This is a genomic window from Acidobacteriota bacterium, assembly GCA_016208495.1.
Classification (GTDB): Bacteria; Acidobacteriota; Blastocatellia; order Chloracidobacteriales; family Chloracidobacteriaceae; genus JACQXX01.
In genome coordinates, this window is the sequence record JACQXX010000082.1 from 1 (window position 1) to 53484 (window position 53484).

The 53484-nt window shown below is 50.6% G+C and carries 35 protein-coding genes; 14 read left to right on the forward strand and 21 right to left on the reverse strand.

Translation table 11 applies throughout. The features are described from left to right. The coding region (locus tag HY774_16465; GenBank protein ID MBI4750080.1) for a hypothetical protein at nt 1–4389 on the reverse strand (4389 nt) is incomplete at its 3' end. A 1414-nt stretch (nt 4390–5803) separates the two neighbouring features. Here HY774_16465 and HY774_16470 point away from each other — a divergent pair. From HY774_16470 to csx3, 4 genes are all read left to right on the forward strand, one after another. Next, nucleotides 5804–8437 carry an AMP-binding protein gene (locus HY774_16470; protein MBI4750081.1) on the forward strand — a complete coding sequence of 878 codons (2634 nt, stop codon included), beginning with the start codon at nt 5804–5806 and terminating at the stop codon, nt 8435–8437. A gap of 187 nt (nt 8438–8624) precedes the next feature. After that, the gene (gene cas6 / locus HY774_16475) at nt 8625–9623 is read left to right on the forward strand and encodes a CRISPR system precrRNA processing endoribonuclease RAMP protein Cas6 (GenBank protein MBI4750082.1); all 999 of its coding nucleotides are present in this window, start codon (nt 8625–8627) and stop codon (nt 9621–9623) included. A gap of 109 nt (nt 9624–9732) precedes the next feature. Continuing rightward, nucleotides 9733–10113, forward strand: a complete 381-nt coding sequence (locus tag HY774_16480) for a hypothetical protein (GenBank protein MBI4750083.1) — start codon at nt 9733–9735, stop codon at nt 10111–10113. A gap of 687 nt (nt 10114–10800) precedes the next feature. Continuing rightward, complete coding sequence (gene csx3, locus HY774_16485) at nt 10801–11766, forward strand: CRISPR-associated protein Csx3 (protein ID MBI4750084.1); 966 nt, start codon at nt 10801–10803, stop codon at nt 11764–11766. A gap of 59 nt (nt 11767–11825) precedes the next feature. On the opposite strand, the gene HY774_16490 is transcribed toward csx3, so the two are convergent. Together HY774_16490 and HY774_16495 are read right to left on the reverse strand one after the other, a co-directional pair. Further along, the gene (locus tag HY774_16490) at nt 11826–12386 is read right to left on the reverse strand and encodes a Uma2 family endonuclease (GenBank protein ID MBI4750085.1); all 561 of its coding nucleotides are present in this window, start codon (nt 12384–12386) and stop codon (nt 11826–11828) included. Between the two features lie 179 nt (nt 12387–12565). Then, a complete protein-coding gene (locus tag HY774_16495) occupies nt 12566–14665 on the reverse strand; it encodes a serine carboxypeptidase (GenBank protein ID MBI4750086.1) in 2100 nt (699 codons plus the stop codon). A gap of 207 nt (nt 14666–14872) precedes the next feature. On the opposite strand from HY774_16495, the gene HY774_16500 reads away from it, so the two are divergent. The 4 genes from HY774_16500 to HY774_16515 all read left to right on the forward strand — a co-directional run bounded on the left by HY774_16500 (nt 14873) and on the right by HY774_16515 (nt 20389). Beyond that, nucleotides 14873–15229 (forward strand): hypothetical protein, encoded by a 357-nt coding sequence (locus HY774_16500; protein MBI4750087.1) that lies wholly within the window; start codon nt 14873–14875, stop codon nt 15227–15229. Between the two features lie 295 nt (nt 15230–15524). Then, nucleotides 15525–16208, forward strand: a complete 684-nt coding sequence (locus HY774_16505) for a methyltransferase domain-containing protein (protein ID MBI4750088.1) — start codon at nt 15525–15527, stop codon at nt 16206–16208. Between the two features lie 295 nt (nt 16209–16503). Then, nucleotides 16504–17757: a VCBS repeat-containing protein gene (locus HY774_16510; GenBank protein ID MBI4750089.1), complete on the forward strand. Its 1254-nt coding sequence runs from the start codon at nt 16504–16506 to the stop codon at nt 17755–17757. Between the two features lie 1036 nt (nt 17758–18793). Beyond that, entirely contained in the window at nt 18794–20389 is a 1596-nt protein-coding gene (locus tag HY774_16515; GenBank protein ID MBI4750090.1) for a sulfatase, read from the forward strand. Here the strand turns inward: HY774_16515 and HY774_16520 are convergent. Continuing rightward, nucleotides 20379–21224: a class I SAM-dependent methyltransferase gene (locus HY774_16520; GenBank protein MBI4750091.1), complete on the reverse strand. Its 846-nt coding sequence runs from the start codon at nt 21222–21224 to the stop codon at nt 20379–20381. The two genes, HY774_16515 and HY774_16520, sit on opposite strands and share 11 nt — an antisense overlap. A 228-nt stretch (nt 21225–21452) precedes the next feature. Here HY774_16520 and HY774_16525 point away from each other — a divergent pair, with 228 nt between their 5' ends. After that, nucleotides 21453–23588, forward strand: a complete 2136-nt coding sequence (locus HY774_16525; GenBank protein MBI4750092.1) for an SUMF1/EgtB/PvdO family nonheme iron enzyme — start codon at nt 21453–21455, stop codon at nt 23586–23588. Nucleotides 23589–23735: 147 nt separating this feature from the next. Here HY774_16525 and HY774_16530 read toward each other — a convergent pair whose 3' ends face one another. Next, nucleotides 23736–24551: an alpha/beta hydrolase gene (locus HY774_16530; GenBank protein ID MBI4750093.1), complete on the reverse strand. Its 816-nt coding sequence runs from the start codon at nt 24549–24551 to the stop codon at nt 23736–23738. 486 nt (nt 24552–25037) lie between these two features. Here HY774_16530 and HY774_16535 point away from each other — a divergent pair, with 486 nt between their 5' ends. Then, nucleotides 25038–28886, forward strand: coding sequence for an IPT/TIG domain-containing protein (locus HY774_16535; GenBank protein MBI4750094.1), 3849 nt, complete (start codon nt 25038–25040; stop codon nt 28884–28886). Nucleotides 28887–29027: 141 nt separating this feature from the next. Here the strand turns inward: HY774_16535 and HY774_16540 are convergent, their stop codons facing one another. The 3 genes from HY774_16540 to HY774_16550 form a co-directional block, all read right to left on the reverse strand. Further along, nucleotides 29028–32144, reverse strand: a complete 3117-nt coding sequence (locus tag HY774_16540; GenBank protein MBI4750095.1) for a CHAT domain-containing protein — start codon at nt 32142–32144, stop codon at nt 29028–29030. Between the two features lie 173 nt (nt 32145–32317). Then, a complete protein-coding gene (locus tag HY774_16545) occupies nt 32318–33775 on the reverse strand; it encodes a serine/threonine protein kinase (protein ID MBI4750096.1) in 1458 nt (485 codons plus the stop codon). Next, a complete protein-coding gene (locus tag HY774_16550; protein MBI4750097.1) occupies nt 33772–35283 on the reverse strand; it encodes a protein phosphatase 2C domain-containing protein in 1512 nt (503 codons plus the stop codon). Before HY774_16550 ends, HY774_16545 begins: the two co-directional genes overlap by 4 nt. Before the next feature lie 318 nt (nt 35284–35601). On the opposite strand from HY774_16550, the gene HY774_16555 reads away from it, so the two are divergent. Continuing rightward, nucleotides 35602–35823, forward strand: a complete 222-nt coding sequence (locus HY774_16555) for an excisionase family DNA-binding protein (protein MBI4750098.1) — start codon at nt 35602–35604, stop codon at nt 35821–35823. A 367-nt stretch (nt 35824–36190) separates the two neighbouring features. Here HY774_16555 and HY774_16560 read toward each other — a convergent pair whose 3' ends face one another. From HY774_16560 to HY774_16605, 10 genes are all read right to left on the reverse strand, one after another. After that, entirely contained in the window at nt 36191–37285 is a 1095-nt protein-coding gene (locus HY774_16560; protein MBI4750099.1) for a hypothetical protein, read from the reverse strand. 49 nt (nt 37286–37334) lie between these two features. Beyond that, nucleotides 37335–39152, reverse strand: coding sequence for an HSP90 family protein (locus tag HY774_16565; protein ID MBI4750100.1), 1818 nt, complete (start codon nt 39150–39152; stop codon nt 37335–37337). 415 nt (nt 39153–39567) lie between these two features. Next, entirely contained in the window at nt 39568–40146 is a 579-nt protein-coding gene (locus HY774_16570; GenBank protein ID MBI4750101.1) for a hypothetical protein, read from the reverse strand. Next, nucleotides 40115–40933, reverse strand: coding sequence for an AAA family ATPase (locus tag HY774_16575; protein MBI4750102.1), 819 nt, complete (start codon nt 40931–40933; stop codon nt 40115–40117). Before HY774_16575 ends, HY774_16570 begins: the two co-directional genes overlap by 32 nt. A gap of 23 nt (nt 40934–40956) precedes the next feature. Next, nucleotides 40957–41931 carry a response regulator gene (locus tag HY774_16580; GenBank protein ID MBI4750103.1) on the reverse strand — a complete coding sequence of 325 codons (975 nt, stop codon included), beginning with the start codon at nt 41929–41931 and terminating at the stop codon, nt 40957–40959. Between the two features lie 223 nt (nt 41932–42154). Then, nucleotides 42155–42910 carry an FprA family A-type flavoprotein gene (locus tag HY774_16585; GenBank protein ID MBI4750104.1) on the reverse strand — a complete coding sequence of 252 codons (756 nt, stop codon included), beginning with the start codon at nt 42908–42910 and terminating at the stop codon, nt 42155–42157. 207 nt (nt 42911–43117) lie between these two features. Further along, nucleotides 43118–43483 (reverse strand): roadblock/LC7 domain-containing protein, encoded by a 366-nt coding sequence (locus HY774_16590; GenBank protein ID MBI4750105.1) that lies wholly within the window; start codon nt 43481–43483, stop codon nt 43118–43120. Continuing rightward, a complete protein-coding gene (locus HY774_16595) occupies nt 43470–44600 on the reverse strand; it encodes a PAS domain-containing protein (protein MBI4750106.1) in 1131 nt (376 codons plus the stop codon). The genes HY774_16590 and HY774_16595 overlap by 14 nt, the downstream gene beginning before the upstream one ends. 432 nt (nt 44601–45032) lie before the next feature. Continuing rightward, complete coding sequence (locus HY774_16600; GenBank protein ID MBI4750107.1) at nt 45033–45581, reverse strand: GNAT family N-acetyltransferase; 549 nt, start codon at nt 45579–45581, stop codon at nt 45033–45035. A 31-nt stretch (nt 45582–45612) separates the two neighbouring features. Beyond that, on the reverse strand, nt 45613–46116 hold the full coding sequence (locus HY774_16605; protein MBI4750108.1) for a hypothetical protein: 504 nt from the start codon (nt 46114–46116) through the stop codon (nt 45613–45615). 132 nt (nt 46117–46248) lie between these two features. On the opposite strand from HY774_16605, the gene HY774_16610 reads away from it, so the two are divergent. From HY774_16610 to HY774_16620, 3 genes are all read left to right on the forward strand, one after another. After that, entirely contained in the window at nt 46249–46797 is a 549-nt protein-coding gene (locus HY774_16610; protein ID MBI4750109.1) for a DUF2760 domain-containing protein, read from the forward strand. 36 nt (nt 46798–46833) lie between these two features. Next, nucleotides 46834–48702 (forward strand): Hsp70 family protein, encoded by a 1869-nt coding sequence (locus HY774_16615; protein MBI4750110.1) that lies wholly within the window; start codon nt 46834–46836, stop codon nt 48700–48702. 153 nt (nt 48703–48855) lie between these two features. Next, entirely contained in the window at nt 48856–51693 is a 2838-nt protein-coding gene (locus HY774_16620) for an Hsp70 family protein (GenBank protein ID MBI4750111.1), read from the forward strand. Nucleotides 51694–51910: 217 nt separating this feature from the next. Here HY774_16620 and HY774_16625 read toward each other — a convergent pair whose 3' ends face one another. Genes HY774_16625 through HY774_16635 form a run of 3 tightly spaced genes read right to left on the reverse strand, consistent with a single transcriptional unit; the run spans nt 51911 to nt 53220 of the window. After that, a complete protein-coding gene (locus HY774_16625) occupies nt 51911–52324 on the reverse strand; it encodes an FxsA family protein (GenBank protein ID MBI4750112.1) in 414 nt (137 codons plus the stop codon). 30 nt (nt 52325–52354) lie between these two features. Further along, nucleotides 52355–52795: an FxsA family protein gene (locus tag HY774_16630; protein MBI4750113.1), complete on the reverse strand. Its 441-nt coding sequence runs from the start codon at nt 52793–52795 to the stop codon at nt 52355–52357. A 2-nt stretch (nt 52796–52797) separates the two neighbouring features. Then, complete coding sequence (locus HY774_16635) at nt 52798–53220, reverse strand: FxsA family protein (protein MBI4750114.1); 423 nt, start codon at nt 53218–53220, stop codon at nt 52798–52800. Nucleotides 53221–53484 lie beyond the last annotated feature (264 nt).

Sequence of the window (53484 nt, forward strand, 5' to 3'; positions counted from 1 at the left end):
CGGGTCGTAGTCGTACCGTGAAACGACATTTCCGCTGCTGTCCGTCACTTCCCGCACGCTCCCCAGATGGTCCCGCGTGTAGTAGTTTACCGTGCTGTTGGTTTTCACCCCCTGTGAAAAGAATCGCTTGGTGATTGGGTTCACCCCTGGGATTGTTGTTCGCTCCCAGCAGATTTCAGCCCCACACCAGATGTAGCGCTGTTCCCTGACCACCGTGCTGCCTTGTTTGCTGATTTTTTTGATTCGTCGGCCAATCCCATCATACACGAACTCGACCCGGTTTGTCCCCTCCTCAATTTCAACCAGTCGCTGAGCACCGTCCCACCCGAAAGTGCGTGTTCCGTCATTGATCAGACACCCGTTGGCATCATATCCATAATTGGTTTGCGGGGCGGTGCCGACTTTGCGGGTCAACAGTTCATTGCGGTTGTTGAAGGTAAAGTTGGTCGTCGTCGCGCCAATGATTTCCTGGTTCCGATTGGCTGCCAGGTCATAGTTAAACGTGTACGCCGTTGAGCCTCCGCCGCTGGTGGCTTTGGAGTAGGTTTTGAGTTGTCCGGCTGCATCATAGGTCATTGAATCCGAATTGGCAAACCCATTTTTCTGCATGCTCGTGATTTCGCCAAATGGATTGTAGGTGTAATCAAACTGTGAATGAATTGTTGCTGCACCTTTCTTGTTTAGAATCGTTTGCAACCGCCGGTCGTTGCTGTTGCCGAAATAGCTGAACGTCGTGGTTTGGGTATTGGGGTAGGTAATCTGGGTCAGGCGTCTCGTGACTCCGTCATAAGCATAGCCAAATGCCCCCAGCGCATTGGACATATTTGTCACCCGCCCCAACGTGTCGTAGGTCATGGTTTCGGTCACGCCTTCGACTTCTTTGGTCAACATCCGGCCCAGTTCGTCATAGGTGAATTCCAGCGTTCCGTTCGGTGTTACCTCGCGTGAAAGCTGGTTGGCACCCAGAGACGGCGTGGTTGTGGCCACCGGGTGGTAAAAATAAGCGTAGTCGTTTCCAAGGGTATCCGTCATGCTGGTTACCCGGTTGTACCTCGTACTGTAGTTGTAAGTGACTGCTGGTGTTGCATTTGACGTGAATGCATATGACACGCGGTAAATGTTGTTGTCTGGATAATACAGGAATGTCGTTTCCTGGTTTTGTATATCCGTAGTCTTTTTCAGTCGTCCGGCAGTGTCGTATTCATAATCAATGGTTCCACCGCCATCCTGTACCTTGCTCACAACCCGTCCGATGATATCACGATTCCAGGTTGTCACTTGACCTTTGGCATCGGTCATTTGATACAGACCGCCGCAGTTGCACCAGTTGAAGGTTGTTGTTCGGTTGAGCGGGTCCTTAACCGAGACCACCCGCCGCAGGGCATCATAGGTCATTTCGGTGATTCGTCCCAGCCGATCCCGACTCTTGAACAAGTCAAGTTTGTCATAGGTCATTTCCTCATAGGTCGTGTCCGGGTAGGTAATCCGGGTTGGCCGATCCATCGCGTCATAATCAGTCGTGGTGGTAAAGCCATCCGAATCCGTCACCGTTCGCACCCGACCATATCCATCATAGGTGTAGGTCGTGGTCGCACCGCTCACCGGTCCCGTCACGCCCGTCAGGTAGCCGTTTGTGTCATAGGCATAGGTCGTGGTTTCATTTTTCGCGTTTGTCACCGTCAACACCTGTCCACGGGCGTTGTAAGTGTACGTCGTCGTTTTTCCATCAGCCCCGGTACTGCTGGTTGGAAGGTGTTGTGAGTTGTACTGGTATTTGGCAATCACGTCATAGACCCCGGCGGCAGCGCCTTCGGTCGTTTGACGGACTTCCACCAGGTCAATCCCGTTTGAGGCATAAATGTTGATGGTTTTCCGTCCCTGAGTGTTGGCGCTTTGCTGCACATTGTTGAACGGGTCAATCATTGAGGTAACCTGACCGAAACTGTTGTATTCCATCCGGGTCAACTGGGTTCGGTCAGTGGTTGAAAGCGGGTTATGATCCAAAACACGTCCGATTTTCGAGGGCCGGGCCACCGTACCCTGAAACCCATTTGATGTTTGCCCAGGATAGTTGTACCAGACCCGGCCTTCAAATGGTCGTTTCTCGCTGAGTTTGTATCCGGAGGTGTAGAATGGGGCATCTGTCTTGTGCCCCCATTGAGTATGGATGGCCCGGTTGTAATCAAACCGATATCTCCCCCAGGTGCTTTTGTTAAAGTAAAATGATCCTCGATACTGATGGCTTGATGCCGCCAGCATTCCCGTCGGCAGGGGAAACGGATCAGTTTCCGTATATAACCCGTCGGCATCCCGAAGTGACTCCAGCCGCTCGGCGTCACCGTATGGGTCGGTTGCCATCAACCAGCGGTTACTGCCATAAGCGGGATCAGCCGACCCCGTTTCAAAGGTGGTTGTGCCATACGGCGTTGTCATCGAAGTGATGAAGTCATTGGTTCCATAGGCAAATTTGGAAGTCAGTGAAATCACATCCTCAATGCTATACAGTTGGTTTGAAGGATTGTAGTCAAAGAGGGCAAAGCGACCGAATGGGTCGGTCACTTTCGTGATTTTCAACGGATCGGTCAGATGGTCATAGCTCAGGGTCGTCACCTGGCCGATGGTGTCCTGGATTTCCCGTAACCGCAGACTGCCGTCATAGTTCAAGGAGACCGTATCTCCTTGTGGATCAACATGCTGGATCAGGAAAATCTTGCGGGGCGCCGTTGTGGAACCATCCGAGGCGCTGTACACATCCTTTGAGCCATCACGGTTCCGGCGCTCATACGATGACGAGGAAATACGCACCAGTTTGGACTGGTCATATTCTTCAGGGTCAAAATCCTGAGTGGTGGTGTTGAATTTATGGATCGCTCGACCTCCCCCGCGCAAATACACCCCAACGTCAGTGCTGGGGTTGGTCGGGTCATCCTCGACGTAGGCAAACCAGTTGTGAGTCCAGTTCCGACCCAGGTTGGAATAAGTGAACACAGATGGCTGGAAATACTCACGCTGGTTGTAGGTCACGGTAAAACTGACTCCTGGACCAACCGGCGGGCGATATCCAACCGGCGTGTCTTTGATGTTCAGGTTGACCAGCATAGTATGGAACGCATAGGTTGCCATTCCAGTTGAATCTTCGCACCCACCCGGACAATCATCGCCAGTCTTATCACTATCGCACCGGTACGGGTTGGGGTCGTGGTCATCGGCGGCACCTTTCCCCCACACGGTGGCGGCTTCGTCCTTTGAGATTGGCTTCCATCCAGAGGGAAGTTCGCCTCCAGGGGCCAGAAAATATCCACTTCCTTCCTGATCCAGGGCTTCTTTGCTTACCCAGAAATCTTCACCGAAGGTTGGGTCGGCAATTTTGTATCGGACCACTCCGCTTTTCAGTTGGGTTTGACCAACCACTGCCGCGAAGTGACCCGCTTTCCAGTGAACAATCGCTGGAAACATGACCTCACTCCCCGGTTCACGCTTCGCCGGTTGATACCCCATTTTGATGTCTTCAGCCATTTTCACCAGTTGCGCGAGCGAAGTTCCCTGACGGGTTGAGCGCATGGCGATGATTTTGGGATTGAGTTTATCCGATGGATTTTGTAAACCGCGCACTTTATTGAGCGCATAAGGTCCACAGAGAAAAGAAGTTCCAGGCGTCAGATTCATCAAACCCAGACCTTCTTTGGCGTTGTTGAATTTCTGGGCAGCGGCGCCCAGCAGATTTCGGGAACCGACTTCCTGAAAGAGTTTTTCCAGGCGGTCATACCGACCCAGTCGGGCATTGAGCGAAGCCAGTTCGGCCACGGCCCGATCAGCCACGGCTCGCGGACGTTCAAGTGTTTCGGCTTTGGAAAGAGTCCATGCAGATTCCCAGGCATCCATCGCTTTCAAAAAATACCCGGTTTGACGGTAAAACAGGCCCAGGTTGAGTTGCACTGAGGCATTCCATCCGGAATCAGGGTGGGTTTTGACAAATTCGACTAACGCTGAGGTGTCATCGAGGTTTTGACGACTGAGAAATTGTGTCGTTGCTTCGGCCAGGGCTGCATTTTCAGCCGTGAGTTTTGCGGATTCAGGATCAACCTTGCCGATGTAGACAAACGGTTCAGCCAGTACTTTTACCCGTGACAGTTCATCCACAGTTGGTTTTGCCGAATAAGAAGGATACGTCGGCCAGGGATCGAACGCCGTTAACGTTCGGTTGACGGTGACAACTTTCGGCGTCGGAGGCGCCGTCGAGTTAGGCTTGGCGGTTTCGTCGGTGGAATCGGCCAGTACCCGCCAGGGCAGGCCCATCGAGAGTTGAAGACTGGCAAGCAGCACGGCCAAAAACATGACCGGAAGCCGCCGCCGATACAAACGCACACTTGTACCAGAGGAGCCAAACATGGTAGCTTTGTCTTCCTTTCTTTGTAACAATTGAAAGCACCGCATCAGGTCAGGCAGGGAGAGTTTGCGAGACGGTCCGTGCCTGACCTGCCGTGTTAGAAACGTGGTTGAGAGTCCCGCCTTCAGGCGGTTCTGGAAATGAGCAAATCCTCCAAATTGTTGATCACATTTGTGTTACGTCACCTCAACCTGCCGGGTGATCCAGCACGAGGTTGGAATGATTTCCGTTCAGAGTTGCTGCCTTTAGGCGGTCCCGTTCAGAGTTCCGCCTTCAGGCGGCCCCGATGTCCCTTCAGACCAGGTTCAGGATACAAAACCCGCCTAAAGGCGGAACTCTGAACTTTTTTCTCGTTGTTTAAGGTCTTGATACAACTCAAGTTGTTTGATTTGTTGGGTCGAAGCAAGCTCACGCTTAAGCTCCGTGCTTTTGGCTGATTTCAAGAAATTGAAAGATGAATCATTCGTAAAGTTTACCTGCTTCAAAGCGGCGTCAAGCCGCCGCACTCCGAAATTTCAAAAGTATCTGGCCTGAGTCGGTTTAGAATGAACCCAGGAAAGTTCGCATCACCACATGCGAGGCATAACCGTCATTGTGCTGGGTTCAGGTTCAATTGTGCCTGTTATCTTTTTGAAAAGGTGAGTGAGAATACTTTGGTGCCCCCCCCCCTCGTCAAGCATTATATTCCGGAAATATTGTAAAATGTGGCTAATTAGAGCGTGTCGCAGAACTCTATGCCTGAAAAATAAGCACTTACAGCTTCTGCGCATTTTCCTCTTTGAATCCAGTCCCGAAAAATTGTGAAGGAGTCAATGAAATCATGACTAGGTTGAATTCGTAAGTGCTTTGCTCATCTAATTATATGAAACTAAAGGGTCAATAATTTCTCCACGGCAAAATGCACGGAAGTCAATCAGATGAAGGGCGGCCCTTTTTCCAATGCAGTCACGGTTGATATAGCTTTTTAGATAAATATTTCCTGGGAGCGCGGGCGTCCCGCCCGCACCAAATCTATTGATGACAAATGAGTTGCGGGCGAGACGCCCCGCGCTCCCAGGCAGGAATCTTTTTTTCTGAAGAACTATAGTTGTCTCAGCTTCACAGGTTCACTGATTCAGCTTGAACTCAACCACTGTCCCGCCCGGCTCCTTTTGAGCCCAGGTCACCTGCGCTGAAATCAAACTGGTGCGGGAGCGGATGTTGGCCAGGCTGGAAGTGAAAGAGACGGCAAGATAAATTTCTGGGAGTCTGTTTCCGAAAATTGCACTGGAATTTGGCGTTGGCTGGGGTTTATGCAACGATAAGTACCTTGCCATAAATTTATTGAGAGATTGAATCTCGGAAGTATTTGATTCTTTTTGTGTATTTCGTGTATTTCGTGGTTAAAAACGTCTTGGAATTTTCGGTAACGTACTTATGACCACCTCATCCTCACCACCACGTACCACGCTGACCAGCTTTTTGGCTGACTTTCTCAACCGTGGCAACGAAACGGCCTTTGCTGTCAAACGAGGCGTGCGGGTGATTCGCTGGTCATATCGGCGGACGGCTGAAATCGCGTTTCAAATCGCCCATGAACTCACCGCCCAGGGAATTGAACCAGGAGACCGGATTTTAATGTGGGCTGAGAATAGCCCTGAATGGGTAGCGGCCTTTTTCGGATGTTTACTGGTTGGCAGCGTGGCCGTGCCGCTCGATTCTCAAAGCACACCTGAGTTTGTCAGTCGAATCATCAGCCAAACCGGGGCCAAACAAGGATTTTGTGATTCGGCGACCCAGGCTCAGTCTCCTCCGGAAATCTCCTGGCTTCGGCTGGAAACTATTCAAGCAACCGTCTCAAAACATCCTCACACGCCCTGGCATCCAGTTGAAATCAAGTCAACTGATGTGGCTGAAATCATTTTCACTTCAGGCACAACGGCGGAACCCAGGGGAATTTGCCTTTCCCACCGCAATCTGTTGGTCAATCTGCAGCCACTCGAACAGGAAATCCAGAAGTATTTAAAATGGGAACGGCCTTTTCATCCAATTCGATTTCTGGACTTACTCCCATTAAGTCACGTGTTTGGCCAGTTTATGGGTGTCTTTGTGCCCCAGTTGCTCGGTGGTGAAGTCCACTTCCAAACCAGCGTCAACCCAACCGAAATTCTGGAGACCATTCGCCGGGAGCGGATTTCAGTTTGTGTGATTGTTCCCCGGTTGCTTGAAACCCTGCGGCAAAAAGTAGAGCGAGACTGGCTGGTGTCGCACCCTGGTCAATCACTCCAGACGGTGCTGGCTGAGTGCCCGAAGGAACACTTTGCCCGTCGCTGGTGGCGATTCCGGAAGGTTCACAACCAGTTTGGCTGGAAGTTTTGGGCCTTTATTTCGGGCGGTGCCACGCTGGACCAAAACCTTGAAGCTTTCTGGCGGCACCTGGGGTTTGCGTTAATTCAGGGTTATGGAATGACCGAAACCGCTTCGCTGGTCAGTGTGGTGCATCCCTTTAAACTCAGCCAGGGTTCAATTGGGAAAGCGCTTCCAGGCCGAGAACTCAAGCTTGATGACGGCGGAGAAATTCTGGTCCGAGGTGAAAATATTGCCGCTGGTGTCTGGCAAGGAGACAAAATTCAACCTCTGAGCGACGATGGGTGGCTCCGCACCGGGGATATTGGGTCTCGTGATGCGGAAGGCAACCTGTTTTTTCGTGGGCGGAAAAAAGAGGTCATTGTGACCGGCGCCGGGATGAATATCTACCCCGAGGATTTGGAAGCCGCCCTGCTCCGGCAGCCTGAAATCTGGCAGGCCGCTGTGTTTGGGATAGACGGTCAAACCGGACCAGAACCCGTAGCCGTGGTGATTGTACGGGATGAACAAACAGCGGTTGATCAACTTCTGGCAACCGTGAACGCTGGATTGAACCCGTACCAGTCCATTCGACGATGTCTGGTGTGGCCGGGGTCTGATTTTCCACGCACCAGCACCCACAAAACCCGCAAGCGCGATGTCATGGCCTGGGCCACCGCACAGCTTGGGACTGGCCAAAGCCAAACGCTCTGCGAAGAGTTGACTTCAGATTTTCTGTTGACTGCGATTGAAAAAATTACCCATGAAAAACCACTCCGGTTTGATCCGGAAGCAAATTTGACGACCGATTGCCGGCTTGATTCGCTTGGAAAGGTTGAACTCTTGAGCTGGCTTGAAGACCACTTTCACATCGAACTGGATGAAGCCGCATTTACGGCGGCAACCACAGTGGGCCAGCTTCAATACCTGATTGAACAGGCGATTGGAGCGACCAGCCCTGGGTTGCGTGAGTCAAAAGCGTCACCCGTTGAGCCCCAGCCACTTTCTGACGCGCCCTATCCATTCCCGGCCTGGGCGATGCGTGCTCCGTGGACGTGGTTGCGGCAACTGCTGTTTTACAGCATTGTCTGGCCAGTCTGTACGGTGTTGTGTTGGACACGAGTGGAAGGCCGCGACCATCTGGCTCACCTGACTGGCCCGGTGGTGCTGGTTGCCAACCACATCACGATTGCCGACCACGCGCTGATTTTAGCGGCGCTCCCGGCAAAGGTACGTTCCCGACTGGCGATTGCCATGGAAGGCGAGCGCTTGCGGGATTTTCGATTTCCCCCGGCAGGCACAGGATGGGTTCGGAGACTCTGGATGCCGGTGCAATATCTTCTGATCGTGCTCTTTTTCAACGTATTTCCACTGCCGCAAAAAAGCGGGTTCCGGCGGAGTTTTCGCTACGCCGGGCAGGCCGTGGATCAGGGGTTTCACATTTTGATTTTTCCCGAGGGTCGCCGGTCAGAGGAAGGTCACATGCATCCGTTTCGGTCAGGTATTGGCGTCCTGGCCAGGGAAATCCAGGTGCCGGTGGTGCCAGTCTACCTGGCTGGTCTGTACGAATTACAACAAAAAGGAAAGCAGCGCTGGTTCAATCGCTTTTGGGCGGCACCGGGTTCAGTTCAGATTCGATTTGGCCCATCAGTTTCTTTTTCAAAGGATGCGCACCCGGAACACATCGCCCGAGAACTTGAACAAGCTGTCCGTAGACTTGAATAACCGAAAAATTATCAAATACCAATAGAAGATTTTGGAAACAGTTATTTTTCAACAGGTTAGTTTTTATTCCCTCAAAAAGAAAACTTACAAAATAGTATAGCTAAAGAACAGTGAAAGGATATACTTTTGCACACGTTCCGTATATGCTGTGGCCTTCATTTCTGACAACTTTTTAAAGAGGGCAGCCATGAAGCCACAGGACTTCTCGCAATTGGACCTTATCCAGTTAACCTTCGGTTGTAAGAGCACTCGACCGGCCACACTTCCGCCATTTCTTGGGTCAACGCTTCGAGGTGCCTTTGGACATGCGTTCAAACAAGTCGCCTGCGCCCTCGAAGGACCAACCCGCTGTGCTCAAACCTGCCAGCAACCTGCCCAGTGCCGCTATGCCTTTCTATTTGAAACGGCAGTTCCACAGCACCAGTCTCCAAATCACCGCCACCAGGATATTCCCCATCCCTACCTGTTGATTCCTCCGCTTGTGCATTACAGTGTCTCCCGCATTGGGTTCAAGGAAGGTGATCCACTGGAATTTGGGATTATCCTTATGGGCGAAGCCATCAACCTGGTTTTGCTGGTAACCGTCGCTGTCGAACTGATGCTGGACCAGGGACTTGGTTCATCGCGGACGCCGTTCCAACTGGCTTCCGTGACCGCCTGGGGGAAAACCCAAATTTGTTCGATTGAGAAACCAAAGCCTGATACCGAAGCGCTTTATGCCGCGATCACACCTCTTTCCAACGTGATCGAACGGCGACTGGCGCCACTCAACCCTCTGGCGGAATCACTCACCCTTCGGTTTTTGACACCGTTGCGACTTCGCAAGGGAGGCAATTTGCAGGACAGCATCGGTTTTGTGGATATTGTTCGCCACCTAATGCGCCGAATGGAGACCTTGACCGAAGCCTTCGGCTCGGCGCCTCCACGGGTTGACACCGAACGTCTGCCGGCCCTGGCAAGCCAGATCCAAACCACCGCCAATTCATTGTGGTGGAATGATATGGAGCGGTTTTCAAATCGGCAGCAAACCAAATTAAAACTAGGCGGGCTGATGGGTGAAATTTGTTTTTCAGGTCCAGTGTTAGCCGAGTTCCTTCCTTTGCTGGCTGCCGGGGAGGTGCTGCACATTGGGACGGCGACTACCTTTGGGCTTGGACGGTACGAACTTCTTCATGACCTCAAATAGGGAGAAAAAACTATGGAACGGACGATATTGATTCTCATCGGCGGACGAAGCGCAATTCCAGCCATGATGAGGACATTACAATTTTCGCAGACGTTGGCAAGGAGTTCTCATGATTGTAATTAACTTTTCCCACCCGCTTACCCCAACCCAGATAACTGCCATTGAAAATCTGGCGGGCAATGTGATTCAAGAAGTCATACAAATCAAAACGCAACTTGATCCTCAACAACCATTTGGCGAGCAAGTGAAACCCCTGATTGAATCTATCCCGTTTCTTTCCCAGCAGTGGCAAACCGAAGCCATTTTGATCAATCTGCCGAGTTTTAGCCCGATTGCGGCGCTGGTTCTGGCTGCACTGCACGGCAGGATGGGATATTTCCCGGCGGTTGTGCGACTTCGACCAATTGAAGGCAAAGTTCCGCCTCAGTTCGAAGTTGCTGAAATCCTCAATTTGCAGGCCATCCGTGATTCAGCCCGTTCTGACCGATAATGACGGCTTCAGTTTCGGTATCCGCCTGACCATCCGCATCTGGAATAGATTGGTTTTGACAGTCCAAAGTTCATCCTTTAAAGTAGCCAGACCTTCGTTCACTTTCCAATCCCGCCAACCTGAGCCATGGTCAAAACGGTGAAAGGTTCGCACAATTCCTGTAAACTTTGAAAACAGATGTTTTATGTTTGATGGTGTCCAACGAGTAACTGTTTAGAACCAGGCCGATCCTGTACCTTTTCATTGTCACTTAGACGTGCTGCAGTGCGGATTGGAACAAATTGTTCACTTTCTGGGAGGGGTGGCCCTTTCAAGTGTAGATTTTTGGTTTGCACCTCGAAGAGTTGCCGTTCGGATAGCCGGTCGGTTGGCCGCTTTGGGCCTACCACCGGATCCGGTGGCCGATTCTTTTTCCCCGCGCGAGCCGCGCCCCACAGGGGCGCGGCTCGCGCGGGGGGGTAGGGAAACGACCCTTTCCCGGTGGTAGCTCACAAAGCCTCGCAACCGACCGGCTATCCGAACGGCAGCCCTTCGGGATGCTCAAAACAGTTTTCATCGCCTCGTCCCAGCCGGAGTTCATTAAAAAATCTACACGTGAAGAAGGGGCGGCCCTGCTGGTCGGCCACTTAGACGTGCTGCAGTGCGGATTGGGAATACCCAAGGCAACTCATTTTAAGAGAAAAAGTTATGGGGAATCTAAATCTTCAGTTTATTCAAACGGATCAAAACTTTCAGATCCTTGATTTTTACGTTGATGGCAACCTGACGCTGGACCCAGGAACCCTGGCTGAGGTTCAGCTTCCCAGTGGGGCTAATCTGGATAAAGGGCTGGTCATCAATGGGAAAGGGCCAGTCTGGCTCTATGCTCGTTTAGCAGGTCTTTGTCAGGATTTTCCCTGGGTTGGGACGTTTGACCCTCGGTTTGGATCACTCATTGTCCTATCCAGAATCCCGGAAATGCAGGTTGGAACCATGATTCCGGCAAACCAGATAACCCTTTATTTGACAACCCGGAAGTCTGACGCCTCACCCGTTGTCGGGGCGCAAGTCACCGTGAGCAGCAAAGTGATTGCCTTTGTTGGTCCTCCACATAGCGGCAAATCAGTTTTGGCGTATTTGGTGCAAGATCGTCTCAAACAATTGATGGGGGCAGACTATGGCACTGACTTTTTCCTGATAGTCGCTTGTCCCGATGGAGAAGGAATTTGGAGCCAGGAATCTTTGCCCGAAGTGGTGAGCATCATCCGGCACAAAGGAACTTTTGACCAGGATTTTATCGAAAAAACCAGGGTGTCGTTGGAAGGTTTGAAAGCTCAAAAAAGGCTGGTGTTTGTTGATTGTGGCGGGAAAATCAAAAGGGACATTCAAGCGTTTCTCAATTTATGTACTCACGCGATCATTGTTGCCGCAAAAGACAAACCTCACGCCAGTTGTGAATGGCGCGGCGCCTGTCTGGCAAGTGGTGTGGAAATTGTGGCCGAGGTCGAGTCGGTGCTTGAACCTGAAGAAACCGTTTTGGAGAGTTCTCCGCTCAAAATTCGCTTTGGACCGCTTGAGCGAAACCGGACTGAGGTCGTGGTTCCCGATAAACTGATGGCTGCCATTCTGGCTGGAACAAAGTGGGAAGCCGCTTCATTCTCTTCGCAGTTTTAGAAGCCCTTCTCTTCTTGTGCTTAAAGTATTCTACCTGATTTCACAGGTGGAATTATTCCCTAATCAAAAATCGTTGAAAAGTTGATTTCGACCGGAAACCCAGCTATCGAGGTGAGTTTAGTGGTGGCCGTATACGTTTCCTGGACGTCGTACCTCCCAGCTTTTGGCTGCTGGTAAGCCAGGATTTTCTCAGCCGTCAAATCAACAATCCATACTTCGGGAATTTCAGCCTGGGCATACATTGGCAACTTTGTGTCTCGGTCGTAACTGAGCGAAAGGTCTGAGACTTCAATGACGAGCAGCACCTCGTTCGCCTGCGGATGTTGTTCCGCATAGAAGTCATCTTTGAACTGGAGAATTGAAAGATCAGGTTGGGGTTCGGTAAACGAATCCAGTTGAATTGGATCCTGGACACCAATAATCACTTTTCCAAGCAGTTGCCTCGAAAGCAGTGCATTAAACCGTTTGACACAGGCGGCATGCCGACTTCCAAAGGGACTCATTGAAATGACCACACCAGCAATCAGTTCTGTTCGGTCATCTTCAGTCAAGATTCCAGTTTCAACCATCCGGTGGAAATCCTGAACTGAAAACCACCTTTTTGTGGGATGTGTTGACATATAAACCACCTTTCTGGGGCTGAAAAACCCAGGGCTCAGGGCTTGGGGCTGAAGAAAACGGGCTGAAGAAGTCGGGCTGAAGAATAAACTTTTCGAAAAGCGCCAAGCACCAGGAACCAAGCACTAAACCACCAACCACCAACCACTAACCACTAACCACTTTCTTCATTCTTCATTCTCTAGCCGCTTACACCTTTGGCCATGACCGGAATTTTGGCCAGCTTTTCAGATGCGTCTACCTGCATGCGGGCAAATCCTTCGGGGTCCTTTCGCCAGGTTTCAGCCAAGTCCTGTTTTTTCGCGATGTCTTCATCCGTGATGTATTTTCCGAATGATCGCAATCCGGCCAATTGATATCCATGCTTTTTGAAGAGCCGGTAGATTTCCTTCACCCGGTCTATCGTGATGTTGCGCCCGAGCGTGTAGTCTTCAAACCGACCTTCCATTGCCAAAAGCGAAGTTTCCGCCAGACAGGCATAGGCCGTTTTCGGCGGAAGCCCGATGTTATAGCCAAAATCAATATCACCTGGGATCAAAACTTCTCCACTTTCAATGACCAAAACATCTGGCCTGAGCGCGCCTTCCTTTTTATTGATATCGGGCGGGCGGGCGACGTCACAAATCACGGCGCCAGGTTTGCATTTCGTGATATCCACAATTCGTTGTCCAAAGGCTGACGTTGCCGTCACGATCAAATCACATTCTGGGAGGAGTTCATCCGGACGTGTGGCAATCGCGACTTTGGCTTCCGGGGTTTCTTCCAGGATCGAGCGTTTTAAGTCAATCAGGCGCTCGGGTTCGATAGAGACCAGCACCACGTCATGAATTGCCTGGGCCAGGAGTCGTGAACACACCGAACCAATTGAACCGGTTGCGCCAATGATCATGGCTTTGCCACGGGTTAGATCTTTCATGCCCATCTTGATGACGGCTTGTTTGGCCGCTTCGAGCGTCGCCGCCACGGTCAGGCTGTTTCCACTGGTGATGGCAATATCGGCTTCGTGCGCCACGGTCATTCCAGCATCGCCGACCACGCTGGTAAAGGCCCCCAATCCCATAATGCGTGCCCCCAGTCGTTCGGCCATGCGGGCCGCCCGGTTGAGTTGTTTGTAGGTAAATCGGGGATCCATGCGCATCATTCGCCGAGGGGTGGCACACAGGGTAATCAAAAACCCTTCAATGCGTTGGCCGGTCGTAGGTGAAACCCCACCAGTAACTCGGGAGAGATAAATTGGTGGAAGGTACGACCCCACCATTTCGACCAGCCAATCAGGAAAGAACCTCGTCCAGGTAAAACGTGGGTCAGCGTTGAGAAAACTGACGTCAAGTGGGTGAATCACAAACGCAAATCGGTTGATTCCAGCTTCGTCTGGCTGGAGGTACTGAATTGACGGCGTCCATTGAATTTCAGCCATCAGGTCCAGATAGGTATTTTCATCCAACGGGGAATCTTTTTTGGTGCGCAACGAAGCCAGGACGGCTTCCAGCGTTGCCGCCGACCAGCAGCCGAGTGCGTCATTTTTTGAAAGCGAAGGCATCAGAGTCACAACGATTGAAACCCCACGTTCGCGCAACTCTTCGATTTGGTTGGGCGAGGCGTTTTCAACCACAACAGTCTTGCGCTTCAGTGTTTTGGGAGCATAGCGAAGGATGGCGCCGATGTCGCCGGCAATCACTTCAGCCCAATCGAAAATTTGGGTTGTCCGTTTCGCGTGAGGTTCGCCAGGGGAAGGTTGCAACCGACGAAAGGGAGCGTCTTTTAATTGATCAAGTGTGGTTGGCGCCGCCTGTTCGAGCGTGTATTTTGCTCCGACACCAGGAAGTGCCGGAAGATTAAAATACATGATCGGGTCGCCATAACGAAGTTCCGAACCGCTCCGCCCCAGTGCATGAGCCAGGCCCGTGTGATTTAATCCAGGAAACATCAATATTCGCTTATAACTGAAAATTCCCGGTTGCGCCCGATTGGCCAGAATTACCCCCCACCGTTCCAATCCTGAACGCACGCCGTGGCCATCAACGACTGGGGTTTGCGTTGCGGCTTTGGCCAGGCGGGTCCCTGACGAATGTGGTTGGCGAGCCGAGCCCAGTTCCAGTGTGGCCGGCATGCCTTCGAGGGCAATGGCATCAACTTTCCCATCAAACTGGGAGATCAATGCCTGGACTTTTTCTGGATCACCTTCCGAACCGATTCGTTCAATTTCAATTGTTTCTCCAAGAAATTCGATGGTTTCCTGGCGGTGTTCCTGATTGGTGTGGATGACGAGGATCTTTTTCATGGCAGTTTTTTCACTTTGCAACTCAAAAGGTGAAGACGTGCGGTTCAATCATTCCAGGTCTGGGGCAACCCGATTTTTTCACTTGACTATGCAGGAGACAATTTTCAGGCCACAAATCTGAGAACCCGTGAGTTTTTAGAGGATTCTCCATATATTCACCCTTCCTGTATTTTGATGAAGGTCAGAATTTTGAGGAGGTGAATCAAAATGTTGGCCTCTGTCTGTTCAACTTTGTTCCGAATTCTGACTTTTCAATTTACCAAAGCTGAGATTGAAAATCCCTCATACTGGCATCTGGTAGTTGGTTTTATTTTGACGTGGGTCGTTGGGATTAGGCGATACTGGGATCATCCCAAAGCTGAATTATTACAATATTTTGGACCAGGGTCCGTGATGTATGTTTTGGTACTGGCGCTCTATCTCTATCTGGTTGTTTTGCCCGTATGGCCAGATACCTGGTCTTATCGCCAACTGCTCACATTTATTCGACTGACCTCTCCCCTGGCCATCCTATATGTGTACCAGTTGAAAAATAGTTTTCACTTGAAATGGCGCGAGCATTGAACGTCTGGTTTTTGGTGATTGTGGGTACCTGGAGCGTTGTTGCTGGTTTGATTTACTTGCGAAGATATGCGGGATTGAGGAATTTTGCGCAGTTTGCCGCAACCTTTCTCCCGCTTTCCCTTATTGTCATGGCACTGGTCAGGCTGAACCTGCTCGCTTACGGTTCATATTGAATTTCGCCGTTTCTGGTGGTGTACTATGTTCTGGCAATTGTCGGGCAGTGGAAAAAAGATCGCCTGAGAGTTCCTCCCAAACTCCCGATTTACACCAGTCGCTTCAGTCAAAGGGAATCAAGATGAAATTGTTGGACGCCAATCAATTAGAACGCTCATCGATTGTGGCCAATTCACTGATGAACCGTGAGCGAAATGTCGCCGGCACCAATAGCTACCAAAAAGACCTGCGGTTTGATGTGCTCAATTTCATCACAACCGGGCTCTCTCGGAAGTCAACGATGTCGTGGCTTGACCTGTGTTGTGGGACGGGAAAAGCCGTTCTGCAATCAGCTCAGACATTGAACGAATCTGGTTTGGCTGGAAAGGTGAGCCTGGTGGGAGTTGACCTGGTGGATAGATTTTTCCCCAAACCTGAATCCTTTTATTTTCTGGAGCTGGTTCCGGCTTCGCTCTCGAATTGGCACCCAGTTCAGCCATTTGACCTGATTACCTGTGTGCATGGATTGCACTATATCGGGGATAAACTTGACTTGATCACCCGCGCTGTATCCTGGTTGACGACAGAGGGGGTTTTTGTTGCCAATCTGGACCTGAACAATCTCAAACTTGACCATCGAATGTCAGCAAATCGGTTACTGGTTTCACTTTTGAAAAAACAGGGACTGCACTTTGATGCCCGCCGAAAAATCCTGACCTGTCTTGGACAAAAACAGATCAGTTTGAACCTGACATTTCTTGGCGCTGATGATCAGGCTGGCCCAAATTATACAGGGCAACCAGCGGTAAATTCCTATTACCGGTGAGACGGTATTTCAAGAAAATGGGTTGAGCTTCCAGGCAGCAACTCTTTGTTAGATCGAAAATAAAGGGCTTACAGGTGTGAAAAAGCTGTAAGTTCTTTGAATTGATTCAAATAAAGAATTGCTGGCTTCCAGAAATCGCCCGTTTGAATAGGCCCTGGGTTACAAGGCTTTGCGAGCCACCTGGGAAACCTCGATCATTACCTCAAAAGATTGTGAGCAGATTGTGAGCATAGAAACCCAAATATTTCGCGTTTTGTAGCAGGTCAGAATATTTGGTTATGTAAGGAGTTCCCCTATGTCCCAACCGTTGAGAGAAAGTCAAAAAATGAGGCACTGTGTAAGAATTTTTATTTGCCTGGGTTTTGTTATTTTATTTTGTACCAATAGCTGGGCAATGCAAAAAAGGGAATGGCCATCAGTTATTGGCGTGAAATACCAATCAGCTACACATTCAGAGACCAAAAGTGAATCATCCGGAAAAAATGCCTTCCAAAAGCCGATTTTCATTTCAGGTACTGGGTCTGCAACAACCATCTTAACTGTTGATTATAACCAGGATGGAGTAACCGACCTGATTGAGAGAGCAGGGAATGTAATTACAATTCACCTGGCAAACAGCGATGGCTCTTTTTCAGACAATAAGGTTTATCAGTTAAATCTGGAAGAATTTTTCGCCACTAATGAAAGTCTTCCATTACTGGCAGCGGCTGATTTGGACAATAACCAGACGCTCGAACTGATACTTCCCGTACCTGGTACTTTCGTCGTGATATTCAATTCTGGGTTTAAGGAAGATACCGGTTATATTTTTACCCTTCGTGTAAGTCCTTCAACTTCCTCTCCTAATTCTATTGAAACAACTGATTTTGATAATGATGGAGACATTGATATTGTATTGGCAGATGAGATGGCCAACCTGGTGCTGGTATTGTTCAATAATGGAGCTGGTATATTTGGAAGAAGCATGACCTTTGAGACTGGATTGAAACCAAAAAAGGTGGCCATTGATGATCTCAATTCAGATGGAACCAAAGACCTGGTGATTGCCAATGTGGGCAGTAATTCTATAAGTGTTGTTCTGGGAGGTGAGACATTGGCAACCGTAAGCTCAATTTCCCTTCCAATGTCACCAGAAACCGTTATCATCAACGACTTGAATGGCGACAACAACCTGGATGTGATGGTTGCGTCACAAGGTCCCTTCGGCAAATTTGGAATTTTATTTGGTGATGGAAATGGTGAATTTAATCTGGTTTTAAGCTCAGTTGATCTGCCACCAGTCGGCGGGGCTGTCAGTGGTAATTTTGTGGGCGACCAAAAGCCAGAAATTATCTTTACCCATCCCGAGAGTAAAAAGTTGACGCTGGTTACTTTTTCAGAGTCCGGGATAGAGGCATCAAGCCTTCAATTTGAAGGTGTTAAGTCACCGATTTTGTTGGAAACGGATGACCTGAATCGGGATGGATTCCCGGACTTAATTCTGGCAACCAAAAATAAGAAGAAATCAATCGTGATTCTTCTCAATGCTGGTACGACAAAAGGCGAGTAATACCAGTTTGTAGTCAGTAGATCGTAGTCAGTAGTTCACTAACTTCAATTGATTGAATTACTTGACTATTTTTTAAGACGATCACTTCATTCCAAAATGGTATAACCCAAATTCTTAGTTTGGAAATCGAGATAGAGTCAGGAGTTGCTGCCTTCAGGCGGGGTTTATGTCCCCAAGTTGGTCTGAACGGATGCTGGGGCCGCCGAAAGGCAGCAACTCTTGACTTTTTATTTGATGATGGAAGTAGTTGAACATTCCAAATCGTCCCTCTTTTGGGTTTAAAATCGAGGAAACATTCAAACAAAGAATAGCTGGATTTATTTTTAGAACTCATAAGTACTCTGTCGTAAGTTTCCTGAGATATTGAATTTGGTAAGTATTTGATTCTTTTCGTGTTTTTCGTGTTTTTCGTGGTTAAAATGTCTTGGAATTTTCGGTAAAGTACTTATCAGATCCCACCCATTATTGTCGGTCTCAACTCCATTAAAAAGGATAGTTTGAAAACGCGCTGGCGTTACAATTGTAATAGAAGCCACAGCATTTCTTGGTTCCTCCTTGCCTGAAAAAAAAGAGGCTGGGAAGCAAGCAAATCATACCATTTTGGAATGAAGTGATCGTCTTAGAAGACAGTCAAGTAATTCAATCAATTGAAGTTAATGAACTGCTGACTGTGATCTACTGACTACAAACTGGTATCACTTTCTTGCTGCGGGAAAAGAGCCGGGTACTCCTGTTAAATATTTATAAAACAATATTTTATATGGATCAGCTTGTTGCTGGTATGGGGGTATCTGCGGCCTGTACCCAGGGCTTGAAGAAATATGTGTGGCTCCTTGAGTCAAAATCAAAATAATTTGTAATACCATTTTGGAATGAAGCGGTCGTATTAGAAAACAGTCAAGCCATTCAATAAAATGAACTTAGTGAACTACTGACTACTGACTACTGACTACTGACTACTGACTACTGACTACTGACTACTGACTACTGACTACAAACTGGTATAACAACTCCACGCGCTTCCTGCTGAACCCATATGTTCTTACAAAAACAAGCAGTTTCTTTCCAGAAAAGATCCTCCCATCAGTTGCGTCGAAAATTAGGGCTGATAGGATGTTTTTTATGTCTTGCCTTGGGCCTGGCGGGTTTACCAAAACCTGTCTGGTCACAGTTTTTCCCTCAACCAGCCCACTTGCAACGGGTGCGGCCCAACATTATTTTGATTCTCACTGATGATCAGGATACCCAAAGCTTTGGGTTTATGCCTCGGCTCAAACACCATCTGATTGATCAGGGAACACGCTTTAACAATTTCTTTTCCAGTAACCCGGAATGTTGCCCAAGTCGAACCTCAATTCTACGCGGCCAATACACCCACAACCATCAAGTCCTGGCAAATGAAGCACCGATTGGTGGCTTTCAACGATTCCAGCAACTGGGCCTGGAAAATTCAACGATTGCCAAATGGCTTCAAGACAGCGGATATCGAACTGCCCTGCTTGGAAAATATTTGAATGGCTATCCAAAAGGCTTTCCTGCCAACTACGTTCCGCCGGGGTGGACTGAGTGGTGTGTCCCCACCAATGGGCAACCATCGAACTATTTCAACTATCAGCTCAACGTCAATGGGACAGTTAAAACGTATGGGGGCGAACCAGAAAGTTATCTAACTGACGTGCTTTCAACCTACGCCGTCAATTTTATTGAGCAACAGGCCAATGCCGACACTCCGTTTTGCTTGTTTTTGTGTGGAATTGCGCCGCATACACCGGCAACACCGGCACCACGGCACCTTAACGAGTTTAACTCGGCCAAAACCCCACGTGTCCCTTCATTCAATGAAGCTGATGTGAACGACAAACCAGCCTTTGTCAGGCGATTCCCACTGTTGTCGGAAGAGAGAATCCAGTCAATTGACAAACTCTACCAAAACCGCCTGCGAACATTACTTGCCGTTGATGAAATGGTTGAACGGGTGGTGGAAACCTTGCGCCGGACAGGCCAGTTGGAAAATACCTATATTTTTTTCACCACCGACAATGGATTTCATCTGGGCACGCATCGGTTTCCTTTTGGCAAAGGAACTCCCTATGAAGATGCCATCCGGTTTCCGCTAATCGTGCGTGGTCCAGGGGTCGTTGCCGGTCGAGAGTTGCCGGCCATGATTGCCACGATTGATCTGGCGCCGACCTTTGCCGAGCTGGCTGGAATCACCGCGCCAGAGTTTGTTGATGGCAATTCGTTGGTCAGCTTTTTGGGGCCAGATATTCCACCGACCGATGACCAGCAACAAAATGTATTGGTAGAGCACTGGCCGGGCAAAGGTGAGGACGATAAACCTGATAACCAGTTTATGTATCTTGAATCTGTCAATCAGGGGGCGGTTGGTAATTCCCGGAAAAAGAAACCGAGAGCACCTCAGTGGGCTGCCATTCGAACGAAACGGTATATGTATATCGAATATGTCACTGGCGAACGTGAACTCTATGACCTTCAGGTTGACCCGTATGAACTCCAAAATATTTACTCCACCGCCCAACCTCCGCTCCTGAGATCATTAGAGGCAAATCTCAACGCACTTCGGACCTGTGTTGGGCCAGGGTGTCGCAAGGCGCAACGTGTCAGACTTTAAGGGCTTCAATCAACAGCATCGGAACTGTGGTATTGACCTCACCTGCGTGGCGAGCCAGGCGGTTGAGGTCTTCTTCCCATTCACAATAGACCTCAGTCTCATCATCTGGGGACACTGCAGAGAGCCAGCCTTCCAAAAAGCCAAATTTGACCAGGGCGTGGTTGAGCATGGCGGTGCCATCGGCAAATCGAAGGTGAAATTTCTGTTGAACCACGTGGGTGATTTGAAATCCAGTTGATTCGACCAGTGCCGAAACACGATCAATTGACATTCGGTGGTGTTCCTGCTCGGCCAGTTTGGGCAGGTATTCCGGTTTATTGATTCGAACCAGTGTTTCACGAAAGACCTGGTAGACTTCAGCCATGTGGCCAAACAGGTTGGTGGTGAGGATGAGCCGGGCGTGATTTTTGGCTACCCGGTAACATTCCCTGAGCACTGAGGCTGGATCCGCAAAATTGTTGATGCCCAGGTTGGAAACGATCAGGTCAAAGCTGGCATCGGGAAATGGCAACTGGCTGGCATCGGCTTCGATGAGCTCGACATTGGTCAAGCCATAGATGTCGCGTTTGTGGCGGGCGCGGTCAAGGGCCGCTTTCCAAATATCAATCCCCACCAGCGTACAGGTGGGCCCGTGCATGTGGGCCAGTTCAAAAAGTGGAAACCCGGTGGCGCAGCCGATATCCAGGATCCGCTGATGTTTTCGGATGACCAGGTTGTCAACCAGTAAGGCGCCAAAACGGGATGACCAAAAGGACAGCTCGTCAAACACTGATGCCAGTTCAGGGTTTGTAAAGTCAAAGGGCTGGCTGAGTTCAGTTCGTGGTTTGTCAGTCATACAGTTCACACAAGGAAGAAAATTGGCAACTCCGGGTACGCTCGATTGCAAAATTGAAGTGATTTTGCCTGATTTGAAGTTTTTTTGCAGACAGTACTTGAAAGTTCCAGGTGATTTCACCAAAACTGTGGTTTCCGGGTATGTTGATTCGAACGACTTTTTTTGCGCTCAGTCGAGCCATTCTGACCTGACATTGAAACCACACCTCTCGAAGCCTGCGAACGGAACATGACGTTATTCAGCAATCGCTACCAACTCATTAAGGAACTCGGCAGCGGCGCCTTTGGTCATACTTTCTTGGTTGAAGATACCCATTCACCGTCGCGCCGGCAGTATGTGCTCAAACAACTCAAACCGGTCGCCAATCCCGAAAAATATTTGATGATTCAGGATCGGTTTCAACGGGAAGCCGCTATTTTGGAACAGCTTGGCGAGGGTTCAAGCGGGCAGGTGCCGCGCCTGTACGCCTATTTCAGCGAGGCAGGGTCGTTTTACCTGGTTCAGGAATGGATTGAAGGCCAAACCCTGACCCAACAGGTGAAAGATTGCGGGCAAATGACCGAAAAGCAGGTTCAGGACATGTTGATCGGGATTTTAACCGCCCTGGAATATATCCACGCCAATCGGATCATTCATCGCGACATTAAGCCCGATAACATCATGATTCGTGAGCGAGATGGAAAATATGTTTTGATTGATTTCGGCATGGTGAAAGAAGTCATGACCTCAGACCTCTCTCCCGATGCCAATCAATCCGTCATGGCGGGCACCCCGTCCTTTATGGCGATTGAGCAGTTTTATGGCAAACCCGTGTTCGCCAGTGACATTTATAGCCTGGGAGTGACCGCCATCCACGCCCTGACCGGGAAAAATCCACAGGATCTGGCAAAAATCCCAGGTGATATCCGGTGGCGTCAGTTTGCCCTGAATATTGACCCCGCCTTTGGTCTGATTTTGGATAAGGCGGTTGCCGCCATGGTTGATGACCGCTATAAGTCAGCCCGCCAGATGCTGGATGCCATATATTTGCTTCAACGCAACAGCCTGAAACCCGAGGAAGTGTTTACCAAAACCTATGGCCGGGTGACCGAAACCATTTTGGACACCCCGCTCCCCGTGCCGATAGAACTTGAGCCGGTATTTGACCCCAAAACAGAGGCCACACTGTCAAAACTGACACCGGCAACGGGGATTGAACGAATTGACTCAGTTGAAATGGCTTTTTGGGATTCCATCCGCAGTAGCACCAACCCGAAAGAATTCGCCGCCTACCTCAAACGCTATCCGAAGGGACAATTTGCCGAACTGGCCGAAATCAAACTCGAACAACTGACCAGTGACCAGGCTTTAACGTCAGGGTCCACCTTTGGAGTTGTTTCCACCCCGACTTTTCGTCCAACCCAGGGCACGACGCCGCAGGACGCTCAAACGGTTCATGGGTCGGTGGTGCAACCCAACCCTTCCACTCAGTCTCCGTCAGTCGTTCAACCGCCGCTCGTGCCTCCACCATCCGCAGCCACACGGCCTCCAGTCCCACCGACGCAACCCCCGCCGCCCAGATATCCGACCGGACCCCAGCCCCAATTTACCCTGCCGCCCTCACGACCACCTGTATCAACCATGCAGGTGCAACATGAGATTAAATTTACCAATCAGCTCGGAATGGAACTGGTCATGATTGGGGTCGGTTCATTTGTGATGGGGTCCACCGAAGTGGAAAACGAATCGCCGGTTCGTCAGGTCACGATTCGGCGCCCGTTTTACCTGGGAAAACATCAGGTGACCCAAAAGCAGTGGGTGACCGTCATGGGGCAAAATCCCAGTAATTTCAATGGCGACACCCTTCCGGTGGAGCAAGTTTCATGGGAAGCCGCCGTGGAGTTTCTCCGGCGACTCAATTCTTCGGGAGGAAAGTTTTTGTATCGCCTTCCAACCGAAGCCGAATGGGAATATGCCTGCCGGGCAGGGACCACCACCCGGTATTCATTTGGGGATGACGAAAAGCTCCTGGGCGAATATGCCTGGTATGACGATAACTCAGCGGTCGAAGACGAGTACAGTGAAGATCTGGCCGAAAGCCGGACTCAGCCGGTTGGGCTCAAAAAGCCAAATGCCTGGGGACTGCACGATATGCACGGCAATGTTTGGGAATGGTGTATTGACTGGTACCACGACAATTACCAGGGGGCCCCGCCCGATAACCGCCCCTGGGATGACGGCACCAACCATCAGTATCGGGTGGTTCGTGGAGGTTCGTGGCTCGATAGCGCCCGCTATTGCCGGTCAGCCCGGCGTCGAAACGTATCACCCCAGGTTGGCTTGAGCGCGGTTGGGTTTCGGGTCGTGGCGGCCATTCGGATGTAGCCAGGAGTGAGTGGGTGTGAGGCGTCAAAATGCAAAATTCAATGAATTATGCTTGCCTGGGTTTCCCCGCTTAAAGCCTTTAATTACAGTTGATTAAAAGACTGTCAACGCGTTGACACTTTCACTTCCGAACGAAATGGGTTTGAGCTATAACAACTGTTGAATCGCAGGTTCACCCGTCGGTTTCTGAAGGGCCGGAAGCTCACTCAGTGTCCGTCCTTTGTTTTTTTCGAGGAGGCGGGCGGCCAGGACGACGATTTCCGCCGCATATTCTTCGGGTTGCTCAATCATTGGGAACTGATCCCAATCGGGTACAATTCGAACCTGAGCCTGTGGCAGTAAGGTTTCAAGCGCATTGAGTTGATTTCCGTTGAGACCTTTTTCATGTTCGCCCCATAGCAAGACCGAAGGAATATCAACCGGCGTCAGGATTTGAAACCAGTGCGGTGTAATCAGGTCAAACATCTGTCCAAACACGGAACACCGACGGTACTCTTCAAAAAATTGATCCACATAGTCGGCTGGAATCGGTTTCTCAAACAGCAGCCGTTTCCAGACTGGTCGTGCCAGCCGGGATGAAAACGCACGTTTACCGAGGGCTCGCATCCCTGGAAGATTCATCAATTGTGGAAACCAGCGTCGGTCCAGATCAGCTCCGACCGGAGCATGTAAAATTGCCCCTTCGACACTGAACGCAAAGAACTGAAGAAATTCCAGAATAATTGATCCACCAATGCCAGTTCCCAGCACCACAACGGGCTGGGTCTGCTCCTTGACGAGCCAGTACAGGTGCTCGGCATAGTCAGTGATGGTTACATAGTGTTTATTTGGTGGGACTTCGGCAAATCCAGGAAGCGTTGGTGTCAGAAACCGGATGTGAGCGGGGATGTATGGCCGGACACGTTCAAAACGAAACCCACCTCCGCCATTTCCATGGATCGCGATCAGGGTAAATGAAGTCATACCAGTTTGTAGTCAGTAGTCAGTAGTCAGTAGTTCACTAAGTCTATTTGATTGAATTACTTGAATATTCTCTAATACGATGATTCCATTGCAAAGTGGTATCATTGTCGTGTGGTGAGCGGCTGGATGTTGTTCAGGATTGGTTCCATTGGGATTCAAACCATACAGGGATTTCAGCCGGCTCAATCAATCAAAGCAATTTGTTTCCGAGGGTTTTGGTCTATAATTGGCCAATTGTCCCGCACACAGGTCGTCAAATCAGAAATCTGAAAAAAACGTAACATCGAAACTTGTTTTTCAAATTCGTTTTGGGATCACCGATCTGGACGCATATCAAAAACTCAGAAAGCTTTTATTGAAAGACCCACTACCTATAACAGAAATCCATTGTGAAATTATTGGGCTGCTTGAAAATCCTGTTTTTTGAATCGAATCAGTTAAAGCCTTTTTGATGGGTGTTCGTCGGTGATCCAGCAGGAGGTCGTTGTGAACTTTGTTGGATTGTATAAACGCCAGTTGATGGTTTGGTTCAGTATCGCACTTACCCTTTGTACCCTGTTCATTCAATTTCAACCATTCCCCACCACTGTTTCAGCGCAATCGAGTGGAATTCGCATCCGCGAAGTCAACCCGGTCGTCAACGAACAAAACCAGATTACACTCACGGCAGTTGATGCCAGCGGACAGCCCCTGGCCAATGTTGTCTGGGAATCCGGGAGCCCAGAGATTGCCTCGGTTGATGCCCAGTCCGGGCGCGTGTCTGGCGTCAGGCAAGGCTTTGCCACCATTACCGCCCGAAGCGGTGAGGCTTCCTTTTCCACCTTTGTGGTGGTGACCCGCGTCAATTCAGGACGTGGCGCCAAAGTTCCCGGCGATACGAAAACCGACGCCGACGGGAAACTCTACCTGACTGATCCGCTGGGGAGCGTGATTTTGAAAAAAGACAACCTTACCTTCCCGGCGGAAATTTTTGCTGGTCAGCGCGGCGCCACTGGAATAACCAATGGCAACCGGCGCGAGGCAAAATTCAATGCTCCGACCGCCGTGGCCGTGAACAACGGCTTACGGGGCGGGGTCTTTATCGCCGATACCGCCAACCACAGCGTGCGCAAAATTGATTTTTCGGATCAGGTTACAACCGTGCTTGGAAATGGAACGCCAGGCGTGATGAACACCGATGTCACGCCATTTGCCGCTGTCGTGTTTCGTGGGCTGCGCGGACTGGCGATTGATTCCGGTGGAAATCTCTTTATTGCCGATACTGAAAACCACGCCGTGTATTATGCCGATTTTGCCAGACAGGAAGTCAGGTTGCTGGCTGGCGCACCCGGAACCAGCGGCAAAAGCGACGGAATTGGACGTACCGCGCGGTTTTTCCGTCCCAAAGGCGGGGCAATCAGTCCAGATGGACGACTGCTGGCGATTGCTGATGAAGGAAATAACGTGGTGCGGCTCCTGGACCGGAATGGCACGGTGCGGACACTTTCCCGAAAAGCGAGCCAGCGCCCTGACTCCGCCTGGCCAATACCAAAACAAGCGAGCACGGAAATTCTTTTTGATTCACCACAAGCCTTGAGTTTTGATGAACTTGGCAATTTGTATGTTGTGGACCGGACCAGCGCCAGAGTCATTACCCAGGCCCTGACGGATCAGGCTGATGTGTTTGACCTGGCACAACCAGGAAGCTTTCGCCAGGCGGTGAGTGTGGTGGTTCGTGGTACCGAAAGCTTTGTGCTGGATGCCAGTGCTGCGACGGATGACGAAGCCGTGAAATCAGTCACGGTCGGCGGACCTGAAATCATCACCGTGGCGCCTGATTCGGTTACCATCAATGGTGGTGAAGAAGTCATCCTCACTGGACGCAATTTTGCACCGGAAAGCCTCTTGTTTTTTGGTGAAACCGTTATTTCTGAGTTCACAGTCGAAACCGCCACCCGGATTCGGTTCCGGGTACCGCCCCAAATCAGACCTGGGGTCAAAACACTGACGGTTCGCACCCGAGGTGGGCTGGCCCAATCGTCATTGTTTACCAAATCACCGTCTTTGAGCGAATTACAATCAGGTGAAATTACAACCTATGCGGGAAGTTCGGTGTTTATCGGCGATGGCGGACCCGCGATTGCCGCAACGCTGGGCGAGCCCAAAGGGCTGATGGTTGATCCGAAGGGGAATTTATACTTTGCCGATGTCACCAATCATCGGGTGCGTTTGGTGGACCCGGTGCTTGGCCAAATCTCCACGGTGGCTGGAACAGGAGTTTTTGGCGACGGGAATCCAGATGGCACTGATGCTCTGGCGGCCAGTCTCACGGAGCCGTCCGATGTGGCGATTGATTCTGAAGGAAATCTCTACACCAGTGATTTTCAAACCATTCTCAAAGTGGATGCCCAAACCGGAAAAATTCAAAATCTGGTCAGCGTGGCTGGATTGCGGGCGTTTACCATTGACGCTCGGAACCAGCTTTTTGTGGTGGATGTCAATTGCCACTGTGTCAACCGGCTGAATCCCGATTCCGGACAACTCACCCGAATTGCCGGAACGGGTCGAAATGGATTTTCGGGTGATGGCGGCCCCGCTTCAGCCGCCAGCTTAGCGACTCCCACCGATATTACGGTTGATCAGACTGGGAATTTGTGGATTGCCGATAGTGCCAATCATCGCATTCGCCGAATTGATGCCCAAACCGGAATCATTTCAACCGTGGCCGGAACTGGCGAAGGGACATTTGCCGGCGATGGCGGGCCAGCCCGTACCGCACCGCTCAATGAACCCCGAGGCGTGGCGCTTGATTCAATCGGAAATCTTTTGATTGCTGATACTTCCAATAACCGGATTCGACGCGTTGATGCCCGAACCGGAATCATTTCCACCGTGGCTGGAAGCAATGTTCAGGGAGGCTTCAGTGGTGACAGCGGTCCGGCAACCCAGGCGGAACTCTCGTTCCCGGTGGCGGTTGGGTTGGATGGGGCCGGTTCAATGTATATTTCAGATGCCGGAAATCAACGCATTCGCAAAGTGACGGCCTCAACCCAAACCATCAGTACGTTAGCTGGTCGCGGAGATAAAGATTTTGGCGGCGAGGATATCCCCGCCGTTCGAGGTCGGTTATTTCAGCCCTACGGTTTGGTTTTCGACAGCCAGGAAAACCTGTTTATTGCTGACACCCAGGTTGGACGAATCCGTCGGCTTGACCGTGAACGCCAGACCCTGCTGACCATTGCCGGGCGTCGAACCGGTGAAGGAATTGGAAATGGCGGGCCGGCCATTGATGCCTTCTTGAGTTTTCCAGCCAGTCTGGCGATGGATGGTAATTTCAATTTGATGGTGCTGGATAGTCAGTTTTCAACGCTGCGCCAGATTGTCTTCGCCACTGGTTTTATCGAATCAGTTGCTGGAACGGGAGGATTTGGTTTTGCTGGCGATGGCGGCCCCGCTCAGTCGGCAATGTTGAACCAGCCACAGGGAATCGCGCTTGACGCTGCGCGCAATATCTATATTGCGGACAGTGAAAACCATCGCATCCGGCGAATTGATGCCCAAACCCGAATCATTACCACCATTGCCGGCACGGGAACGCCAGGATTGAGTGGCGATGGTGGCCCAGCCCGGCTTGCCCAATTGTCTTTCCCAACTTCGCTGGCGTTTGATTCAAAGGGAAATCTTCTGATTGGCGATTCTGGAAACCAGCGAATTCGGCGGATTGAAGCAACCTCCCAAACGATCCAGACAGTTGCAGGAAATGGTGATCTTGGAAGTGGAGGGACGGATGGCGATGGTGGTCCGGCGCTCCAGGCCAGTTTCTCAAACTTTTTGGGAGGACTGGCTTTTGATGCCAATGACCGACTCTATGTTTCGGACACCTTCCTGGAACGAGTTCGCCGAATTGATTTTTCAACCGGCATCATCACCCGTGTCGCTGGGGCGGGGCCGGTCGGTCAATATGGCGATGGAAAATCAGCCCTGACGGCAACGTTACAGGCGCCCCAGGCACTGGCCTTTGATCGAGCCGGGAATTTGTACATTGCCGATTCCTTCAATAATGCCGTCCGGGTCATTAAAGATGCTGCCAGCGGTGGTGGAAGCCAGACTCAGGTCACCATTACCGGGGCTACCTACACCAAACCAAACCTGACCATCACCGGAACCGGATTTGGCGCCACTGAAAATCAGGTCACCATCAATGGCAAAGATGTCAGCCGGTTTATCAAAAACCAGTCAGCAACCAGCCTGGCACTCAAGGGGAATTTGAAAAAACTCAATCTCCAGCGTGGTATCAATCGCCTTGCGGTTACTGTCAATGGCGTGACTTCAAACGTGTTTGAACTTCAAATCTGAAAAAAGTGAAGTAGCGAAGTAGCGAAATAGTCAAAACCACAGAGATTTAAGGGTTGACGGCAACAACCTGAAACAGGACGATGCGCTACTTCACTACTTCGCTACTTCGCTACTTCGCTACTTCGCTACTTCGCTCTTCCTTCACGCTAATCCAAACAACTGGAATGCTGCCCAATAGTAAGGAGATTGGGTTTCCGGTGCGTGTGAATTTTTGAGAAACGAGAGCTGGGTGTTGCGCAAGGCGGTGGAAACGCTTTGTTCCTCAACCAGCAACAGGCGATAAAATTGCTGGGTAAAAGCCAGACTTTGTTCGTCGTCCACCAGCCATACCGAAGCCACCACCCGTTTGGCGCCAGCCGACAAAAAGCCATGCACCAGCCCGACGATCCCTTCTCCCCGAAGCGCCGTTCCATGGGCGGTTTGGCACCCGGTCAAAGTGATCAAGTGGGCATCCAGTTGAATTTGATGCAGTTGAAATAGATCAAAATACCCGTTTTGCGGCTCCAGGTTCTCGGAAATAAAAGACAACGCCATGGCTGATAGTTCAGGATGACGGGTATTCACCATCCCATGCGTCGAAAAGTGAAGGAAATCAAACCGCTTGAGATCCAATGATTGCAATTTCGGCAGCGACGCGTCAAACCCGGTTAACAGCTTGAGGGAGCAGGGTTTCTTTGACTCTTCCAGCAAAATGGCTTCAAAAAAATGAGGTTCGGCGGCGGCATACACCAGGCGTTCAAAGGGATTGGTTTTTGCCATGGGTGCCGGGAGCTTTTCAGACGGCGATTTGGCCAGTGCCCGGAAGCGTTTTTTGACCCGAATATCGTGCGTTTGAAAAACCGGGTCTGAAACCACCAGGAGTGAAGTCTTATGTTCAGGCTTGAGACCTGATTCGGTTTTTAGTTCTCTGAGCAACCCAAACGCGGCGGCGGATGGAAGCGAGATAATTTCCGCCCATTCAACGGCATAGGTCCGGCCAAATGAACCTGGCACCGTTAACGCCGTGAAGGGTAAATAATGGAGCGGACCGTCAGAGACAATGTACCATCTGGTTTTTGATTGCAGATGCGACCAGAGTGGACCCAGCAGTCTTTCACCCAGGACCTGACTGAGATGGTGACCTTTTTGATCGGCAGCCGCGAGTTGCTTTCGGTATTCATTTCGATGGGGGGTCGGACTGGTGTGCGTTCGCCGGGTAATCTGTTCAAACCATTCGGAAACGAGCGTTTCAAGTTCACCTCCGTTTGGAATTGAAACCGCGCAAATTTCAGTCTGGGTTACGACCCAGGCAAAACAGGTATCCGTAAAAAAAAACTCGACCAGTGCCGAGTCTGGTTCAAGCTGAGCCTGGATGGCAGCCGCGACCCCGTTGGGAAAAATGGAGAGTTCAAACCAGTTTTGCCGCCGAAGGTTCCTCCTGGATTGTTGGCGATGAAATTGAGTGATGGAAAGTTCCAGATCAGGTGAATGCGAGTTTGGATCAATCGAGTCCGGTTCCAGAGTCACTTCCTGCGGGTTGGCTGCCTCGGGTGTATGAAGAACTCGATTTTGGTTTTCTGAATGAGCTTGCCCATGTCCAAACGACATGAGATCCCGCAGCAACCGTGCCCTGGATCGCTCACATACTTCAAAAGCGGCTCTGATCTGGTTTGATGCCAGAACCGTTCCACCCTCGGTGCTGAGTGGTTGGAGCAAGAGCTCTACCAGCGCGGTATAATAAGAAATCCGCTCCCCAAGGTAAGCGGATCGAAGATTCTCGGGCTCGATGTGCTGGCGTTGGGACTCGATGATTTGAATGGCCTGCTCAAAACAGATTTGCGCCCGTTCACGATTGCCGGTTGCGGCAGCCGCTTTCCCAAGCCGAAACCGACACAGGGCATCGAGTTCGGGCTGCCGACAGGGGAGGCGGGATTCAATCAACTGCACGTGGGGTTGGGTTTGATCAATGTGCTGACTGGTGGCCAGAAGTTCAACCAGCTTGGAGCGAATGCGAAGCTCCCACTCGGTTTCGTGGGTGGTTTGGGCCAGCACCAGTGCCTGTTCAAGTTGCTGAATCGCCGTTTGGACGTCTCCAAGTCGGGAGTCCAGGCGACTCATTCGATAGAAGCACTGGGCCTGTCGGATTGGGTCGTCCAGTTTTTGCCAGTACAGGAGCGCCCGAAGCAAGAGGTCACGAGCTGACCGGACTTCACCAGAGGTTGTGGCATTGTCGGCGAGCAATTCGGCTCGAAACTCCAGCCCCCGGGCCTGCCAGCGAAGCTTTCCCGAATCCTGAGTATGAAACGGGAAGGTTGAAAGAAACACACCTGATACTGCCTGTTCATGGGTCAGGCTGATAAATCCTGGCGGGAGTTGATGGAGCGTTGGTAAATCGCGAACGACATCAATTGACGGCGGATTGACCGGGGGTAAGTGAAATTCATGGGCCGGCAGGCTGGTGTCTTCGGCAGACCAGGATTTCACCTGCTCAAGCAAGACGGCGGCCACTTCAGTTTTTCCAACTGCGGCAAACACCGTGGCCAGATTTCGAATCAATCGCCGGCGGGCTCGCTGGTGTGATTCGTCTCCGATTAGTTCATGCAGGGATAAAATAGACTGGGCTTGCTCATAGGCTGAAAGCGCCAGGTCAAATTGACCCAACTGGAAGAAAACCGTTCCGATGATTTCAGCCAGCCAGGCGCTGAGCGGCGATGGTTCCAGCCATTCAACCAGTTCTGACAGGGCTTTCAACCAATGTTTGAGGTGGGCAAACGGGAGTGTTGAATCCGAAAGTTTATTGATCGTCCGGTTCAACGTGGTCAGTGAAAGGCACACGTTATAGGCCAGGCTCGGCAGTACGTCGAATTGCTCGCGTTCGAGCGCCAATCGAATTGCCTGTTCAAAGAGAGACAGCGCGGCATCAAATTGAAGGCATTGCGATTGGGCCAGCGCCAAATCGTTGAGCACCAGCAACTGCAGGGTTGGTTCGTCTGAAGTCAGGTTTTTGAGCGCGTGTTCAAATGAAATGACCGCTTTCGGGTACACCTTTAATTGCAAATAACATTGGCCAAGCAACACCAGCGCCGGGGTTACCTGATGTCGCTGGTGAGTATCAAGCCCGGCGGCGAGTGCTTCTTTCAGATGTTCTTTCGCCGCCAGAAACTCTGATTGAGCAAAGAGTTGCCGGGCCTGGGCCAGTTGCTGGTCAATGTGCGACACCGATTCCGTTCGCGGAGGCCGTTTCAGAAATCTGGTGGAAAGCCGTTTGAAAAAGTTCATGGTGAGCAACAGAGCGAAGTAGCGAAGTAGCGAAAGAGCGAAAGAGCGAAAGAGCGAAAGAGCGAAGTAGCGAAAGAGCGAAGCATTGATTCTCGGTTCCAGTCTGTCAACCCTTTAAATCCTATGGTTTTTATTCATTGACTCTTCCACTACTTCACTACTTCGCCCGTTCACTACTTTGCTATTGGCTCGCTCCGAACCCGGATAAACCAGCCGTCCGGTGTGGTGTTTAATCGGAAGGCCGCGCCGGGAACCAAATGAATTGCCTGACCAGGCTGAACCGGATTACCGCCCGGAGACGCCATCGAGTCAAATCCTTCATTGACGAGAAACCACTGGTTTTCCATACACAGAAACCGGCCAAGCGGCGTTCGGTCGGCATCTTCAGTGGGCCGAATACTGGACCGGGCATGCCATTCAAACAATCGCAACTCCGGATAGACCACCAGCGAACGGGTTGGAACCAACTGTTTCGAAAGCGGTTCGGAAAAAAATTCCAGGATTGGAACCCAGCGAAAGACCGTGGCGCCACAAAATGGACATCTGGGTTTTTCTTGAGGGTTGACGATAAACCAGCGATGGTGACAGTTTTCATTCGGACAAGGGTGGAGATGATCCCAGGCGTTGAGCAATCCTGCTTCCAGGTGGATCGCTGTCGGTCGTAAGGCGGGCTGGTGGAGCCCCGTCACAAAGAACTGTTCCATCAGGTGTGACAGGTGAGGTCCCAGGGCTGAAACCCCAACTTCAAGATCCTGAGGCCGATTTGACGTGTCGTGCGGGTTTTCAATAAACAGGGCCTGAGGCCCCAGGGCCAGAAAGTCATCTTCTTCGCTCGAAATCGTGGAGTGAACTTTGGGGCCGATGAGCGGATGCCGCCATAACAGCAATTCATAAATGAGCACTGCCAGCGAATGGGCATCGGTTGAGAAATTGGGAAGAATTGTCAGTGGCTGCTTGTGGGGTGATGCCGAGGCACCAATCAATTCCGGCGCCATATAGCTTGGCGTTCCCAGAACGTCGGGCGGAAACTGGTCGGCAACCACAATCGAATCAACATCCAGCACCATACACCGACCAATCACGGGATCTATCAGAATGTTCTGGGAAGATAAATCACAGTGAACGAGGTTGGCTTGATGAAGTCGTCGAACGGCCCGGGCCAGCAATATCGCCATTTGCACATACCGGAGCCAGTCCCCTTTTTCAGCCGCTGGCAGTTTTGACCGCAGGGATTTTCGACAAAACCAGAGCAGTTCTTTTTCCGCGCCTTGAAATGGACCAGATGCAAAGTAGAAATTGGACGGATAGGCCGGCGCCACAATTCCCAATCTCGGCTCAGTGACAATTCCAGTGGGCCAGCAAAACAGGTTCTTGAAATATCGGGCGGTTGACTGGGTCAGCCCCGTGGCACCGCCAGCATACTCCGGGAGCGTCAGGTTGTGTTTCCAGACGATGGCTTTGAGTCGTTCAAGCCGGTTTGTGCGCTCGACTGCCAGTTCCGGATGATAGAACTGAACAACCTGGGTTCGATCTGGACTGAAGTAGGTTTGCTTCATGGCGCCAAACGGCGGATTGGCTGATTCGAGATATTCAACCGTCTGGCCTTCAAACAAGGTGGCCTTCGCGATCATGACGATGGTTCCTGTGGGTACACGACCAGCAGAGTCCGGTCGTCAAACGAACCTCGTTTCTGATAGGCATCAAGCCATTTGCGGAGGGAGGTTTCGCTGTCTTCGCCCAACAGCGGGTGGTCGGTTTGGGTGGCCAGCCACATCAACTCAGGCGATTGGAGCACCATCGCCGGTGTCAGATCCAACATGCGGGTAAATTCTTTAAACGATTTGAGATATACCGTTTCCGGGGCTGGGGTGATGGTTTCGTATTTCGATGCGGCTGGTACGCTTTGAATCTGCTCGGGTGACAGATGGTGAAGGGAACTCAGGCTGGTCAACATCTCGTCACGGTTTCCCGGTTGGATTGGCAAAATGCCGTTGATTTTCAGATCACCCAGCAGGGTCAACAATTCGGTTTCCATCGGGTAATAATCATCCGCCACCCCATCCGACATCATCAATAAGGCTTTGACATCTCCGCAAAAGACAAAGGTTCTTCGAGTCAGAAAATCAGGGTTTAATCGGTTGCTGGTGGTGAGAAATTCAGTTTTACCCGTCGGTTCATGTTCGTCTGGAATCCCCAGCAATTTGACCGAACATTTAGAATCAATGACGGCTGTCATTCCATCTCCGATTTGGCAGGCGACCACCAGGCTGGTTGCATTCTTTTGATCTGGAATGGGGATATGAATGGCCAACAAGAGGGTTGACGAAAAATCCTTGAGCGAGAGCCGTGACCGTTCACTGGGTGTGAGAAACGAATCATCAGTCAGGAGAGCATGTGCTTTGTGTTCGACGGCACGCAGTGCTTCACCCGCCGCCAGATGCAGTGACGTTTGGAGGTACTCCACCTCTGGATCCAGATAGGCCGACCGGTCTCCAGGTTGAATCGGACGCGAAAACCCGGCCTGACACCATTGTTGCGAATGTTCAAGCCGGTGGCTGGCTAACCGCCGGGTTAATACCTCAACCGCCCGTTGGCAAGATACCTTGGCGCCAATTCTTGAAAATCGTTTCGACCCGGCACCATCTGCCAGTGCCAGGATTGACCAGTTTTGAACCGAAGCAACTTCAAACCAGTCATCACAATGCGAGCCTTCATGCTTATGTTTTTTTCCGCGAACTCGGGCGCCGAGTACTTCAAAGCCGGTTGGCAGGTGAGCTGAAAATGTGACTGAATCGGGTCTTGGTTCTGGTCCGCAGGGTGAAGGAAGGTAGCGCCACCGGGGCCCAAAAATGATATGTTCCAGGGATGGAAGCGGATCGGTGGGCAATTCGTCAAAGTTTTCAGGAAGAACTTTAAACTCTCCGGTGATGGCTGTTTCACGGGCCAAATCAATCAGGTTTGAACCCGTGGCCGTTTTGAACCGATCTGGCCGGGATGGTGAAGTGGGCGGCCCAGATGCCGGACGGGGGAGCAACCCAGTTTGGAAATTTTGGGACGGGGGGCTGTCCACGGTCGAGGGGTGTGGACTTTCAGCCGGTGAGGGAGACTTCAGGTCATCCGGATCGAATTTATGTGTCATGAAACTACCCTGGAACCAAGATTGAGCCGTTCCGTTTCGTGGATTGGTAATCTCTTTTTTACTACAAGTCCAGTATTCGGCGAAAGTGTCCCTGTCTCAAACAGGCTCAAATTTCCTTATCCTGGTGCTCTGGGCCATATGCCTCCCAAGACCGCCTTCTTCAGCACATTGTGACGAGACCATTTGGTTCAGCCTGATGTTGCTTGACAACCAGCCCCAGTACGTTAAACATAGATCCCACCACAAGGTTTAACCGGTCATTTGTTCAATTCATCCTCCCCCAACACGGTCACAAATGGTCACCAACCTGGAATTATCATGGACAACAAGGAATATTTGACCATCGAAGAAAGTGCGGAAGTGCTTGGAGTTGATCCGTCAGCCGTTGAAAAGCTGGTTCAGGACGGAGTCTTCCGCGCCGTGCGGTTTGGTGTGGAACGCAAAATTGGCCGTAATTATGTCGAAGCCTTTCGGTCAGGCCGGATTCGTGCCCCACGCAAAAAATTCCCATCCCCTTCAAATGATTCAGGGCTTTCGTGAGTAGACTTGAGTCAGTAATGCCAGTTAAGAGTTGAAAAAAGAGCGGATTTGAGCCCAGGAAATCCCGCGTAGGCAGTAGCCCAGGGTGCAACCCCATAAGCGCCAGGATAAGGGTTTTAGGCCCGAAGGGTCGTCGTGTAATAGCCGTGGTGCGAAGCCCACGGACCTGGCCAGGACGGGATCCAGGCCCGACACGAACGTCGTTCAATGCCAACGGAAAGGACACGGGGTTTCTTATCCTGGCGCTTATGGGGTGCAGCCCTGGGAAAAGGTGGGGAATGACCCGAATTCCCAGGGCTCAAAGACTCGCCCAGGGCTACGAGCTGGCTGGGCTGAGAACCAAAACGGCTTCAACTCTTAACTGGCATTACTGATTACTGACTCCTTCGTATCCTTCACAAAGCAGACGCCGGTAAAAATCGTTTCCGTTTCGAGCATCAAATTTCTCAGCCAGACTGCTGGCTTCGGCCAGGACCCAATCCAGAAGCTTTTGAATTGAATAGAATTCTCTGCCAGATGAAAAAGGGCAGGTCGGTGGCAAGTACAGATGGATTTGAGATTGTTCCTGGCGAAGCAATTGTCGAAAAAGGCGAACACCAGTCATCCAATAATGAAGCCGCTCTAGCCCGAGCGGGGAATTGATTACCTCGGGAAGATACTGCTCAAACAGCTTGAGTGCGGCGATTTCGTTTCCGGTCATACATAAAAAAGCGATGTGCTGCTGAGCCAGGAGTATGCGTTCGACTTGGGAAGGTAATTTCTTGACGCTCATTAAATGATAGTGAACAGCCTCGGAGGCGCGCCTAAGTTTTAAGAGGGGTAACAGCAACGTTGTCAATACTTTGACTTGAAAATCCCGCTGGCAGGTGGCTCGATGGTGGAGTAAGGGGGTTGCCATTTCGACTGCTTCTCGATGCTTCCCCAAAAAAATCTGAAATTTCACGCGGGCTAAAAGCGCGCACGCCTCACAGGGCCATTCTCCTTTGGCATGCACCGAGTATTTTTGCAATTCACGATAAAGATCAGTTGCCCGGTCAATCTGACCCAGATCCCAATTGACCGACCAGCTAACAAACACTGACCTGAATTCCCCATATCGGGTGAATCTCAAATCCCGGTCCAGTTCAGAAAGCGAAGTATAAATATCGGTGATTGAAATACCTGGAAATTGAGGAAGTTGCTGGATCACAAACGGATAAAGGACATTGATCAATTTGGTGTCGCGCGGATCCTGGCTTCGGGCTTTTAACCAGGCAATACTGGCCAGCAACTTTGGGATTTGCCGGGTATGAACCAGCGCCCGAATCAATTCAAAGTGAAGTGTTCGGGCCAACACCTCATCCTGGGCCGTTTCCGCCAGACGGAGTGCTGATTCAAGCAGGCGGATTTGTGGGGCGCCGTGAAGTTCCTGGGATTGATAGATGAGTTCATAAACAACGGAACGGATATCTGAAACAGCCATAACACCTGGTGTATCAAAAAATAGCCTGACCAGCGGGAACAATTCCTTTTCAGACAATCAATTCCTTGTGGGTTTCAATTCCCCAATCTACAAACCCAAGGAGCCCCTCATTTAAAAGCGCGAGTTCTTTTTCCGTTAATGGATGATGTCCCATCAGAAGCGATTGAAGGTACAGAAACCGAATTGACAGGCGGAGAAGATTTGAATTTCCCAGGTCGCACAATTTTTGGATTAATGGATTGTTGTAGTTAAAGCAGAGTTGGGCGTGTGGTTCGGTCGTGAGTGATTCCTGGGAAAGGCTGGTGAGAATGGATGCCAGCACATCGTCGGAATGCTCTTTGGTGCGTTCAACTGACCTCAAAAAAGCCCCGGATTCAGTCAGGCTGTACAGCGCGGGCACGGTCGGTGGGTCAAATTTCTTTAAGGTAACAAAACAATGAAATGGTTCGAGGACCTGTTCGGCGGCCTTTAAAAACTGGAAAGTGCTCAAATCAGCGTCAGGGTTAAGCTCTGAAAACTGTGAGGAAAGTGATAACCCATTGATGGGTTCCACCATCGCTTCAGGGTCCAGCTCAGCCAACTTTTCAAGTAATTGCGAGTCATAGGCATATCCGGCGTTGATGACACACAGGTTTTGAGACCTGGCAATCGGCAGCAACTGTCGAAATTGATCCAGTTCAGATGCAAAGCGGATAACCTGATTGTTCCGGCGGTACTCACCAAGGGTGAGGCGACCATGAGTTGTTTGAAAGGGAAACAAATCAATGAACAGGTGAAACAATTCATCGTCAAATAGAGCCAGGTATTTGATTGAATGGTGGTGGATTGTCAGGATTTTTTGGAGCCGGTTGGGGTCACGGGCAATGAGGTCCAGGAGAAATGATTTAAGAGATTGTCCCAACTCTTCCCGAACTGCTTCAACCTTCTCGTCTTCATAAAAAGATTCACGGGAGGCGGTTGGCCGTAAATCATTGGCGTTTATGACACAGGTCACAAAGAACGCCCAGTCAGGCAAGAGCTGATCAATGTTTTCCGACAGCAACATGTTTTTCAAGTAGGCCCGGTGTTTGGGTTTCGCACCCGGATGCATGGCAACCGGAAGCACAAACGCAACCCCTTCGACTTCACCAATTTGGCTTCGGATCGGAAAGCAATCAATAAAATCAAATCCCAGAACGCGTTTTCCATACCGGAGTCTGGCCCGTTGCTGTTCCAGCAGGTTGTGGTTGGTGATTTTCCAGGGAGGCTGTTCCTGGTTCAGCACCTCAAACCCCTGTTCGGTTTCAAACACAATCTGGGTGGGTAGAAAACAGCCGAAATGTCGAACCAGAGTTTTGACGCACTGAGGTTCAAAGAATTCCAAAAATCCAGGTTTGCACCGCAATCGGATGGTTGTCCCAGGCTGAATTTCCCGGGATAAGGGGGTTACGGTGTAGGTACCGCAAGGGAAGCCTTTCCATTCCCAGCCGTGATTTTCGGAAATTGACCGCGTCCAAACCGTGATTTCAGTACTGACCAGAAAACAGGACAATAACCCGATTCCAAATTGTCCGATGAAATCCAGTTGTGAGTACAACAACTCATCGTGCTTGCTGGATTTCCCAATCGTTGCCAGAAAATCATGGATTTCGGCTTCAGTCAGCCCAATGCCATTGTCGGAAAATTGCAAAACAGGCTGGAAATCAGCCGAATCTTCAATCCGAATGACAATCCGACCATCAAAAAATGGATCCACCTTTTCCCGCGCCCGAACTGCATCAACGCTGTTTTGGAGAAGCTCCCGGATAAAAACTTGTGGGCTGCTGTACAGGTGATTTGAAAGTAAATCAATGATTCCACGGATGTTAACTTGAAATCGGTATGTCACGGAAGATTCACCACTTCGGAAAGGATGTTGGGGTCCATCTTTCCGAAGTGATTTTGGCCCGCGAAATATTTCAGGGAATTTAGGAGAGTTCGTTTGGCGTCGTGTCATGACAGGAAAGGTAGCCGTTGAATTCCAAGATGAAATAAAAGAGGGACTACCTTTAAAAGCGAAAAACTGTCAGGAAAAGGGCCACGGGTTGGGAAAAAACAGGGCTGAAAAAACCAGGGCTTGGGGCTTGGGGCTTGGGGCTGAAAAAACCAGGGCTTGGGGCTTGGGGCTCAGGGCTGAAGACTTCGGGGTCAAGGCAGAATTCCCAATGTCTTCAGCCCGTCTTCTTCAACCCCGAGTCTTCGAGTCTTCAGCCCCAAGCCCATTTTCTTCAGCCCCAAGCCCTGGTTTTTTCAGCCCTGGTTTTTCAGCTCAATGCCTGACGAACCTGATCAGCCACCATCCGGGGGGCAACAACTGGTCCGAGGAGCCCAAGCTGCAATGTCCCAAGCTGGCCAACGGTAACGTTAAACCCGGTAACCCAGCCCGTTGCCTGTTCAAAGGCCACAATCGGCGACGTTTCAGGGAGATCCGGCAATTGTTGGGCTTGATCGAGGGCAATCGTCAATCGGGCGCCGATTTCCTGGGCTTTTTCGGGTGTGACCAGACCCTGATTGGCGACCACAAATCCTTCTCGATCAATCAGAAAGGCGCCAGATCCATTGATGGCTTCAAGACACCACTTGAGAAGCTGTTCCCAGGTTTCTTTTCCATATAAATCATCAGATAAGGGTGGAAGCGACGGAAGAACCGGTGCGTCTGGGGGCGCTGATTCAGCCTTGTCTGATTGACCGGTAAAATGTTTCAAATGAAAGCAGATATAATTTGGCGGTGCTGGTGGTTGCCGGGGTGTGGGCGGCGACAACCGCGTCTCAAGGCTTAGTTTGTGACTAATTTGGCGTGCTTTTTCCAAATCAGAGCAATTGACGTTGCTGGCGTTCGACATGGGTCACCTCACTCATCAGACTGAGCCGCTTCATCAGATAATCAAGTTCGGCGGCGAGGAATTCGAAACGGCGGGCCTCGGGTGAAACCGGACCTCCCAGAAAACCAACCGGAAGCCCCTTCTGGCTGGCTTCGGCAAATAAATCAACCCGGGGAATAATCGTATCGAGCACACCGGAAAAATTTCCCCACGCCTCGCTCAAAATGGAGAGTGCATTTGGCTGATGCTTTTCAACCAGCGTTAACACCAGTCCAATCAACTGTAATTTTGGATTTTCGTTGGTTTGAACATGTTCAATCACCCGCAGAATTTGTGAAATTGAGCGCAGGGCCAGCGATTCGGTTTGAAATGGCACCAGCACAAAATCAGCATTGGCCAATGCCGCTCGGGTAATCAGGCCCAGGCCCGAGGGGGTATCAAAAATAGTGATATCTATATCATTTTCAACTTTGGCCAGGGCATCTTCCAACACACCCGGTCGAAACAACGCTTGCTCATATTCCCCGGCATCAACTGGATCCAGCTTTCCTCTGGGGAGCAGGCGCAGTTTAGGCATTTTGGTTTGGAGCACGGCCTGTTCTGGCGTGGCCTGGCCCATCAACAGGTCGGCCAGCCCTGACAATTCAGCGTCTTCTTTTCCCAGTGAATGGCCGATTCCACCCTGTGGATCCAGATCAACGAGCAGTGTACTTATTCCTCGCTCGGCCATGGCAACCGCGAGATTGAGGGCAATGGTCGTTTTCCCGACCCCGCCCTTAGGACTTGCGATACAAATTCGACGTGACATGACTCTTTCTCCTCGAAGTTTTATTAAACAGGTGAGGAATCGGGCTCAGTGTTCTCCACCACGATTCCCATTTCATGGAGGCGTTTCACATTGGCTTCCACCCGACGATTCCCTGGTTGAAGCTGGTTTGCCAGCAGAAAAGCCCGGAGTGCGGCCTGATATTCTTTATTGAGCAGGGCATTGATTCCGGCTTCCCAGGCAGTTTCAAATTCATCAACTGGTGGTGCTGGATCGGCAGGTGGTATGACCCGGTCCTCAAGCATCACGGCTGGTTCCAATGTGGCCTGTTCCAGGTCCTTTAATTCCTGTTGCAGGTCACCGGCTTCTTTCATTTCGTCGTGGATCCGTGCTGCCTCCATCAGCAACGCCTCCCAGCCAAGCTCGATATTGCGCTCGTCAGGTGATTGGAGCAGGGTGCGGCAGGTCACCCGGAATTCCCGGCCAAACAACAGCCGGCGGAAGGCGTCTTCGCCATTCCCGAGTGGATCCCGGGCATTCCAAACTTTTCCTTCAAAAACCTGAATGGTGCCAACCGGCGTGCCATTCTGGGACATATCAATCGTGACTGAGTGTCGTCCCAGACAGGCAAGTTGGACAAAGTCAACGGCTGAAAAGGGCGGGTCCGCGACCTGTTGTTTGGTGATCCCAACTTTATTAACCACAATCTGGCGGAGTTCTTCGAGGCTGACGGGTTTGTCTCGGACTTCAACCGCCGCATGGCGGGGAATTTGGGGGGCATATGCCTTCAAGTAAGCCGAAATAAAAACCACTGGAATTTTCCAGCCTCGTTTTCCCAACTCACCCAGAATCTCAATGCCTGACCGGTCAGGTAAATCAAGGTCTGAAAAAATCAAATCGGGCGGTTGTTCGTCGAGATGGGTCAATGCCTCGGTCAAGGTTCCAGCTTCAATGGTGACAATCCCGGATAGTTTGCTGATTCCTCGGGCCATTGAGGCTCTCAGGACCGCTTCGTCTTCGATGATCAATACAACGGCCATAACATACTCCTCAGACTGGAGGGGATTGGGGGCGACACAAGGGATGAGAAAACCAGGGCTGAGGGCTTGGGGCTGAGGGCTGAAGACTTTGGGTTGAAGAATTGGTTTTATTTCATCCCTCATCCTTCATCCCTCATCCCTTCGATTGCTCCGAGCTTGCGAGTCTTCAGCCCCAAGCCCTGAGCCCGTTTTCTTCAGCCCTGGTTTTTTCAGCCCGCTTGAATTACCCAGGGATCTGAAAAGCTTCGGGCATGAAGTCAACGCCACATTCAAGATCCGCACACCAGTTGATAAACTGATTGACCAGTGCTTTTCCTTTAAAATAGGCGCCGTGTTGCGGGGCAATCATTTCGATATCAAGGGTTCGCGCCATTTCCGCCCAGGCCCGCATGACTTTTCGGGAGGCCATATACCGCCGGTGAAACCCTTCCATATACTGGAGATGCTGGTCAAAATCAGTGACTTCCCGATAGTCCATCCCTAATGAGGCCCCAAGGTCACCACTAAAATAGATTTTTGATTCAGGGTCGTAGACGTGAAAATTTCCCGGAGAGTGCATAAAATGCGCCGGAACAAAGATCAGTTGACACCCGGCCAGGTCATAGCGCATTCCCTGATCAGGAATCGGATGCAGGCGATCAAGCACCAGCCGATCAAGCCCAAAATGGGGCACAAATCTGACCCACAGCGCTGAAATATACGCCTGGGCATCCGTGGTCATCAGCCAGCCATTGGCGGCGGCAATGATGTCTGGGTCCTGATGAGAAAAAAAGATGGTGGTTAATTTCCCGCCCTTGAGCAGCCCCGTGGTTTCGCTGAGGGCTTTGTTATAAACCTTGTGTCCTCCTGGATCCAGGATCATCCCTGCGCCATCATGGACGATAACATATTGATTGGCCTGTACCATCTGGCCATGGCCAAAATCTTCGAGCAGGAAACATTTGTGCAGTCCATTATCAAACAATACTTCGGTTGGCATGATTTTTCTCCTTGTTACAATATGCCGCCACTTTTCGAATCAAATCTTCAGACTGTCAGTCAAGTGACCAGGCAAATCCCAAAAAGCCGCCTCGAAAAACAATTGTAAGATGTAGTAAGTAAAACAATGCCCGGTGAGGATATGTTGAACATATTGTTTTTCAAAGGATTATGGCGGTTCTTGCCCTGGTTGTATGGGTGTTGTGAATTACAACACCTTTTTGATTTCCTGAATGGCACGGCTCATATCGAGGAAAATCAATCCCAGTTTGGCTTCACGGGTGGTCATAACCATCAGCAATGTTCCTTGTGAGGCCGCCGCCATGACAATATAGCCGTTGGCCCCACGGATGAGAACCTGCTCAAGCTGCCCGCGCTCGAGTTCAGCCGTGGCTCGACTGCCAAGACTTAAAATCGTGGCGCTAATTCCAGCCACCCGAATTTCCTCAATATGTTGAGGCAGGGCGCTGGCGATGACCAGTCCATCATCGGTCATAATGGAAGCAGCCTCAATATCGGGCGTACTCGATTGCAACGCCCGCAGAATTTTGTTGAGTTCATCAGTTCGAGACATTCTTCCTTCCTCCTGAATACTCACCTTCCAAGGTGGTGGTTGCAAATTGAACTGAGCGCGGAGTCCCCAGAGCCGGCTGGCGTGGGATAGGGACAGGCAATAAAACTGTGACCTGGGTTCCGTTTCCTTCGCGACTTTCAATCAACAATTTGCCATGTGCCCGGTTGACCACGGTTTCACACAGGGCGAGCCCCATGCCACTGCCGTTGGGTTTTGAGGTAAAAAACAGTTCCCGACACCGGCGCAACGTTTCCTGGTTCATTCCGATGCCAGTGTCACGAATAACAATTTTTAAGACCCGGTCGTGGTCCACCAGACAGGCTTCAACCGAAATTTCATCTCCGGCTTTACAGGCATGGATGGCATTGTTGACCAGATTAAACACAATGGCCCGAATCGCCGCCGGATCAAGGTAGAGCAAGGGAAACGGCTGGACTTTGCACCTGGATAGAATCCGATTGCGTTTCATTTGGGCTTCCAGAACCCGAAACGCTTCTTCAATCGCAAAATCAATCGCGGTGGCCTTGCGGGTACACATGGTTAAATCCAGCAGACCAATTCCTTCAAAGGCGAGCTTCATCCGGCGGACTTCGCTCAAAATGGCGTGTAATTCGGTTTTGACATAACCTTCGGGAACATCTTCAATCAGGACTTCGACTGCCGTGGTAATCGCGGCCATTGGGTTTTTGAGTTCATGCAGGATTCCGGGCAGCACTTCACCCACGGCGGCGAGTTGGAGCAGGCGGTCGCGTTCATTGCGTAACCGTTCAAATCCGGTGATGTCTTGAAACAGCACGGTGAAAAATTCCGCCTGGAGTGACGCTTCAGTCAATCCAGTTCTAGCGATCTGAAACCCGATGGTGATATCGCCATTATCGGGTTGTTTATAGACACACCGGGTTTGGTGGTCTTCTTCAGAACGATTTTCAGGCAGGGTGAGATGGGCTGCCATGCCAGGAAGAATTTCCTTGAGGAGAAACCCGATCAACTGATCACGTGATCGGTGCAAAATAGCTTCTGATTTTTGATTGGCGTAGACAATTACACCAGCTACATCGGTCACCAGGACTCCAGCCGGTAGCGTGTCTAATACTTGAACAGATTTTTTGGATTCCATAATGCCATCGGGTACCAGCCTCTGTTCCGACGGATGGTTTTATTGCGAACCATTCAAAGCTTCGGCAACGAAAAGAGAGGTGGAGCAGGTTTTTCTTCAAATGGGATGGTCATTTCATTGGTTGCGGCAACCTTGAAGTGAAGGGATAGACACCACACTGCAACCCAAAGGCCAAAACTGACGATTGTTCGTTTTTTTCGGGGAAATCAATTGAATTGTCTGAAATTAGACCGCCTCAGATGGATTCTGAAGTTAGAAAAAGTCACAACTTATTGATCTCGATGGAATAATCCTGGTTGTGATTTATGATCCACTGATGCTGAGTGAGTGGGGAAAAATTCGCTTTTATGTGCGAAATGTTCAAAAAATCACACCTGTACTGGGAAAAAATCCGAGTTGGCTGGAAAAATCCGCAGGCCAGAGGGACCTGGTTTATTTCACCCATTGCCGCTGGTTCAATTGAAATGTGTGCTCCTGACAGGGTTCATCATTAAAGTAAGCCGTGTCTGTTTGCACCAGTTGAAAACCAAGTTTGACCAGGACCTTGATGGAAGATCCGTTTCGGGTATCTGTAATAGCGGTGAGGTCGGTGACTGGGGTTTTTTGAAATAAGAGGTCAATGGTTGCCCTGACGGCTTCAGTTGCCAGCCCGCGTCCCTGATGCGCCCGGCAAATCGTGTATCCGATCTCAGCCTGATGGATGTCATCGGCATGAAAATGTACGCCGATATCCCCAATCAATTCATCAGTTGACGGCAACGCCAGGGCAATTTGAAACCAGCGGCCAGCAACGCCAAATTCAGCCAGATTCATCTCGCGGACAAAATTTTGAGCCGTCTCAGGTGAAATATTAGACCACCCTTGATAGCGAGCAATTTCGGGATCATTGCGATACATCAGAAAGGTGTGCCAGTCCGCTTCTTCAAAGCGTCGCAGGATCAGGCGGGAGGTGGCAATGGGAAAACATTCGAGGGGCAACATAGGTATTTCCTTCAAAATCAGGTGGTTGACATTAACCGCAAATCTGCCCGAGTAGCAACCATAAACCAATTCCAAGAAGACAGCTCATTAGTAGAATATACCTTTTATAAAGCCATTGAATTTTCCAGGTGCTGGCATTGGGAATTCTTGATTGAAGCTGTTCACAGAGTCTTTCTCCGAAGACTTTTCCACTTGGCGGTACAACCAGAAGCATAAAAAACCCCCAAATAAGACCGGCAAAACAGTTCAGGAGAGGATCATGGGGAGTAAGTTTTAAAGCAACCAGTAGTTCATAAAATAATGTAATCAGTAGAGAGATCCTGGCACCAGAGACAAACCCGTACACTCCAGCTTCACGAACCAAGTCGTTGGCAAGATCTTGCTTTTCATTTCTCTGGAGATAGAGACCAGGCTTTGGAATTGTTACTGACTGACAGCGAGTGCAAATATTGCTCACCGGGTCAAAACAGTCTGCCTGATGGCAGATTTCACAGCGCTGAGCCAGGTATTCTTTCTTGATTTGCAGGCGTTCCATATTTTTCCTCAACGCGCATAACCGGCCTTGATGCCAGGAATCCTTTTGTTTTCAGGGTAGAATTTGATAAACAAAGGCTAACGCATTTATTTTTGATTATCTTGCAGATTCTTACCATTTACAAAGGGTCTTATGATTGGATTTGGTCAACGTCTTTCTTTTGCCATCAAAACATTTCTGGCGCTGCTCACCAGCGGGAAATTGCCGGAAGATGTGGTGCGCGAACTGATTCCGCCGCCGCCACCCCCTCCGCTTCCGCCTCCCGCGCCCAAGGTGGTTAAACCGGAAGTCAAAGTTGAGGAATCCTGTGATCGGGCCATTCAACTCCTTGCCATTTTACAGCGTGACGGGCGACTGGTTGATTTTTTTACCGAGGATATTTCTCCGTTTACGGATGCCCAGATTGGAGCGGCGGTTCGGGACATTCACCAGAGCTGTCGCAAATCACTCGAACGATATGTGAAATTTGAACCAGTCATTCCGCAAGCCGAAGGACAAACCGTAAAAGTGGCCGAAGGCACCAACCCCGCCAGTATCAAGCTGATGGGAAATAATGTCGGAAAGCTGCCGGTCAGTGGGGTGCTCCGCCATCGTGGCTGGCGCGTGGCCAGTATTCAACTGCCCCCGCTGCCCGAAGAAAAAAGCCGCACGGTTGTTTTTCCCGCGGAAATTGAGACGTAGGGGCGGACCAACGTGTCCGCCGGTAGGGGCGGACCAATGTGTCCGCCCAAAACAGAAAGGAAAATTGTTTTGGATACGCGGTTTATTGTTGGTATTGATCTTGGCACGACCAATTCGGTCCTGTCGTTTTTGGATACATCTCTGCCGGTCGAAGATCAGCACATTCAACTGGTTCCCGTCCCGCAGACGGTCAATCCAGGCGAGGTGGCTGACCAGTCGGTGTTGCCGTCATTTTTGTTCATCCCAGGGGAAATGGACTTCCCACCAGGGAGCACCGCCTTGCCGTGGGATGAATCGCCCCAGTATGTGGTCGGTGAACTGGCTCGCAAACGTGGTTCAGAAAACCCCTCCCGGCTGGTGGCTTCGGCGAAATCGTGGCTCTCGTATTCGGGTGTCAATCGCACCTCACCCATTTTGCCCTGGCAGTCTCCTGATGAAATTCCAAAAATTTCGCCAGTCGAGGCTTCAGCCCAGTATCTGGGTTATTTGCGGACGGTCTGGAATTCCCGTGTGGCTGAAGGGAATCCCGAATATGATCTGGGCAATCAGACGGTTTTTTTGACAGTGCCGGCCTCATTTGATGAAGAAGCCCGTGAACTGACGCTCCGCGCCGCTCATCAGGCTGGATTGCAGCAGGTGATTTTGCTCGAAGAGCCCCAGGCGGCGTTTTATTCGTGGCTTGGAACACACGGCGAAACCTGGCGCAAGCAGGTCAAAGTCGGTGATTTGATTCTGGTGTGCGACATCGGAGGCGGGACAACCGATTTCAGTTTGATTTCAGTTTCCGAGCACGATGGCGATCTGGCGCTGGAGCGGGTTGCGGTCGGCGACCACATTTTGCTGGGCGGCGACAACATGGATCTGGCGCTGGCCCGGTTGATGCAGCAGCGGCTCGAAGAATCCGGCCATAAAATTGATACCTTCCAGCTTTTTGGTCTCTGGTATCAGTGCCGGGTGGCGAAAGAACGATTGTTTGCCGATGAACACAGCGAACAGCAGCCAGTCACGCTGCTTGGAAAAGGATCACGCCTCATTGGGGGCACCATCACCACTGATCTGACCCGCGATGACGTCAATCGGGTTCTGGTCGGTGGGTTTTTCCCGCATATTGCTTCGGATGAAATGCCGGCGCGGCAGCGACGGGTCGGTTTTCAGGAAATTGGGTTGCCGTATGCGGCTGATCCGGCGATTACCAAACATCTGGCCCGGTTCCTGGCCCGACAAACACAGAACATTTCCGAACAAAATACAATTCGTCGAAGCCAGAGCGGAATGGCCTGTCCAACGCACATTTTGTTCAATGGCGGTGTGATGAAAGCACCGATTCTGCGCACACGGATCCTCGATGTGCTCAATGACTGGCTGGCCGAAGAAGGCTTTGACTCAATCACCGAGCTTTCAGCGACTGACTTTGATACAGCGGTCTCGCATGGCGCTGTGGCGTATGGCAATGCCCGTCGCGGTTCTGGCGTGCGGATTCGGAGCGGTTCGCCACGAACCTACTACATCGGGATTGAAAGCGCGTTGCCAGCAATTCCTGGATTCCCAGCGCCGCTCAAAGCCCTCTGCGTTGTCCCGTTTGGAATGGAAGAAGGCACCTCAGCCAGAGTTTCAGCCCGTGAATTTGGTCTGGTGGTTGGCGAACCGGCGGAATTCCGGTTCTTGAGTTCAACCGTCCGCAAACAGGATCCCATCGGCAGCCTGATTGAAGACTGGGGCGATGAACTTCAGGAACAAAATCCACTCGAAGTCACGCTCCACATTGACGGGAAAGAAGACACGGTGCTCCCGGTTCGACTTGAAACCAGCATCACCGAAGTCGGAACGCTCGAACTCTGGTGTGTTTCACTCGATGGTCAGCAACGCTGGAAACTGGAATTTAATATTCGCGAGAAGGAAGAATAGAAAGCAGGGTTCCGGGTTCCGGGTTCCGGGTTCCTGGTTCCGGGTTCCGGGGGTCTTCGAATTTATGTCCTTTTCGTCCTTTATGTCCTTTATGTCCTTTTCCCTGAACCCCGAACCCCGAACCCTGAACCCCGAACCCCGAACCCTGAAGCTATGATCGCCACACCCCGGTATCTCATTGGCATTGATCTTGGAACGACAAATTCAGCCGTGGCCTACGTTGATCGCAGGGCGCGGCTCAGTCGGGGGTTGCCGGTGATCAACCGGTTTCAAATTCCTCAGATTCTGACCGAAGGCGAAATGACATCACAGCCGATTTTGCCGTCATTTCTCTATTTTCTGAATGAAATCGAAACCGCACGCGGTGGGCTGACGCTGCCGTGGCACGAAGACGCGGTGGCTGTGGTTGGCCTTTATGCCCGCGAGCAGGGGGCATTGGTTCCGGGTCGGCAGGTTGCCTCGGCAAAATCCTGGCTGTGTAACAGTTCGGTGGATCGAACCGCCGCCATTTTGCCCTGGGATTCAGACCAGCCGGAATGGAAATGCTCGCCGGTGGATGCCACCACTGGCTATTTGCTCCACTTGTGCGATGCCTGGAACTACACCTTTTCCAAAAACGGGGAAGACGAAACGGCTGCGTTTGAAAACCAGGAAATCGTGATCACGGTTCCGGCTTCGTTTGACGAAGAAGCCCGCGAATTGACCTGTCAGGCGGCGGCGAATGCCGGCATCAAACACCTGACGTTGATTGAAGAACCGCTGGCCGCGTTTTACGCCTGGATGGTGGCCAACAAAAGTCGGCTCAAGAAAATTCTCACCCATGGCGAACTGATTTTGATTTGTGACGTGGGTGGCGGGACGACCGATTTCAGTCTGATAAGAGTATTAATTGAAGATGGTGAGATTCAATTTGTTCGAACCGCCATTGGTGAACACCTCCTGCTTGGCGGAGACAACCTCGATCTGGCGCTTTCCCATCTGGTCGAAGCCCGGCTTGGCAATCCCAAACTGACCCTCAAACAACGCAAAGCCCTGCAGCGCCAGTGTTGTCAGGCCAAAGAACAACTGCTGGCACATCCAGCGCTTGAAAAAGTAACGATTCGCATTTTAGGGAGTGGCTCGTCATTGATTGGCGGGGCGATGACCACTGATGTGACAGCTTCGGACGTCACCGGGTTGTTGCTGGACGGCTATTTGCCAAAGGTTGCCCCAACTGATTTACCCAAACGAGATCGGAGGGTGGCGCTCAGGGAAATGGGGTTGCCCTATGCCAGCGACCCGGCCATTACCAAACATCTGGCCGAATTTCTCACGCAAGCGGTTGATGCCGATACATTTGAACCAGATCATTCACCCTCAACTTCGACGGTGCGAATGGCCTGTCCCGACGCAATTTTGTTCAACGGCGGTTTTTTTGAGACCGAAATTGCCCGGCAGGCAATCGTGGATGTGCTCACCCACTGGTTTACACCTGACCGCCCGGAATACAAACCCAGGGTTCTGGCCAATACCGATCTGGCCGGTGCCGTTTCGATTGGTGCGGCCTATTATGCCCATGTTCGGCGCGAAGGTGGCCTGCGGATCAGCGGCGGCAGTGGGCGGGTGTATTATCTGGGCGTGCACACCAAAACAAAGCCAGAACGTGGACAAATTCCTGCCGTTTGCGTCCTCCCGCGAGGGACTGAGGAGGGCACCAGCCTTGAAGTTTCCAACCTGGAGTTCAAAGTTCTGGCCAATCGCCCGGTGACGTTTACGCTCTATAGCTCGACGGTCCGCCACGACCAGCACGGAAGTGTTGTGACGCTCGACGAAGCTGATATCCATCGGCACGCGCCGCTGGTCACGGTGCTGAGTTTTGGAAAACGCTCGCAGCAAGCCGAATTAAAAGTAAAACTCCTGGCCAGATATACCGAACTTGGAACGTTGGAATTGTGGTGCGAATCGCTGTCAACCGAGCACCGCTGGAAGCTTCAATTTCAACTTCGTGCGACTGATAACAATTTTGAAGAATCCGAAGAAACCCAGACAGTCATTTCCGATGAAGCCATTGAGCAGGCAATTCAACTTCTAAAAACCGTCTTTGACACATCCCACACGATAAAAGCTGACGAACACCTCACGCCTGAAAACCTGGTCGGAAAACTTGAAGCCGTGCTTGGGTACGGCAAAGATGCCTGGCCGGTAGCGGTCATCCGCAAATTGTGCGATGTGCTCCACGAACTGGCTGAAGGTCGGAAAAAACGGTCGAACTATGAATTGCGCTGGCTCAACCTGTATGGATTTTGCCTTCGTCCTGGTTTCGGCGCCGTCCTTGATGACTGGCGAACCAAACAGGCGCGCAAGATTTTCCTGTCAGGATTGACCTTCGGAAACGACATCCAGTGCCAGGTCGAATGGTTTGTCTTTCTGGCCCGGATTGCCGGCGGTCTGGCCCAGGGGCAGCAACTGGATGTGTATCAGCGATGTATGCCGCTCCTTGGCATAGGCGGGAAAAAACTCAAGAAGCGGCTCCACCCACAAGTTGAACGCGATGGCTGGCGGTTGCTGGCGAATCTGGAACATCTGGCACCAACCATCAAAACCCGGCTTGGTAGTGAACTGATTGAAAAGATTAAAGAAAAGCCGTTAAACAAGAGCTTTTTATGGTCGCTTGGCCGGTTAGGAGCACGCATCCCGCTCTATGGTCAGCTCAACAACGTCGTTTCGGCTCGCGTTGCGTCAGAATGGATTACCGTCTTGCTCGAACTCCCTGAAAAATCGTGGGATACCGCCTCGGCCCTGTCACAACTTGGAGCGCGAACCGATGACCCGCTCCGTGATATTTCAGATGAGCTTCGCGAACGAATCATCCAGGCAATCCAACCGATTGAACGCACCGGACCATTGATTGAAGCGTTGAAGCAGTACCTGCCGCCCGAATCGGCCCAGAAAGTCCAGATGTTTGGCGAATCGCTTCCGATTGGGTTGCGGATGGACGCTGAGACCATTTAGGGTTCAGCGTTCCTTCCCCGTGCCTGTTTTTTCGGGGAATTGCCAACCACCATCCAGAAAGGATATTTTGGGGCTCCTCCAGGCTGATCTGACTTTTTTGGATTTTGATTACCTTGAAAATTGGGTGAAAGAGCTTGAGCTTTGGGATCTATACCAGCGGGCATTGGAAATGATTAAAGCCAAACCTCAATCAAATGAATAAGTTGAAATTATTTTGTTATTGAGAAAGTTCCTTCGGCTTGCCATATTTTTTAGTAGCTTGCTGGCTGCGCTGGAAAAAATCTTGTGCCAGACGAATGATAATTGGGTTTCGAATCTGCGGTATAAGAATTAAAACTCCAAGCACGTCGGTTAAAATACCTGGAAAGAAAAGGCATAACACCGAGCCTATAAATACCATTGAAATGACCAGAGAGGTAGAGGATTCTAAAGAATCCTCTTTTGTAAACTCGAACAAATATGGTCTGGCAATATAAAAGTGCAGGTATTGAGCACAACAACCAATGACAAATGAAACAATTACAATTCCTAATGTGTAGGAAGTTCCCAAATGGTTGTACAGCCAGATGATAATTCCAGCTTCTGCAAATGAACAAATTACAGTAAACAGCAATAACCAGAGTTTCCACATAAGGTGCCTTTCAGGTTTCGTGGGCAAAATTTATTGGTTGTGCAATCGTTCTTTTTTTCCCCTATTCATTTTAAGGAATGTATCGCCGAGTCCTGGGTTTTGCTCGCAATCCTTGAGCATGAAACGTGACATTGACCGGATAATTGGATTTCGAACCAGTGGGACCAGTAAGAGAAGGCCAAATAGATCCGTGAGCATCCCAGGAAAAAGCAAAAAGACAAATATGTATATAAAGATGATGTCTTGAACCTCCTCTTCCAAAATCTCAATCAACGCTTGCGGATTGGAATGCTTTTGTTTTTCTTTCCACCGTTTCCGGGAAATGTATTCAAGTCCTCCGCTGACAATGATTGAAATCAGAAGGATCCCGAAAGTCCAGGATAACCCCAGTTTCTGGTACATCACGATGGTCAGGCCAGCTTCAGCCAGTGAAAAGAAGACAATTCCGAATAACACCCAGAGAAATCCCATAATTAGCGCCTCTTTGACTTTCTGAAAAACTTCAACTTTGTTGACTGGGGCAATTGTTGAAACTCTTCCCAGTTTCCTTCAGCTATATGTTTGACAACCCGCGTTTGAACTGACTTCAACAACAAAGCCATTCCCAAAATATCAGTGAGAATTCCAGGGAAAAAGAGTAAGCCAATTGAGAGCAGGTAAACTTTCTGACGGGCAACAATAAAAAAATACTCATATGAGTCTATCTTTCGTGGAAGTTTTTCAAAAAATGGATTTTTGTGTTTCTGATTATACAGCACTTCGATGAAACACCCGGCCACCAGCGACGTGAGAATGATTCCGAATGACGGGTACAGGCCAGTGTTTCGATAAAGGCTAATCGTGACACCTGCTTCAGCCAGGGAAATCAATAAGAACACAGCAATCAGATACCACATAGCCGGTCCCTCAAAAAGTTAAAGAGGCAGTCTTCAACTGCAAAAATGTATCAACACTGGATTGAACTGAGACTTTCTACCAAAACGTCACAGCCTTGTCCAATTGTTCACTCTCAGAAGGAACCGGTGCTCATCGGCTAATACTTTGAAAAAGAAACAGGTCAGTCCTACGATAGAAAAGACAAAAAACAGAAGAGAAATCGGAGGGCTGACCTGTGAGAAAACCAAAAGAATGGGGACAAGGATGCCCCAAACCGGAATGTA

Excerpts from the sequence above, each read along its gene's own strand:
- HY774_16540 (MBI4750095.1), bottom strand. The coding sequence starts at position 32,144 with ATGAACTTTTTCAAACGGCTTTCCACCAGATTTCTGAAACGGCCTCCG.
- HY774_16470 (MBI4750081.1), top strand. The coding sequence starts at position 5,804 with ATGACCACCTCATCCTCACCACCACGTACCACGCTGACCAGCTTTTTG.
- HY774_16530 (MBI4750093.1), bottom strand. The coding sequence starts at position 24,551 with ATGACTTCATTTACCCTGATCGCGATCCATGGAAATGGCGGAGGTGGG.
- HY774_16580 (MBI4750103.1), bottom strand. The coding sequence starts at position 41,931 with ATGGCCGTTGTATTGATCATCGAAGACGAAGCGGTCCTGAGAGCCTCA.
- HY774_16615 (MBI4750110.1), top strand. The coding sequence starts at position 46,834 with ATGTGTCCGCCCAAAACAGAAAGGAAAATTGTTTTGGATACGCGGTTT.
- HY774_16570 (MBI4750101.1), bottom strand. The coding sequence starts at position 40,146 with ATGTCGAACGCCAGCAACGTCAATTGCTCTGATTTGGAAAAAGCACGC.
- HY774_16515 (MBI4750090.1), top strand. The coding sequence starts at position 18,794 with ATGTTCTTACAAAAACAAGCAGTTTCTTTCCAGAAAAGATCCTCCCAT.
- HY774_16510 (MBI4750089.1), top strand. The coding sequence starts at position 16,504 with ATGTCCCAACCGTTGAGAGAAAGTCAAAAAATGAGGCACTGTGTAAGA.
- HY774_16605 (MBI4750108.1), bottom strand. The coding sequence starts at position 46,116 with ATGGAACGCCTGCAAATCAAGAAAGAATACCTGGCTCAGCGCTGTGAA.
- HY774_16545 (MBI4750096.1), bottom strand. The coding sequence starts at position 33,775 with ATGATCGCGAAGGCCACCTTGTTTGAAGGCCAGACGGTTGAATATCTC.
- HY774_16585 (MBI4750104.1), bottom strand. The coding sequence starts at position 42,910 with ATGCCAACCGAAGTATTGTTTGATAATGGACTGCACAAATGTTTCCTG.
- HY774_16550 (MBI4750097.1), bottom strand. The coding sequence starts at position 35,283 with ATGACACATAAATTCGATCCGGATGACCTGAAGTCTCCCTCACCGGCT.
- HY774_16600 (MBI4750107.1), bottom strand. The coding sequence starts at position 45,581 with ATGTTGCCCCTCGAATGTTTTCCCATTGCCACCTCCCGCCTGATCCTG.
- csx3 (MBI4750084.1), top strand. The coding sequence starts at position 10,801 with ATGGGGAATCTAAATCTTCAGTTTATTCAAACGGATCAAAACTTTCAG.
- HY774_16595 (MBI4750106.1), bottom strand. The coding sequence starts at position 44,600 with ATGGAATCCAAAAAATCTGTTCAAGTATTAGACACGCTACCGGCTGGA.
- HY774_16630 (MBI4750113.1), bottom strand. The coding sequence starts at position 52,795 with ATGGGATTTCTCTGGGTGTTATTCGGAATTGTCTTCTTTTCACTGGCT.
- HY774_16590 (MBI4750105.1), bottom strand. The coding sequence starts at position 43,483 with ATGTCTCGAACTGATGAACTCAACAAAATTCTGCGGGCGTTGCAATCG.
- HY774_16575 (MBI4750102.1), bottom strand. The coding sequence starts at position 40,933 with ATGTCACGTCGAATTTGTATCGCAAGTCCTAAGGGCGGGGTCGGGAAA.
- HY774_16480 (MBI4750083.1), top strand. The coding sequence starts at position 9,733 with ATGATTGTAATTAACTTTTCCCACCCGCTTACCCCAACCCAGATAACT.
- HY774_16495 (MBI4750086.1), bottom strand. The coding sequence starts at position 14,665 with ATGAAAAAGATCCTCGTCATCCACACCAATCAGGAACACCGCCAGGAA.
- HY774_16505 (MBI4750088.1), top strand. The coding sequence starts at position 15,525 with ATGAAATTGTTGGACGCCAATCAATTAGAACGCTCATCGATTGTGGCC.
- HY774_16555 (MBI4750098.1), top strand. The coding sequence starts at position 35,602 with ATGGACAACAAGGAATATTTGACCATCGAAGAAAGTGCGGAAGTGCTT.
- HY774_16520 (MBI4750091.1), bottom strand. The coding sequence starts at position 21,224 with ATGACTGACAAACCACGAACTGAACTCAGCCAGCCCTTTGACTTTACA.
- HY774_16625 (MBI4750112.1), bottom strand. The coding sequence starts at position 52,324 with ATGTGGAAACTCTGGTTATTGCTGTTTACTGTAATTTGTTCATTTGCA.
- HY774_16525 (MBI4750092.1), top strand. The coding sequence starts at position 21,453 with ATGACGTTATTCAGCAATCGCTACCAACTCATTAAGGAACTCGGCAGC.
- HY774_16620 (MBI4750111.1), top strand. The coding sequence starts at position 48,856 with ATGATCGCCACACCCCGGTATCTCATTGGCATTGATCTTGGAACGACA.
- cas6 (MBI4750082.1), top strand. The coding sequence starts at position 8,625 with ATGAAGCCACAGGACTTCTCGCAATTGGACCTTATCCAGTTAACCTTC.
- HY774_16500 (MBI4750087.1), top strand. The coding sequence starts at position 14,873 with ATGTTGGCCTCTGTCTGTTCAACTTTGTTCCGAATTCTGACTTTTCAA.
- HY774_16635 (MBI4750114.1), bottom strand. The coding sequence starts at position 53,220 with ATGTGGTATCTGATTGCTGTGTTCTTATTGATTTCCCTGGCTGAAGCA.
- HY774_16610 (MBI4750109.1), top strand. The coding sequence starts at position 46,249 with ATGATTGGATTTGGTCAACGTCTTTCTTTTGCCATCAAAACATTTCTG.
- HY774_16490 (MBI4750085.1), bottom strand. The coding sequence starts at position 12,386 with ATGTCAACACATCCCACAAAAAGGTGGTTTTCAGTTCAGGATTTCCAC.
- HY774_16560 (MBI4750099.1), bottom strand. The coding sequence starts at position 37,285 with ATGGCTGTTTCAGATATCCGTTCCGTTGTTTATGAACTCATCTATCAA.